56 protein-coding genes (1 of these 56 cut by a window edge) are annotated in these 57,250 nt (G+C 59.4%); 33 read left to right on the forward strand and 23 right to left on the reverse strand.

Translation table 11 applies throughout. The annotated features are described in order from the left end of the window. Positions 1-190: 190 nt before the first annotated feature. Positions 191-808, reverse strand: a complete 618-nt coding sequence (locus J4721_RS16225; RefSeq protein WP_061049953.1) for an HD domain-containing protein — start codon at positions 806-808, stop codon at positions 191-193. Next, on the reverse strand, positions 805-1,950 hold the full coding sequence (locus J4721_RS16230) for a TauD/TfdA family dioxygenase (RefSeq protein WP_211003264.1): 1,146 nt from the start codon (positions 1,948-1,950) through the stop codon (positions 805-807). The genes J4721_RS16225 and J4721_RS16230 overlap by 4 nt, the downstream gene beginning before the upstream one ends. A 111-nt stretch (positions 1,951-2,061) precedes the next feature. Here J4721_RS16230 and J4721_RS16235 point away from each other — a divergent pair, with 111 nt between their 5' ends. From J4721_RS16235 to J4721_RS16245, 3 genes are all read left to right on the forward strand, one after another. Further along, positions 2,062-2,919, forward strand: a complete 858-nt coding sequence (locus tag J4721_RS16235; protein WP_211003263.1) for a LysR family transcriptional regulator — start codon at positions 2,062-2,064, stop codon at positions 2,917-2,919. 123 nt (positions 2,920-3,042) lie between these two features. Beyond that, entirely contained in the window at positions 3,043-3,414 is a 372-nt protein-coding gene (locus J4721_RS16240; RefSeq protein WP_211003262.1) for a hypothetical protein, read from the forward strand. Between the two features lie 331 nt (positions 3,415-3,745). Continuing rightward, on the forward strand, positions 3,746-4,438 hold the full coding sequence (locus J4721_RS16245) for a PleD family two-component system response regulator (protein ID WP_211003261.1): 693 nt from the start codon (positions 3,746-3,748) through the stop codon (positions 4,436-4,438). 21 nt (positions 4,439-4,459) lie between these two features. On the opposite strand, the gene J4721_RS16250 is transcribed toward J4721_RS16245, so the two are convergent. Beyond that, positions 4,460-5,179, reverse strand: a complete 720-nt coding sequence (locus J4721_RS16250) for an ATP-binding protein (protein ID WP_102877145.1) — start codon at positions 5,177-5,179, stop codon at positions 4,460-4,462. Further along, the gene (locus J4721_RS16255) at positions 5,169-6,566 is read right to left on the reverse strand and encodes an extracellular solute-binding protein (RefSeq protein WP_211003260.1); all 1,398 of its coding nucleotides are present in this window, start codon (positions 6,564-6,566) and stop codon (positions 5,169-5,171) included. Before J4721_RS16255 ends, J4721_RS16250 begins: the two co-directional genes overlap by 11 nt. Positions 6,567-6,738: 172 nt before the next feature. On the opposite strand from J4721_RS16255, the gene J4721_RS16260 reads away from it, so the two are divergent. Continuing rightward, entirely contained in the window at positions 6,739-8,556 is a 1,818-nt protein-coding gene (locus tag J4721_RS16260; RefSeq protein WP_247656173.1) for an ATP-binding protein, read from the forward strand. After that, positions 8,553-8,984, forward strand: coding sequence for a response regulator (locus tag J4721_RS16265; protein WP_014875627.1), 432 nt, complete (start codon positions 8,553-8,555; stop codon positions 8,982-8,984). The genes J4721_RS16260 and J4721_RS16265 overlap by 4 nt, the downstream gene beginning before the upstream one ends. Before the next feature lie 217 nt (positions 8,985-9,201). Here J4721_RS16265 and J4721_RS16270 read toward each other — a convergent pair whose 3' ends face one another. Both J4721_RS16270 and J4721_RS16275 read right to left on the reverse strand, forming a co-directional pair. Then, on the reverse strand, positions 9,202-10,068 hold the full coding sequence (locus J4721_RS16270) for an amidohydrolase (RefSeq protein WP_211003258.1): 867 nt from the start codon (positions 10,066-10,068) through the stop codon (positions 9,202-9,204). Further along, positions 10,065-11,066 (reverse strand): ester cyclase, encoded by a 1,002-nt coding sequence (locus tag J4721_RS16275; RefSeq protein WP_211003257.1) that lies wholly within the window; start codon positions 11,064-11,066, stop codon positions 10,065-10,067. Before J4721_RS16275 ends, J4721_RS16270 begins: the two co-directional genes overlap by 4 nt. A 133-nt stretch (positions 11,067-11,199) precedes the next feature. Between J4721_RS16275 and J4721_RS16280 the strand changes: the two genes are divergently transcribed. The 14 genes from J4721_RS16280 to J4721_RS16345 all read left to right on the forward strand — a co-directional run bounded on the left by J4721_RS16280 (position 11,200) and on the right by J4721_RS16345 (position 25,170). After that, positions 11,200-12,249, forward strand: coding sequence for an ABC transporter ATP-binding protein (locus J4721_RS16280; RefSeq protein WP_102849564.1), 1,050 nt, complete (start codon positions 11,200-11,202; stop codon positions 12,247-12,249). 89 nt (positions 12,250-12,338) lie between these two features. Then, positions 12,339-13,565 carry an ABC transporter substrate-binding protein gene (locus J4721_RS16285; RefSeq protein ID WP_076616887.1) on the forward strand — a complete coding sequence of 409 codons (1,227 nt, stop codon included), beginning with the start codon at positions 12,339-12,341 and terminating at the stop codon, positions 13,563-13,565. 71 nt (positions 13,566-13,636) lie between these two features. Then, positions 13,637-14,662, forward strand: a complete 1,026-nt coding sequence (locus tag J4721_RS16290) for a carbohydrate ABC transporter permease (protein ID WP_014880930.1) — start codon at positions 13,637-13,639, stop codon at positions 14,660-14,662. A 1-nt stretch (position 14,663) separates the two neighbouring features. After that, positions 14,664-15,548 (forward strand): carbohydrate ABC transporter permease, encoded by an 885-nt coding sequence (locus J4721_RS16295; RefSeq protein ID WP_014875633.1) that lies wholly within the window; start codon positions 14,664-14,666, stop codon positions 15,546-15,548. Positions 15,549-15,678: 130 nt separating this feature from the next. Continuing rightward, positions 15,679-16,215: an ester cyclase gene (locus J4721_RS16300; protein ID WP_027246354.1), complete on the forward strand. Its 537-nt coding sequence runs from the start codon at positions 15,679-15,681 to the stop codon at positions 16,213-16,215. 5 nt (positions 16,216-16,220) lie between these two features. Further along, entirely contained in the window at positions 16,221-17,549 is a 1,329-nt protein-coding gene (gene hisD / locus J4721_RS16305) for a histidinol dehydrogenase (protein WP_014875635.1), read from the forward strand. A 67-nt stretch (positions 17,550-17,616) separates the two neighbouring features. Continuing rightward, complete coding sequence (locus J4721_RS16310; RefSeq protein ID WP_211003256.1) at positions 17,617-18,669, forward strand: ester cyclase; 1,053 nt, start codon at positions 17,617-17,619, stop codon at positions 18,667-18,669. Beyond that, on the forward strand, positions 18,666-19,442 hold the full coding sequence (locus J4721_RS16315; RefSeq protein ID WP_211003255.1) for an SDR family oxidoreductase: 777 nt from the start codon (positions 18,666-18,668) through the stop codon (positions 19,440-19,442). The genes J4721_RS16310 and J4721_RS16315 overlap by 4 nt, the downstream gene beginning before the upstream one ends. Continuing rightward, positions 19,439-20,467, forward strand: coding sequence for a LacI family DNA-binding transcriptional regulator (locus tag J4721_RS16320; protein WP_027246350.1), 1,029 nt, complete (start codon positions 19,439-19,441; stop codon positions 20,465-20,467). Before J4721_RS16315 ends, J4721_RS16320 begins: the two co-directional genes overlap by 4 nt. Further along, positions 20,454-21,443: a nuclear transport factor 2 family protein gene (locus J4721_RS16325; RefSeq protein WP_211003254.1), complete on the forward strand. Its 990-nt coding sequence runs from the start codon at positions 20,454-20,456 to the stop codon at positions 21,441-21,443. The genes J4721_RS16320 and J4721_RS16325 overlap by 14 nt, the downstream gene beginning before the upstream one ends. A 154-nt stretch (positions 21,444-21,597) precedes the next feature. Next, positions 21,598-22,560, forward strand: coding sequence for a cupin domain-containing protein (locus tag J4721_RS16330; RefSeq protein WP_027246348.1), 963 nt, complete (start codon positions 21,598-21,600; stop codon positions 22,558-22,560). 98 nt (positions 22,561-22,658) lie between these two features. Further along, positions 22,659-23,786: a cobalamin-independent methionine synthase II family protein gene (locus J4721_RS16335; protein WP_014875641.1), complete on the forward strand. Its 1,128-nt coding sequence runs from the start codon at positions 22,659-22,661 to the stop codon at positions 23,784-23,786. Next, the gene (locus J4721_RS16340) at positions 23,783-24,478 is read left to right on the forward strand and encodes an alpha/beta fold hydrolase (RefSeq protein ID WP_211003253.1); all 696 of its coding nucleotides are present in this window, start codon (positions 23,783-23,785) and stop codon (positions 24,476-24,478) included. Before J4721_RS16335 ends, J4721_RS16340 begins: the two co-directional genes overlap by 4 nt. Beyond that, a complete protein-coding gene (locus J4721_RS16345) occupies positions 24,475-25,170 on the forward strand; it encodes an RraA family protein (protein ID WP_211003252.1) in 696 nt (231 codons plus the stop codon). The genes J4721_RS16340 and J4721_RS16345 overlap by 4 nt, the downstream gene beginning before the upstream one ends. A gap of 69 nt (positions 25,171-25,239) precedes the next feature. Here J4721_RS16345 and J4721_RS16350 read toward each other — a convergent pair whose 3' ends face one another. Next, complete coding sequence (locus J4721_RS16350; protein ID WP_211003251.1) at positions 25,240-27,390, reverse strand: HAMP domain-containing methyl-accepting chemotaxis protein; 2,151 nt, start codon at positions 27,388-27,390, stop codon at positions 25,240-25,242. 292 nt (positions 27,391-27,682) lie between these two features. Then, positions 27,683-28,660 (reverse strand): nitrate- and nitrite sensing domain-containing protein, encoded by a 978-nt coding sequence (locus J4721_RS16355; RefSeq protein WP_027246341.1) that lies wholly within the window; start codon positions 28,658-28,660, stop codon positions 27,683-27,685. Between the two features lie 298 nt (positions 28,661-28,958). Between J4721_RS16355 and gap the strand changes: the two genes are divergently transcribed. After that, on the forward strand, positions 28,959-29,966 hold the full coding sequence (gap, locus tag J4721_RS16360; RefSeq protein ID WP_211003250.1) for a type I glyceraldehyde-3-phosphate dehydrogenase: 1,008 nt from the start codon (positions 28,959-28,961) through the stop codon (positions 29,964-29,966). Positions 29,967-30,075: 109 nt separating this feature from the next. On the opposite strand, the gene J4721_RS16365 is transcribed toward gap, so the two are convergent. Together J4721_RS16365 and J4721_RS16370 are read right to left on the reverse strand one after the other, a co-directional pair. Beyond that, on the reverse strand, positions 30,076-30,711 hold the full coding sequence (locus J4721_RS16365; protein WP_014875647.1) for a ChrR family anti-sigma-E factor: 636 nt from the start codon (positions 30,709-30,711) through the stop codon (positions 30,076-30,078). After that, positions 30,708-31,358 (reverse strand): sigma-70 family RNA polymerase sigma factor, encoded by a 651-nt coding sequence (locus tag J4721_RS16370; RefSeq protein ID WP_014875648.1) that lies wholly within the window; start codon positions 31,356-31,358, stop codon positions 30,708-30,710. The genes J4721_RS16365 and J4721_RS16370 overlap by 4 nt, the downstream gene beginning before the upstream one ends. A gap of 147 nt (positions 31,359-31,505) precedes the next feature. On the opposite strand from J4721_RS16370, the gene J4721_RS16375 reads away from it, so the two are divergent. From J4721_RS16375 to J4721_RS16415, 9 genes are all read left to right on the forward strand, one after another. Continuing rightward, positions 31,506-32,795 (forward strand): NAD(P)/FAD-dependent oxidoreductase, encoded by a 1,290-nt coding sequence (locus tag J4721_RS16375; protein ID WP_211003249.1) that lies wholly within the window; start codon positions 31,506-31,508, stop codon positions 32,793-32,795. Next, a complete protein-coding gene (locus J4721_RS16380; protein ID WP_014875650.1) occupies positions 32,792-33,544 on the forward strand; it encodes a DUF1365 domain-containing protein in 753 nt (250 codons plus the stop codon). Before J4721_RS16375 ends, J4721_RS16380 begins: the two co-directional genes overlap by 4 nt. Further along, positions 33,544-34,701 carry a cyclopropane-fatty-acyl-phospholipid synthase family protein gene (locus J4721_RS16385; protein ID WP_211003248.1) on the forward strand — a complete coding sequence of 386 codons (1,158 nt, stop codon included), beginning with the start codon at positions 33,544-33,546 and terminating at the stop codon, positions 34,699-34,701. Before J4721_RS16380 ends, J4721_RS16385 begins: the two co-directional genes overlap by 1 nt. Further along, positions 34,694-35,257: a chalcone isomerase family protein gene (locus J4721_RS16390; RefSeq protein ID WP_014875652.1), complete on the forward strand. Its 564-nt coding sequence runs from the start codon at positions 34,694-34,696 to the stop codon at positions 35,255-35,257. Before J4721_RS16385 ends, J4721_RS16390 begins: the two co-directional genes overlap by 8 nt. Beyond that, positions 35,257-36,480, forward strand: a complete 1,224-nt coding sequence (locus J4721_RS16395; protein ID WP_102873656.1) for an MFS transporter — start codon at positions 35,257-35,259, stop codon at positions 36,478-36,480. Before J4721_RS16390 ends, J4721_RS16395 begins: the two co-directional genes overlap by 1 nt. After that, on the forward strand, positions 36,477-37,025 hold the full coding sequence (locus J4721_RS16400) for a DUF3833 domain-containing protein (protein WP_211003247.1): 549 nt from the start codon (positions 36,477-36,479) through the stop codon (positions 37,023-37,025). Before J4721_RS16395 ends, J4721_RS16400 begins: the two co-directional genes overlap by 4 nt. 1 nt (position 37,026) lies before the next feature. Further along, the gene (locus J4721_RS16405) at positions 37,027-37,758 is read left to right on the forward strand and encodes an SDR family oxidoreductase (protein WP_102877157.1); all 732 of its coding nucleotides are present in this window, start codon (positions 37,027-37,029) and stop codon (positions 37,756-37,758) included. Beyond that, positions 37,755-38,480: an SDR family NAD(P)-dependent oxidoreductase gene (locus J4721_RS16410; RefSeq protein ID WP_102859159.1), complete on the forward strand. Its 726-nt coding sequence runs from the start codon at positions 37,755-37,757 to the stop codon at positions 38,478-38,480. Before J4721_RS16405 ends, J4721_RS16410 begins: the two co-directional genes overlap by 4 nt. 133 nt (positions 38,481-38,613) lie before the next feature. Next, on the forward strand, positions 38,614-40,584 hold the full coding sequence (locus tag J4721_RS16415) for a cache domain-containing protein (protein WP_211003246.1): 1,971 nt from the start codon (positions 38,614-38,616) through the stop codon (positions 40,582-40,584). A gap of 55 nt (positions 40,585-40,639) precedes the next feature. Here the strand turns inward: J4721_RS16415 and J4721_RS16420 are convergent, their stop codons facing one another. The 10 genes from J4721_RS16420 to J4721_RS16460 form a co-directional block, all read right to left on the reverse strand. Beyond that, positions 40,640-42,001 (reverse strand): sigma-54 dependent transcriptional regulator, encoded by a 1,362-nt coding sequence (locus tag J4721_RS16420; RefSeq protein WP_211003245.1) that lies wholly within the window; start codon positions 41,999-42,001, stop codon positions 40,640-40,642. Further along, positions 41,998-42,123, reverse strand: a complete 126-nt coding sequence (locus J4721_RS19860) for a hypothetical protein (protein WP_024096159.1) — start codon at positions 42,121-42,123, stop codon at positions 41,998-42,000. The genes J4721_RS16420 and J4721_RS19860 overlap by 4 nt, the downstream gene beginning before the upstream one ends. A gap of 4 nt (positions 42,124-42,127) precedes the next feature. Then, the gene (locus tag J4721_RS16425; RefSeq protein WP_211003244.1) at positions 42,128-43,450 is read right to left on the reverse strand and encodes a c-type cytochrome; all 1,323 of its coding nucleotides are present in this window, start codon (positions 43,448-43,450) and stop codon (positions 42,128-42,130) included. A gap of 18 nt (positions 43,451-43,468) precedes the next feature. Further along, positions 43,469-44,713, reverse strand: coding sequence for a formate dehydrogenase subunit gamma (locus J4721_RS16430; protein WP_014875660.1), 1,245 nt, complete (start codon positions 44,711-44,713; stop codon positions 43,469-43,471). 96 nt (positions 44,714-44,809) lie between these two features. Beyond that, complete coding sequence (gene fdh3B / locus J4721_RS16435) at positions 44,810-45,403, reverse strand: formate dehydrogenase FDH3 subunit beta (protein ID WP_014875661.1); 594 nt, start codon at positions 45,401-45,403, stop codon at positions 44,810-44,812. 12 nt (positions 45,404-45,415) lie between these two features. Beyond that, complete coding sequence (locus J4721_RS16440; RefSeq protein ID WP_076616936.1) at positions 45,416-48,391, reverse strand: formate dehydrogenase subunit alpha; 2,976 nt, start codon at positions 48,389-48,391, stop codon at positions 45,416-45,418. A 106-nt stretch (positions 48,392-48,497) separates the two neighbouring features. Further along, positions 48,498-48,689 (reverse strand): twin-arginine translocation pathway signal protein, encoded by a 192-nt coding sequence (locus tag J4721_RS16445; RefSeq protein WP_014875663.1) that lies wholly within the window; start codon positions 48,687-48,689, stop codon positions 48,498-48,500. Between the two features lie 59 nt (positions 48,690-48,748). After that, on the reverse strand, positions 48,749-49,390 hold the full coding sequence (locus J4721_RS16450; protein ID WP_211003243.1) for a molecular chaperone: 642 nt from the start codon (positions 49,388-49,390) through the stop codon (positions 48,749-48,751). A 103-nt stretch (positions 49,391-49,493) separates the two neighbouring features. Then, positions 49,494-50,204, reverse strand: coding sequence for a DUF3306 domain-containing protein (locus tag J4721_RS16455; protein WP_211003242.1), 711 nt, complete (start codon positions 50,202-50,204; stop codon positions 49,494-49,496). Beyond that, positions 50,201-50,737, reverse strand: a complete 537-nt coding sequence (locus tag J4721_RS16460; protein WP_211003241.1) for a DUF3305 domain-containing protein — start codon at positions 50,735-50,737, stop codon at positions 50,201-50,203. Before J4721_RS16460 ends, J4721_RS16455 begins: the two co-directional genes overlap by 4 nt. 393 nt (positions 50,738-51,130) lie before the next feature. Between J4721_RS16460 and J4721_RS16465 the strand changes: the two genes are divergently transcribed. Continuing rightward, positions 51,131-53,080, forward strand: coding sequence for a 4Fe-4S binding protein (locus J4721_RS16465; protein ID WP_211003240.1), 1,950 nt, complete (start codon positions 51,131-51,133; stop codon positions 53,078-53,080). A 29-nt stretch (positions 53,081-53,109) separates the two neighbouring features. Here J4721_RS16465 and J4721_RS16470 read toward each other — a convergent pair whose 3' ends face one another. Further along, the gene (locus J4721_RS16470; protein ID WP_244915600.1) at positions 53,110-53,844 is read right to left on the reverse strand and encodes a hypothetical protein; all 735 of its coding nucleotides are present in this window, start codon (positions 53,842-53,844) and stop codon (positions 53,110-53,112) included. Positions 53,845-54,021: 177 nt separating this feature from the next. Between J4721_RS16470 and apbC the strand changes: the two genes are divergently transcribed. The 3 genes from apbC to J4721_RS16485 are packed head-to-tail and all read left to right on the forward strand — an operon-like array spanning position 54,022 to position 56,283. Further along, positions 54,022-55,086: an iron-sulfur cluster carrier protein ApbC gene (gene apbC, locus J4721_RS16475; RefSeq protein ID WP_102855285.1), complete on the forward strand. Its 1,065-nt coding sequence runs from the start codon at positions 54,022-54,024 to the stop codon at positions 55,084-55,086. A 13-nt stretch (positions 55,087-55,099) separates the two neighbouring features. Beyond that, positions 55,100-55,807: a DUF4444 domain-containing protein gene (locus tag J4721_RS16480; RefSeq protein WP_102859166.1), complete on the forward strand. Its 708-nt coding sequence runs from the start codon at positions 55,100-55,102 to the stop codon at positions 55,805-55,807. After that, entirely contained in the window at positions 55,807-56,283 is a 477-nt protein-coding gene (locus J4721_RS16485) for a DUF6505 family protein (protein ID WP_076619925.1), read from the forward strand. The genes J4721_RS16480 and J4721_RS16485 overlap by 1 nt, the downstream gene beginning before the upstream one ends. Before the next feature lie 80 nt (positions 56,284-56,363). Here J4721_RS16485 and J4721_RS16490 read toward each other — a convergent pair whose 3' ends face one another. Next, complete coding sequence (locus tag J4721_RS16490) at positions 56,364-57,167, reverse strand: substrate-binding domain-containing protein (protein WP_211003239.1); 804 nt, start codon at positions 57,165-57,167, stop codon at positions 56,364-56,366. After that, positions 57,164-57,250, reverse strand: partial view of an ATP-binding cassette domain-containing protein gene (locus J4721_RS16495; RefSeq protein ID WP_102883958.1) — the 3' end only. It continues 639 nt past the right edge of the window; only the last 87 of its 726 coding nucleotides appear in the window; its start codon lies beyond the right edge, outside the window — the gene reads right to left on this strand; it ends in the stop codon at positions 57,164-57,166. The genes J4721_RS16490 and J4721_RS16495 overlap by 4 nt, the downstream gene beginning before the upstream one ends.

Raw genomic sequence — 57,250 nt, forward strand, 5'->3', positions numbered from 1 at the left:
CAAGGACGCTATGTGATCCCCAGAGCGCATCTGCATAACTTCTGCTGCTGCGCTCGCACCGACCCCCGGCTGAGCGCAGCGCATTGATGCGGCGGTGCGGCTATAACGCAGCACAGGGCCATCAAGACTGCGGCCCCTCTCTGAGTTGAGAGGGGCCGCTTTTTTACACCGCAGTCAGCTCAAACCTCAATCACACACCACAGTGCCGGTCGACCATCCGCTGCACCATCGGTGCGAAGTGCCAGAAATCCGGCGTGACCATGCCTGCCCGCTTGCCCGCTTCATCGAGATAGCGCACTGCAATGATCTCTTTCAGGTTTGGATTGGCCTCAAACACTGCGACTTCCTCCGCATTCATCGGCCCGCCCTGCAGCTCCAGCGTATGGACGGACGCAGGGGAAAGCCGTTTGAAATACTCAGGCTTCGTCGCGCAGAGATACCGTTTGGCTGCAACATGATAGCGACAGCAATCAGTGATCACACTGGGAAAGAAACGCTCTAGCACCTCGGCCCCGGCGTCCTCATGATGTCGATCCTCGGTATCATCGGGATGGTAGGTGCCAAACTCGGACGTGAAATGGCCGATATCATGCAGCAGCGCGCCCACGATGATCTCTTCTGGCTGGCCGTTCTGTTCTGCGATGGTGGCGCCTTGCAGCATATGTTCGCCCATGGTCACCGGCTCGCCCAGATATTCCTCCCCGCCGCGCCGGTCAAAGATTGAGCCGAGGAAAGCGACAATCGTCTCACGGTTCAGCGTGTCTGGCGGGACATGCGTGGCTGCTGGCTGTGGCTGACGACTGGTCATTCTGCCGCCTCCGCCAGCGCCTGACGTCGCCACGCGTCATAGACAGAACGCAGCCCATCCTTGTCAGCATAACAGCCCTGCAGCCAGCGCGTCCCCTCACCCGAGTAGCCCTTGCGCGCGTGCAAGACGCGGGTGTTGTCCACCACAAAGGCCTCACCGGGATTAAGACGGAACGTGACCTCCATCGCCGTATCATCGATGATCTCGCCAAACCGGCGATAGGCTGCATAATAGAGCGCCATCTTCTCAAACGGGACATCCTGCACCGCTGCGAGTGACCGGTTGTTGAAACGCACCCCGATCAGCTCCCCATCGGGGGCCAGCTCGATCATGGGGCGACGAGAGATCAGGCAGACCCCGGCTTCGCCTGCGTATTCAAAACGCGCACAATGTTCCGCCAGCACATTGAAATAGGCCTCATTCTCGGCCTTGAGACGCAGCGCGGCGGCAAAGCCGTCCACCACCATGTTTTCACCCCCGGCAGCGGAGCTTTCGAGGCAATAGAGCACCTGAATGGTTGGCACCGGATCGCGATAGGGATTGTCGGTATGCGCCTGCAAGCCCAGGCCGGTGAAGGCGAGGTTGGTCGGGTTCACTTCGGTGCGCACCTCGAAATGGCGCCCGTAGTTGGTCTCGCGCACATGCCCGAACAGATCGACCACGCGGAACAAGGCGCCATCTTCAACCGGCCCGTTGACAACCTTGCCGAATCCATAGCGCATCACAGCGCCCAGCCAATCGCCCAGCGCCGCACCGCCTGCTTCCAGCGCCGCGAAATCACCGGTGGGCACGCCGTCCATCAGCCCCGCGTCCCAGGTCTCAACCCCATCTGCAAGCCAGCCCGCCTTTTCGGGCTGGGCCTTGTCATAGGTATGGGCTTGCAGCCACGAGAGATCATAGGCAACGGTTTTATTCTCCGGCATAAACCGCAGGCGAAGCCTCTCGCCGTCCAGCGTGGCCTCTGCAATCGTGGTGTCCGCCGGAATGTCCCGCAGCGCGATCAGACGCTGGCCGTTGGCCTCAGCCCGGGTGTCGGGGTCGCTGGCATTGTCACGCAGCCAGATCGCGTGAAAACGCATGTCGGATGCCCCGTGAGACAGGGTGAGATAATCGCCCGCAGGGGCAAGAGTAACTGACGGCATGGTATCCTCATTGGTGGTCCGCAACGCGGAAGATGACTCTTGCGCGCATGTTGCCATTGCCCCTACATAATCTCAAATTAGGAATTTCCGCACTAAGGCCAAGGTCAGCTAATGCAACAGCAGCGCCCCACCCTGCCGCCCCTGGAATGGATCCGCGCCTTTGAAGCGGCGGCGCGCTGCGGTAGCTTTACCGCGGCGGCAGCGGAAACCGGGATCACCCAATCCGCCATTTCGCAGCGTATCGCCCAGTTGGAGAAACGGCTGGGCACTGTGCTGTTTCACCGCCACCCCCGCGCCATCACCCTGACCGTGGAGGGCGAAGCCTGGTTGCCGCACATCCAGTCGGCACTGGATACGATGCGCGACAGCTCCGAGGCGCTGTTTGGCACCGGACGGCGACAGTTGACGATCTCTGCAAGCCAATCGATCATCGATTTGTGGCTCACCCCACGACTGGCCGCCCTGAGCGACATCGCAGGTGGCCAGTTGGCGATACGAACCATGGTCTTGGGCGCCCATGATGCAGTGGAGGACGAAGTGGTCCGCATCCGCTACGGCGTTGGTGATTGGCCCCACACTTACAAACTGCCGCTCTATTCTGAAGGGATCGCCCCCTTGGCCTCCCCGGAGTTGGTTGGCCGCAGAGGCGGGCACTGGAGTGACTGGCCACGGATCGCCTGTTCCGGGCCTCGACCGGGATGGCCGGATTGGGTTGCCTGCCACGGCGGTGGATCCACGCCGGTGCCGCATCTGCGATTTGATACGTTTCTGTCCGCTCTGGGGGCGGCCCGCGCCGGCACCGGCGTTCTGCTTGGGTCTCTGCCGCTCTGCGATCAGGACCTGGCAGCTGGGCGGCTGGTACGGATGGGTCGGGACCACCTCGACCACCACGCCACCTATTGGATGATTGCCGGACAGGATGCTGTCAGCCGCACCCAATGGGCCGAGTTGACCCGCATTATGACCTGATGGTGTAGCTTTAGAAGCAGGCGCGTATTGTCGCGCTGGCAGTCTGCCACATTGCCCCGCTGCAGTGGACCCGACATTTTCCGTGCTCAATAGATTCTCGAACCGTTTGGAGCATGAACGCGCATGAATATTTGGCTCTTGGCCGCTGGCGGCCTGTCGGTCGTCAACACTCTGTTACACATTCTTGCCGGCGGCCCCAGCGTCGCACGCCCCCTGCTGGAGGCACGCGGCCTGTCCGCAGAGGTGCGCTATGTCAATTACTACTGCTGGCATCTAGTGAGCATTAACTTGGCGGCTGTGGCAGCACTCTTCCTCTGGCCCGCATGGTCGGGCGAAGCCGAAATCGCCGCGATCCTCGCCACCGGTCTGGCCGCTGCCTACGCCATCTGGGGGCTCGCCCTGCCGATTCTGAACGGTCAGAGGTACAAGGACATTCCTCAGGGTTTTTTGTTCGTTCCGGTGACACTTTTGGGAATCGCAGGCCTGATGCTCTAGCAGGGCTCCGACCTCCGAGACGCTGACGCGAACGATTTTGCGAGAGCATTACGGTAGCGGATATTCAGGAAAGTGGTATCACCTCAAAGAATTTCATAGATAAAATTCAATCGGGGAAATCTCAGAAATACTGAGGCCTCTTATGCGATCGCCCCATGAAAAGAGGAGAAAAACAGCCTTAACAGCTTATGAACATGGGTTTTCAGCTACTTGAAGATACACAACTCAAAGCTGTCCGGTTAAAGTCTTAACGACAGTTGGTGGGCATATTAATCTTTCATTAGGGCTGAAATGTCAGTTTCTGGCTACAGTCTTTGGAAAGGGCGTCACGATGAATGGTACTGAGGTTACGATGGAGACCAGCCACCCGACACTGCCCTCCGGCAACCTATGCGTCTTGGTGCTGGACGACAGTGAATTTGACCGGACGCGAATGCGGCGGCTCATTGCGCAGGCTGATCGAACGGTCGAGGTGATTACATGTTCGGACATTCAGGATCTCGAAAAAGCACTGGACGAAAACGTTGTTGATCTCTGCCTGATTGATCACCAGCTGCGCGATGCCTCTGGCCTTGACGCGGTCGCCGTGGTCAAAAAACAGCTGGAGACCGAAGAGGTGCCGGTGGTGATGATCTCTGGCCGCGAAGATACCGAAGCAGTGGTCAGCTCGATGCGCGCTGGCTGCGTGGACTATGTCGGCAAGGGCAATCTGACCGCGGAAAAACTGCATGGAGTGATCTACAACTCCATTGCCGAGACATTCTCAAACCCGGCGATGAAATCTGAAGTGCAGGACGCCACACGAAACGTGATCCGGGGCATGGCAGAGGGCTGCATAAGTGAATTGCAGCCAAAACTGCGGCGCATGTATCGTCAGATCTCCTTCATCCGCGGCTGCAATAACCAGGGGCTGACACCATCCCCCGAAGCCCTTGATGAAATTGAAACACACTGCCTGAACATCTGGCGTTTCTTCGATGAGATCGAGAATTACAGCAATAGTTTCAATGTGGTCCACCATTAAGGTGGACCACATCACTGCCGTTCAATCGCGGTGATTTTGTTTCAGACGCAGTCGAATAGTCGCCCCGTCCCGCTTGGTTCGGGGCGGTAATGCCTCCACAACGCCGCCGTAGCTGTCAGCAAGACGGCGCAAGATCGCAAGGCCCATCCCTGCCCCACCGGTCTCCACGACCGAAAACTTGCTCATCGGATCAAAAACCCGCTCCAGTTTACCGGCCGGAAATCCGACACCGTTGTCACGCAGCAGCATCTCCCAATACCCGTCGCGCAAGCACCCGGTGACAGCAACGCGCACCGGCTCCGCGTTGTGCTCAGCAGCATTTCCCAACAGGATCAGAAACATCGACATTAACGCATCGGGATTCATCTCGATTTCCGCCGGATCAAATCGTGCCCGCACCTGCATGTCACTCGGCAGGTTCAGTGCCGCAATCGCCCGATCAAGGCAGGTTCTAACGGAAATCCGCTCTGTCTCGCGATATCCGGTCTTGGAATACAGCGACAGCTGATCAAGCATCATGTTCAGCTTTTCCGCATGGCGCCGCATCAGATCAAAAGACTGCGCAGGGGCCTCCGGCAGCGACATGCCAACATCCTGCAGATCCTCTTCAATCCAATTCGGCAATTCAGCGATGGCCCGCACTGAACCACGCAAGTCGTGAACAATCTTATAGACCACGTCCATCATGGCCTGATCGCGCATGGTCTGGCTCAGGGCCGGATCGGGGGTGTCATATTTCATCGGTAAGAGCCTTTCGCAGATCGGCAGGATAGGTGTCGCGCAGCGCCATCCAGCGGCGCGATTGCACCTCCAGGCCCACACGATCTGTGGTCGCCCGCCAGGATTGGGCAACATTGTCCAGCGCGACCTCGGCTGTCACATCCCCAGCCAGTGCGGCCAGCAGCCAATAGGACAACGCCTCAAAATATTCGCCACGGCGCGCCAGATAAAGATCCGGCATCGAGGCGCGCATCGCCTGCTCGTGAACAGTCAGAAACTGCGTGCCATAGGCCTTGATGATAGCTGGATCCTGGTACTGGTCGGTTCTGAACGGATCAAAGAACCCATCGGTCTGGGCGATTGCCGCAGCGCCGACCTGCTGCGAAACGGCATTGACGCAGAACTGATACGCCAGCTCGGGCTGTTTTGAATTCTTGGCAACAACATAACTCCACCCCCAGTTGAAATAAGAGAGAGGAACCACCGCCCCGCCAATACGTCCTCCGGGCAACGACGCGTTGATCATATTGTCGCGCATCGCCGATCCGGGTGCATAGAGGCTCTTTTGCGTACCGCCCCAGCCAATATTGGCGTAGATATCGCCTTCCTGATAGCGCGCCCAGTTAGAAAACAGATCCAGATCTGCCCCGACAAGATGCGCGCCGGAGGCAATCATATCCTCCAGCGCGGCGATGCCACGCGCTCCTGCGATCTGCGGTTCCATCGTGGGCGAAAACGGCCAGGCACCCTTGGCATGAAACCGCGCCCACCATTCCCAGGCTACCTTATCCGCTGTGCGGAACAGGCAACCGCCATACCGACCCGCATCCGGATCGTGAAAAAACGCCATCTGTCGGTCCAGCTCGTCCCAGGTTTGCGGCGTCGACAACGCCGTACCAGTCTGATCCGCATATCGGCTCCCGAGGTCCCGATCCTCCATAAAGCTTTTGTTATAAAACATTAAAAAGACATCACCGTCGGTCTGATAGCCCCACAGCCGCTCGTCAAAGATATCGCCGCTGGTGTACATCATCGCGTCGGTCAGCCCTTGTGGCGCATATTGCTGAGCAAGCGCATCCAAGGGCAAAATGGCCTCCGCCTCGACAAGGTCTGGTATGCCAAAGGTGGCTGGCAGCGCCACATCTACGCCGACATCGTTCAGCATCGCTTCCAGTGTCAGAACCGCGTTCACCTCGCCAACGCCGACCACGACCAGTTCCGTGCGACACCCGCACATTGCCTCAAAACTCTTGGCCACCGGCGCTAGGTTTGCCTCCGCCCCATGGGGGGCCAGAATACGAAGCAGATTAGGATGCTGGTGATCAACTCCGGCACGCGCTGCGGCAGGCAGACCGCCAACCCCGCCAAGCGCCAGGGCATGCGTCGTGAAAGCGCGTCTCGTGAACATGGGGATCCTCGCGTGTGGCTCAGTAGGTTTAAGCCTATCTGCGCCCAGTTAAGGACTAGTAAACCTCTCAACCTTATGTTGAGCACACCAACAGCAAAAGGGGCCCGTAGTGTCGCTAACCGCACGCCTCAGATCTTGTGTCGTTATATGTCTCGCGTCGATTTGCGTCGCGATGTATGCGGAGTGGAACGACCTAAGCCGCATTGAGCGCAAGACAGAGAACCTGTCTGATCGGACGATTCCGTTGCTGGACAGGATTGCCGACCTCGGCGACCTGCAACACGGGTTGGAGGTAACGCTGGCTCGGGTCAGGCTGATCGACGATCTGGACGGGCTTGCGGGGCTGGGGCGGCGCGTCGACAGTCTCTCGCAGCTGTTTCGTGAGAATTTCAGCGACCGAGAAGATACAATCGCCGAAGAACTGTCATCAGCAGACGCTGATGTGTTTCAGAACGTGGTGAAGGGTCGCCAGGATATCGTCGCTCAGAATATCAGGATTAATGCCCTTGTTTCACAGGCCGTTGACAAGATCCTGGCGCTGGAAAAATCCATTGTTGTTGCGCAGATCGAATTCGGCAATCAACAGCGCGACGCGCAATCCAGACAGGAGGGACCCCTGTCGGTCACCTGGGCAATCGATACCGCCAAGACTTTGGGAGAAATCTCCGGCAGCGTTGCCTCGCTCGCCATCCTGACCAAAGACTTCTCGCTTGAAACCGGTACTGGCAACACAGGCGCACGCCAGAGCCTGGTGGCAGAGATCAACATCCTTGCCTCTCGCCTTGCCCGGCTGAAAAATCTGGAAGCGCGTCACGACATTGCCGGTGTCTTGGTCGACTATCGCAATACCATGCTGGGCCCGGAAGGGGTGGTCGAAGCACTATCAGCCCTGCAAACGCGCCAAGCAGGTCAGAAACAGCTTTATGGTGAGGCTGAGGCTGTGCTCAACAACATCGGCGCCTGGACCCGGTCGAGCACCCAACGGGCCGCAATGGAGTTTCGCCAAAGCGCCGCGGAAACGAGCCGTATTGTTGAGCGCATTCGGTTCGTCGATGTCGCATTCAACATGTGTATGCTTCTGATTTCACTTGCTCTTTTGTGGTTCATGATCGAGGTTCGGATGATTTCGCGGATTCACCGCCTGACGCGCCATATTCAACGTATGTCGCGTGGCCATCTCGAAGATCCGATTGACACCGCCGGGTCAGATGAGATTGCTGAGATCGCAAAAGCTGTGGAGAAATCCCGCCTTACTGCGGCAGCTCTGCAACGCTCAAATGAGGAACTGGAGCGGTTCGCCTATGTGGCGGCTCATGACCTGCGTGCGCCGCTACGCGCCATCTCAAATCTGATCGAATGGACAGAAGAAGATTTCGCCGATGAGATGCCTGCAGACGCGCAGAAAAATATTGGATTGATCCGCAATCGTACGGACAGATTGTCAGGCCACCTGTCTGCCCTGCTGGACTACGCGCGGGCCGGCCAGATTGATGGCGAACATGGGGCCTTCAGCCTGACCAAATTTGCGGAAGAGCTGAGGCTCTACTTCAATTCCAACTCCGCTTTCGAAATCAGGGTAGAGCAGGACTGTGGTCCCTTCGGCGCCTATTTGACACCGCTGAAGACCATTCTGATCAATCTTGTCAGTAACGCGAGTAAGCATCACGACAGATCATCTGGCACGATCCGCATGAGCAGCGAGCTGTACCCCAACTACGTCGAGATCACCGTGGCCGACGACGGGCCCGGCATTCCGAAACAGTATCAGGACCAGATCTTTGTTCTGTTTCAGACACTGAAATCCCGCGACGAAGTGGAGGGATCCGGCTTGGGCCTGGCGCTTGTACAGAAACTTGCCCGATCACTCGGCGGCAGCGTGTCCGTCGTCTCCAACCCGGATGTGGCCCGTGGCACCGTGTTTACGGTCCGTGTCCCCCTCAATACACCCTCAGCAAAAACACCGAATGACATCCAAGGATTGGCCGCATGACCAATAGAGAATCCGTTACGTTTCTGATTGTAGATGATGACGAGGTTGCCGTGATGGCGATCAAACGCGCGTTGAAAAAACTACGCCTTGTTAACCCAATTGAAGTTGTCGGCGACGGACAGGAAGCGCTTGATCTGCTGCGGGGGGTGAATTCCGCCGCGCTTGAGCGCCCGTACATCATCCTGCTGGATCTGAATATGCCGCGCATGGGGGGGCTGGAATTTCTCGCCGAGGTCCGCGAGGACAAAGAGCTGGCGAACTCGGTGATTTTTGTTCTGACAACCTCCGATGCGCCCTCGGATATTGCCGTTGCCTATGAGCATAAGATTGCCGGTTATATCGTCAAAGAGAACGCCTATGATGCGGTGAAATCTGCGGTGGAAATGCTGGGTGCCTATGTCGAGATCGTGTCGCTGAAAACAAATTGAAGTGAGGCTTGTTGCTGGCACCGACGCACAACACCTCTTCAGTCACCGCACCTCCCCCGCGCGACTGAAAAGACGCGCGGGCCAAGCTTGGTTTATGCAGTAAGGGACAGGATTGGTCGGTATATTCAACCTCGGCTTTTGGCCCACCCTCAGTCGGGCTCGACATGAGTAGGCTCCTTTGGCTGGCCACCCTTGCCTCCCCCATCAGCAACACATCTCAGAACTTATAAAAGCGCGCTGCGGTCTCAGCAAAAACCTGTGATCTCTGGCTATCAGGAACCAATTTTTCATGTGCGTGCAAGAGCGTTTCATAGTTTGAATAAAGGCTATCAACGGGAAAGTTGGAGCCAAACATACAGCGGTCAGCGCCAAATTGATCGAGGCATGTCTCAATGATCGGTCTGAAGTCCTCAACGGTCCAGCGGTGCTGAAACATCCCCAAACCTGAGAGTTTGCATCGTACATGTGGAAGACCCGAAAGCCATCTGAGCTGCTGACACCACGCCTTTAGCCCCTCAGGACTTCGGTCATGGGGGCTGCCCGCATGGCACAGGGCCACATTTGTTCGCGGGGCCTGCCCCAGAACGCGCGCGGTTTTCTCCATCAGCTCAGGGATAAGCTGCAGATCGAAGGACAGCCCGCGTTCTCCAATCAGCAGCAGCCCCTCCAGAAACCCTGGATCATCCAGAAGCGCATTGGTGCCGGTTTGCGCATCCTCACCCGGGGCGCGACCGACGATCTGGCGCACGCCCCGGACCGAGGGCAGTGCCTGAAAAACGTCGAGTTGCTGCGCCAGATCTGGCGCCGTCAGATCGCAATGCACCACCTGTACCATCGGCCAGTCCCGGTTCGCGTCGATGACAGCTTGAACCCATTTCGCCTCCGCCAGAGGATCCGCAGCGCCGACCTGAATGTGAACAGATCCGGTGATCCCAAGGGCCGAGGCCTCTGCGCGAAAGTCAGGGAATAGATAGTTGCGCTGGATCGGGCTTGGGTCGCCAAAGAACCGCGAGACACCCTTGGCGGCCAGCCAAGGGTAATGCACCGCCGTCAGGTCCCACAGGTGATGATGCGCGTCGATCATGTCAGGGTCCCATCGCTCAGCTGTTGCAGGACATCATATCCCTGCCCTTTCCAAAAATGCAGCAGGTCAATGAAGATCCAGTTTTCCGCAAGTTTGTCACCGCTACGCCGGTAGATATCAATCACCCGGAATTCGCCCCGTTCATTGGTCGCCGTGCGACCCATGAAATCGCCGGTCAGACGCGCGGTGAAGTTCGGCCAGCCAGCGAAGCCACCGTAGGCGCCTTCCGCCAGGCGCGCCGTATGACCGGTCCTGGATCTGTCAGAGAAGGCCGCGCGAAACGGGCCGGAATGCTGCTTGGCATAACGCTCGATGGTATAGGTGGCGCCGATGCCGGTCGGCCCCCACCACAACATGTCTTCACACCAGGTCTGACGCAGCTCATCCTCAAGACTGAGCTTGTTGTCCCACTGCCCCAGTTCACCAATCATGCGGTTGATCACGGCCAGCGTCGTCTCGCCTTCGTGGTCTGGTTGCGCTTCGAACAGAAGGCCATCATGCGTCATTGGCCCCGGCTGCACCAACTGCGCGGCGGTCTGACCGGGAAAGGCTATGACACCAGCCTGTGCCATCAGATGGGGTAGGTCGAAATACATCGCGGTCTGTGCAATCTTGCCGTCTTCAACCCGGTGAAACTCGCAATAGCGCAGCATCGCAATCTTACCCGTTGGCGGGATGTTCACAAATGGCGCGTCAAACAGCCCCATCAGATGCCCCATGGACACCACCCAGATGCCTTGAAAATCATCCATCTGGTTGCGCCCGGCAAAGAAAATATCCTCACGCCGCTGCAACGATGTGAGACTTTTGCGCAGCGGCGCCCAGAACTGCCGGGCAACCTCAGCAGCCTCGGTCATCTCATTGAACGGGTGGAAACCACGCCACAGGTAGTCGGGCGATGTATGTCGAATCAGAGCCGCTTCAAGATTCGCATCCGGAGCATCCAGATCGGCGTAGAAGGCGCGCACGACGGCTTTTGCTGCCTGAAGATCGTTCATTTCTTTCCCTATTTTACAGGCGCTTCACGCCACATTGCATACGATTGCAAAATTATCTTGCCAAATTAACGCAGCAAAGACTAACCTTTTTGCAATCGTATGCAAAATAGATTTCGCTGGGAGGCGGACCCGCATGGCACAGATAGAGCTGCGTAATATCAGCAAGCGTTGGGGCAGCTTTGTCGGGGTTGATAATTTCGACCTGACCATCGCAGACAAGGAGTTTCTGGTTCTCCTGGGGCCGTCGGGCTGCGGCAAGACCACAACGATGCGGATGATTGCCGGACTGGAAAGCGCCAGCGAGGGCGACATTCTGGTGGATGGCAATCGGGTCAACGAACTGGAGCCGAAGGACCGGGACGTCGCCATGGTTTTTCAGAGCTATGCGCTTTATCCCAATATGAACGTCTACGAAAATATCCGCTTTCCGCTGAAGGTGCGCGGTGTTGACGCCAAGACCCATGACGAAAAGGTCCGACGGGCCAGCGCCATGGTTGAACTGGACGAATTCCTGCATCGCAAGCCGGCCGAATTGTCAGGCGGGCAGCGGCAGCGGGTGGCTCTGGCCCGGGCCATCGTACGCGAACCGAACGTGTTTTTGATGGACGAACCGCTGTCTAACCTCGATGCCAAGTTGCGGGTCTCTACCCGTGCGCAGATCAAAAACCTCAGCCATGAACTGGCCGTGACAACGATCTATGTGACCCACGACCAGATTGAAGCGATGACCCTCGCCGATCGCGTGGTGGTCATGAACAAAGGCGTCGTACAGCAGGTCGGTAGCCCGACAGAGATCTACGACCGTCCCGCCAATGCCTTTGTGGCTAGTTTCATCGGCTCACCTGCGATGAACTTGATGGAGGGCGACCTGTCCGGCGGACGGTTTACCGCCCAGCATACGGATATTGCCGGTCTGAGTGGCCAGGACGGCCCGGTCACACTGGGTTTTCGGGCCGAGGACGCCAGCGTTGTGGACAGCGGCGGCCAGATCAACGCCCCGATCTACACGATGGAGCTCTTGGGCGATGCAACCATGGTTACGGTCCGCATTGGCGGCGTCCTGGTTTCGGTCAAGGCAGATAAGACCTTCCGCGCAGAGATCGACGATATGGTGTCGATCCACGTGCCCACCGATCACTGCCACCTGTTTGATACACAAACAGGTGCGCGGCTGGGGGGGTAATCCCCCACCACCGCCGCCTTCGTGCATGCGACGGGGGCAAAGACGGGGATGCTGTCCGGACGGCTTCCCCCTATAACAGGGAGACTACCATGAAATTCACACATATCGCACTTGCCAGCTCGGTTCTGGCCCTTGCCGCGACCGCAGGTTCTGCCTGCGAGATTTCGGCACGGGTCAATATTGTCGGCAATGAATTCCCCGCCATCCATTCTGTCGCCGATGCGGCCAAGGAGTGCACCGGTGGCGAGGTCAAGGCCAACCTGACTGCAGACCATCAGAAGATCAACGTTGCGGGCATGACCGGCAACCCGGCGGAATACACCTCTGCGATCATCGCCAACTCCTCCATCGTGGCCCTGATGAACGAAGACGTCATCCGTCCGCTGGACGATCTGGTCGCCAAACACGGTGACGGGCTGCAGAAAACCCAGCTGATCACCATTGATGGAAAGATCATGGCCGTGGCCTTCATGGCAAACGCCCAGCATCTGGTTTATCGCGCCGACGTGTTGGAAGAGATCGGTGTTGAGCCACCCAAGAGCTATGAGGACCTGCTGGCAGCCGCCAAGATGATCCGCGAAAAGGGCCTCATGGAGAACCCCGTAGGCGGTGCTTACAAGGCGGGTTGGAACCTCGCGCAGGAATTCAACAACATGTATCTGGGCCACGGCGGCAGCTTCTTTGAGCCGGGCAGCGCCAAGGTCTCGATCAACAATGAACAGGGCGTAGCCGCTCTGGAAATGATGAAGTCGCTGTCGGAATATATGAACCCCGACTTCCTGACCCATGACTCCAACGCCACCAACGCCGAATTCCGTGCCGGCAATGTCGCGTTGATGAACATGTGGGGCAGCCGCGCTGCAACTCTGGCCGATGCCGATGGTGTCGTACAGGAGGTGAAGGATCACATGGCCATCTCCGGTCCGCTGACCGTGGCGGGGGGATCTGATGCCGCCTCTACCCTGTGGTGGGACGGCTGGACTGTCGCCAAGAATATTCCCGACGCCGAAGCCGAAGCCACCTTCGTCGCGCTGACCCATGGCATCCGCCCCGAGATGCTGAACGAGGAAACCGCACCTCAGGCGGTCTGGCTGATCGACGGCTATGAGCCGACCGATGCCGCTCAGGGTGTCTTTGAGGCCGTGCAGATGAGCACCAGCCCCTACCCGATGCTGCCCTATATGGGTCTGCTGCATACCGCGCTGGGTGCTGAGCTGAGCGATTTCATGCAGGGCAAGGAAAGCGCTGAACAGGCACTTGCTGATGCAGAAGCAGCCTATACCGCTGCCGCCAAGGAAAAAGGGTTCCTCAACTAAGTTGAGGCCCAACCGGCAGAGGGGAGCCTCCCCTCTGCCACCACCACCTGAACTCTGGACATCGGTTTGTCATGAAACACCGCACCTTTTTCTGGTTCTTTCTGCCCACCGGGCTTGCGATGCTCTTGTTCATCGCGCTGCCCATCGTGTCGGTGTTGTTCCAGTCCGTTCACACGCCCCATGACGCCGTTCTGGTGACGGTTGAAAACTGCGGTCCCTTCGGCTGCAAAGAGGAAACCACCATCGACCAAGAGGCCACCCGTGCCCTGCGCGATGCGGAGCCTTTGGGCAAATTTGTTGGCCTGCAAATCTATTTTGATCGTGGTCATCTGGCTGTGGCCGAGGTGGCAGAAGCCTGGCGCAGCACCGACAGCATCGGCGCTTTCTTGGGCGAAATCAGCGACCTGCCCTTCTACCGCGCGATGGGTTTTACGCTGACCTATACCTTTACTGTAACCCCGCTGCTGATCGTGCTGGGTCTGATGATCGCGCTTGCCGTGAACTCGCTCAACCGGCATCTCAAAGGGCTGGTGATCTTCTTCTCGCTGCTGCCGATGATCGTGACGCCGCTGATTGGCTCCCTCATCCTGTTCTGGATGATCGACAGCCGTGGTGTACTTGGATCTGCGCTGCAATATCTGACCGATGATCCAACCTTATCGCTCAAGGCCTCGACCGGGCTGACCTGGGTTATGCTGATCATCTATGGGGTCTGGCACTCTGCGCCCTTCGCCTTTGTGGTGTTCTATGCAGGTCTGCAAACCCTGCCACAGGACCAGTTGGAAAGCGCGCAGATCGACGGTGCCACCCGCTGGCAGCGCGTCCGCTACGTGGTGGTACCGCACCTGATGCCGCTGGTCACTTTTGTTGCGCTCATTCAGCTGATGGACAACTTCCGCGTCTTCGAACCGATCGTCGGTTTCAACGCTGAGGCCCATGCGACGTCTTTCAGCTGGATTATCTTCAACGATATGGGCGGTGAAACCCGGCTGTTGTCCTCCGCCGCGACCACATCTGTCCTGACCATTCTCGGCGTTGCCGTACTGCTGACCCCGGTGCTGATCCGGACCTGGCAAGATTTCAAGGGGAAGACTTAACATGAGCAGTTCCGCCGCCACCCGCCGCCCATTGGGCCTGCGCCTGCTGGTCAATGGTTTCATCCTGTTCTGGCTCATTCTCGCGGCCTTCCCGTTTCTGTGGACCTTCTGGGGATCCTTCAAGGTCGAGCTGGATTTCTTCTCCATCGCGGACTGGACAAACGCGCTGACCGGTACGCTGACCAAGGCAACCCACGGATCCTCGGTGACCGGCGTCGGGTACGAAGGGGCCTGGATCCAAGAGGAATTCTGGAAAGCAGGCATCAACACCACACTGGTCTGTATCTTCGTGGTGATGACCTCGCTGACGATCGGAACGCTGGGTGGCTATGCCCTGTCCCGCTCCGGTTATCGCTATACCTTCTGGCTGCTGATCACTGCGCTGATCTTCCGCGCGATGCCGCCGATTACCCTGGTTGCAGGCTACCTGCTGCCGTTTTTTGAATGGAACCTTTGGGGGCATCTTGCGACCACGGTCATCGTTCTGGTGGCGATCAACCAGCCCTTCACCCTGTGGATGTTGCATTCGTTCTTCCAGTCGATCCCGAAGGAACTGGACGAAAGTGCCAAGGTCGATGGCTGCACCCAGTTTCAGGCTTTCCGCCATGTGATCATCCCGGTGATGTGGCCCGGCGTCATCACCACCGGCCTGTTCTCTTTCCTGCTGGCGTACAACGACTTTGCCGTCACCTCGATGCTGCTCAGCAAGGACAATCAGACCATGATACCCAAGATCGCCAGCTTCATGGGGACCACCCAGACCGAAGGCAACGTGATGTTTGCCGTGGCCGCCGTAGTCTCTGCCACAGCCCCGCTGTTTGTGCTGGTGATGTTTTTCCAGCGTCAGATCGTGAGCGGCCTGACCGCAGGTGCGGTCAAAGGATGAGCGCCTCTTTCCGTCATAACGCCCTCGGCCGCCATCCGGCGCTGAACAGGATGCCAAGGGATTTTCTGTGTGCGGGATCTCCTCCCCCCATCACAGATTTTCCCTTGGTAGACTGAAAAGGATAAGACCAATGAAAGGGTCTCGCCCAGAACAAGCCGTGCTGACCAAAGACACGGATATGAGCAAAACAGAAGACACCCGCCGCGTCATCGAAGAGATGGTCGATGGGCTGAACGACCACCGCATCGGCGATATTGGCGAATTCTTTGCCGATGGGTTCCGCTGGATGGGGAATCAGGGATGCGGCACCAAGACCGGGCTGAAGGAATTTCAGGACAACTGGCAGCGCCCGTTTCAGGCAGCCTTCTCCGACAAGGTCTGCATCGACGAGGCCCGCCTCTACATGGGCGAATGGGCTGCGGCCTTTGGTCGGCAGGAAGCCACGCACAGCGGGACCTTCCTCGGCATAGCGCCCACCGGCAAACGGGTGGAGATCCGCTACATGGATTTCTGGAAAGTCGTTGACGGCAAAATCGTGGACAATTGGGTCAATGTCGATTTCGCCCATGTCGCCGCCCAGCTCGGCGTCGATCTGTTCAACGGCGAAGGCTGGGAAGCATTTGATCGTGGCGAGACACAACCGCCACGACCCGATAACAAAGGATAAATACGATGGCGATTGACTATCTCAAACGCGGAAAACCCGAAGCAGACCGGGCCGAAGACGACGCCAAGACCGCCTCTGTGGTGGCTTCAACGCTGAAGGATATTGAGGCCCGTGGCGATGCCGCCGTGCGTGAACTTGCCTGCAAGTTCGACAATTACGACCGCGACAGCTACCGGCTGAGCGAGGCTGAGATTGAAGCGATCATCGCCAAGGTCTCCCCGCGCGAGATGGCAGATATCCAGTTCGCACAGGACCAAGTGACCAAATTCGCGCAGGCGCAGCGGGACTCCATGCTTGACATCGAGGTGGAGCCAATGCCCGGTGTGATCCTCGGCCACAAGAACATCCCGGTGCAATCCGTCGGCTGCTATGTGCCTGGCGGTAAATTCCCCATGGTGGCCTCCGCGCATATGTCTGTGGCTACCGCGAAGGTCGCAGGTGTGCCGCGTATCGTGGCCTGTACACCACCCTTCAACGGTGAGCCGAACCCCGCCGTAATCGCAGCCATGCACCTTGGCGGCGCACATGAAATCTATGTACTCGGCGGGATTCAGGCGGTGGGCGCCATGGCGATCGGCACCGAAAGCATCGCACCGGTGCATCTGCTGGTCGGCCCCGGCAATGCGTTTGTTGCCGAAGCCAAACGTCAGCTCTTTGGCCGCGTGGGCATTGACCTCTTTGCGGGTCCGACCGAAACCATGGTCATCGCCGATGACACGGTTGATGCCGAACTCTGCGCGACCGACCTTCTGGGACAGGCCGAACATGGCTACAACAGCCCTGCTGTTCTGGTCACCAACAGCCGGACCCTCGCCGAGGAAACGCTGAAGGAAATCGACCGGATCCTCACCATCCTGCCCACCGCTGGCACCGCCCGCGTCAGCTGGGAGGACTACGGTGAAGTAATCCTCTGCGATACCTACGACGAGATGCTTGCGGTAGCCGATGATATCGCGTCGGAACATGTTCAGGTCATGACCGACCGCGATGATTGGTTCCTCGACAACATGACCTGTTACGGCGCGCTGTTCCTCGGCCCGCGCACCAATGTTGCCAATGGTGACAAGGTGATCGGCACCAACCACACACTGCCGACGAAGAAGGCCGGGCGCTACACCGGTGGCCTTTGGGTGGGTAAATTCCTGAAAACCCATTCCTATCAGAAGGTCACCAGCGATGAGGCCGCAACGCTGATTGGCGAATACGGCTCACGCCTGTGTATGCTGGAAGGCTTCGTAGGCCACGCCGAGCAATGCAACATCCGGGTTCGTCGCTACGGCGGGATCAACGTTCCCTATGGGGAAGGCGCCCCTTACCGCGACGCTGCTGAATAAACATCCAAGATCTGCCGGGCGGGGGCCTTCCCGCCCGACATCAAAAGCCTCCTCTTAATTCGGACCAATGATGGACCACCCTAGCGCCCATAAGGCCCTGTTATCTCCGCTGTTCTCGGCGATGCGCGATTTTTCGGCGGACCCGGTGCAGAGCGCGATGACAGCGCTTTTTTCTGCCCAAGCTGAGATCCATCTTTGCCACCCTCTTGGTGATATGCGCGGCCCGGACGCGCTTTATCAGACGGCCTATGCCCCCTTGTTGCGGGCGATGCCGGATCTGGAACGGCGCGACTGGATCCTGATGGCAGGCGAAACCTCCCAAGGAGAGCAGTGGCTGGGGGCTGGCGGCCACTATATCGGCACCTTCATGGCGCCGTGGCTGGACATTCCCCCAACCGGGCACATCGCCCATATGCGGTACCACGAATTCTATCGCATCTCAGATGGCAAAATCGTCGAGATGCAGGCAATATGGGACCTCCCGGAGCTGATGATGCAGGCCGGTGCCTGGCCCATGGCACCCTCACTCGGGCGGGAATTTTTTATCCCCGGTCCCGCCACACAGGACGGGTTTGTTCGCGGCCCATGGGACCGGGATCAGGCGACGGCGTCCTGTGATCATATCGTGGATATGCTGGCCCACCTGACGCGCCACCCGGCGCAGGGTGGCCCGGAGGTAATGGAGATGGAGCGCTTCTGGCATCCACGTTTCAACTGGTATGGCCCCGCCGGGATTGGGACAGCGCGCGGTGTTTCGGGCTTTCGCAACTGGCATCAGATCCCCTTTCTGAATGCAATGCCTGACCGTGGCGCCAAGGATGAGACGCTGGATTTCCATTTCTTTGGCGATGGCGATTATGCCGCTGTTACCGGCTGGCCAAATATGCGCCAGAGCCTGTCGGCGGATGGCTGGCTGGGGCTTCCACCCACCGGCCAGATGATTGACCTGCGCAGTCTTGATTTCTGGCGGCTGGAGAATGGGTTGATTCGGGAAAACTGGGTTTTGGTCGATCTGCTTGACCTCTATGCACAGCTTGGCGTTGACGTGATGGCCCGACTGCGCGAGTTCAACAAAGCCCGCAATCCGGGCCCCATCCCACAAATCGGAGATCGCCCGTGACCCTGCCCCGCACCCCTTCCTTCCGTCTTGATGGCAAACGCGCGTTGGTGACCGGGGCCAGCTCCGGCATTGGCCGCGCCTGTGCCGTGGCCTTGGCAGAGGCCGGGGCCCATGTCACCATCGCTGCCCGTCGGATTGAGCCGCTGGAAGCGCTGGTCGCGGAGATGCAGGCAGCCGACATGCAGGCGGAGGTGATGGTTCTCGACGTCGCTGACATTGCCGCCACTCAGGCCGGCATCAGTGAGCGGATAACCCAAAACGGTGCCTTTGACATTCTGGTGAACTCCGCCGGGCTGGCGCGCCATAGCCCTGCCAGCGATACGGCCGAGGATGATTTCGACGCGGTGATCGACCTCAATATCAAGGGCGCCTATTTCCTGACCCAGGCAGTGGCCAAGGGGCTGATGGCGGTCGGCAAACCCGGTTCACTCATCAACATCAGCAGTCAGATGGCCAAGGTCGGCGGTCTGGACCGGGCCGTTTATTCTGCAACCAAACATGCGGTTGAGGGGTTCACAAAATCCATGGCCATCGAATGGGGGAAATCGGGTATCCGGGTAAATACCATCTGCCCGACTTTCATTGTGACGCCACTCACGCAGTCCACCTTTGACCGTCCGGAACGCAGGGCCTGGATCGAAAGCAAAATCCAGCTTGGCCGCATCGGTGAGGTTGAGGATATCATGGGTGGCGTGGTCTATCTGGCCTCTGATGCCTCGTCCCTGATCACTGGCACCGCGCTGATGATTGATGGCGGATGGACCGCAGAATGACCGCCGCAAAGATCACCTCTGCCGATGTCGCGCGGCTTGCGGGCGTATCGCAATCCGCTGTCAGCCGGGTCTTCACCCCCGGAGCCTCCGCCTCGAAAAAAACCGTGGACAAGGTGCGCGCGGCAGCAGAATCCCTCGGCTACAGACCGAACTCACTGGCCCGGGCCATGGTTTCCGGTCGCTCGCGTATCATCGGGTTGGTGGTGGCCTATCTGGAGAACCATTTCTACCCGGAGGCTCTGGAAAAACTGTCCAACGCGCTTCAGGAACGCGGCTATCACGTGTTGATGTTCATGGCCCCCAACACGGCCCACAGCATCGACAATGTGATTGAGGAAATCCTCGACTATCAAGTTGACGGCATTATCGCAGCCTCGGTTGCGATGTCGTCGGAACTGTCAGATCGCTGCCGCGCCGCCGGTGTGCCGATGGTGCTGTTCAACCGGTCGCAAGATGACCCGAGCATGTCAGCCGTCACATCGGATAACTATGCAGGCGGGCGCAAGGTCGCTGAGTTTCTGCTGGCCGCTGGGCATCGTAAGATCGGCTATATCGCGGGTTGGGAAGGCGCCTCGACCCAGCGCGACCGCGAAACGGGGTTTTGCGAGCGACTGGCCGAGGATGGGCTGACATTGCATGCCCGTGGCGTGGGCAACTTCAAGATGGAAACCGCCGCCGAAGCCACCCGCCAGATGTTCACCGGCGACCGCCCGGATGCGGTGTTTGTGGGCAATGATCACATGGCCTTTGCGGTGATGGATGTGCTGCGTTCCGAACTGGGGCTTTGCGTGCCGGGGGATGTCTCTGTGGTGGGATATGACGATGTGCCCACCGCCGCCTGGCCAGCCTATGACATGACCACAGTTCGTCAGCCCGCCAATCGCATGGTTTCGGCCACGGTGGATATTCTGCTGAACGAAATCAACGGCGCGCCGCAGAGGCCGCGCCGTATTGCCATTGATGGCCCATTGATTGTTCGCGGCTCTGCCCGCATTCCCGAAGGATGGAAAAATGAAGGGTTTTGATCCCAAATTCAAAGACTTCCCCGATTACATTATCGGCATCACCAAAGAGATCTGGGAAGACCGGGGTATTTCCACCCTGCATGAGTATTATGCGCCCGAGATCGTTGTCAGAATGCCCGGAGCGGTCTCGACCGGAAATCAGGGCGTGATCGGTGCCACAATGGCAACCCTCGCCGAATTCCCCGACCGCACCCTGCTGGGCGAGGATGTGATCTGGTCCGGCACCCCGGAGCAGGGCATGCTGTCGAGCCACCGGATCATGTCTACGGCGACACATCTTGGCGACGGGGCTTTCGGCAAGGCGACGGGAACCAAGCTGAAATACCGGATCCTCGCCGACTGCCACGCCAGAAACAATGCCATCGATGACGAATGGCTCATCCGCGACAATGGCGCGATCGTGCGGCAGATGGGCTGGGAGCCGGAGGGTTTTGTCCGCGATCTGATCACTCGCGAAGGCGGTCCGGAACGGGCCGTGAAGCCACTAACGCCCACGACTGACGAGCCCGGACCCTATCAGGGCACAGGTAATGATAACGAATGGGGGCAACGCCATGCTGACCTGCTGACCCGCATGATGGCGGCTGATATGGGTGCGGTAGAGGATACCTATGATCGCGCGGTGCAGACTGAATACCCCGGTGGCATGACCGGCCATGGCCGCGCTGCGGTCGATCAGTTCTGGATGTCGCTACGCGCCTCCCTGCCCTCTGCAACCTTCACCATTCATCACCAGATTGGCCGCTCCGACACCAATATGCCGCCCCGCTCAGCCGTGCGTTGGAGCCTGCATGGCAAACATGATGGCTGGGGCGCGCTTGGAACGCCTACCGGCGCCGATATCTACGTGCTGGGCATCAGCCACGCCGAATGGGGTGAACTGATCGGCGGCGACATCCGGTTGCGGCGCGAATGGACCCTGTTTGACGAAACCGCGATCTGGAAACAGATCCTGCTACAGACAGGCGACCTCTGAGTGAATGCGCAGACCTCATATCTGAACGCCAGTCAGGCGGCACGGCGCTACCATTCGCACCGAGCCTCTCTGCGGGCGCGCCGCCTGAACAACCGCCCTCCCGGAGTGCGGGTTTGAAACCTGTCAAACCCAAGATCCAAAATGGAGAAAACACATGAGCACCATTCAAAACCGCATCGTCCGCTACGGTGAGCTGCGCCCCTGCAAGACTGCCTTCATCGACGCCCACACCCCCGGCTCCGACCAGAAGGAAAACTTCACCATCATCGGCGGCGGCGTTTCCGAAAGCCCGGACCAGCATGTCCATATCACCGACCAGATCGGCTTCAACATTGGCGCCGCAGGCCAGCCGCCGAAATGCCGCAACTCGCTGCACAGTCACACAACCGCCGAAGTCTTCTTCGTGCTGAAGGGGCGTTGGCGCTTCTTCTGGGGCCGTCACGGGGATGCCGGTGAATTTGTCGCCGAGGAAGGCGATATCTTCAACATCCCCACTGGCATCTTCCGCGGGTTTGAGAACATCGGCACCGATTACGGGATGATCATGGCCGTGCTGGGCGGTGATGATGCCGGCGGCGGCGTCACCTGGGCCCCTCAGGTGATTGAAGACGCCCGCGACCACGGGCTGGTTCTGGGTGAAAACGGTGTGCTCTACGACAGCAAGAAAGGGGTATCCCTGCCCGACGGCATCAACCCGATGCCATTGCTGAGCGAGGAGGAGCTGGCCGCATTCCCGGAGGTCCCCGTTGAGGCGGTGGTGCGTGACTATGTGGCGCGGTACTGGGATCTGATGGCGTTGGCCCGCGACAAACCGGCCAAGGTGATCGGTGCAGATGCGCTCCTCAAGGACAAGCCCGGTTTCTGCGTCGATTTCCTGACCCGCGGCTCCTTGCCTGCTGACATGCACAGCCATGATCAGCACACTGTGTTGATGCCGGTGCGCGGCCACTGGCGGCTGCGTTGGGAAGGGGGCGAAACAACCCTTAATCCCGGCGACACTGCATTGATCAAGGCGGGTGAGACCCACAGCCTGGAACCGTCCATGACCGGTGAGGCAAGCCTCTACCGGGTCACCGCCACCGATGATCCGGCCGGCGCGACCTGGACCGGCAACTAACGCACCCCCCTCCGCGCGGCGGCGAGCGCGGCGCGGAGGCACTATCAGGACGGCGGCAAGGTCCTCCGTTGCAGATCTGACTTGAGGAGATTCGGCACATGGTCCAGACAACACACGTAGGCTCGCTCCCCCGCTCGCAAGACGTGGTCGATTTCATCTTCGCCCGCGAGCGGCAGCAGTCGTTTGATCAGGCGGATTTCGATGCCTGCATGCGCGCAGCGGTCAGCGATACGGTCAAAAAACAGGTTACGGCCGGCATTGATATCGTGAGCGACGGCGAGACCTCCAAAATCTCCTATGCGACCTACGTAAAGGACCGTTACACAGGGTTTTCCGGCGACAGCCCGCGCAATGCGCCTGCTGATCTGAAGATGTTTCCCGGTTTCCTGAAGCGTCTCGCTGACGATGGCGGCACCCCGCAATATGCCCGTCCCATGTGCACCGGAGAGGTCCGCTCCAAAGGTCAGGGAGAGTTGGAGAAAGATATCGCCAATCTGAAATCTGCGATGGCAGAGCATGGCGCAGATCGCGGGTTCATGAATGCCGCGTCTCCCGGTGTCATCTCGCTGTTTCTGCAGAACGACCACTACCCCACGCGCGAAGCCTATCTGGCCGCCCTCGCCGATGCGATGAAAACCGAATATGAAACCATCGTCGGTGCCGGGCTCGACCTGCAACTGGATTGCCCGGATCTGGCGCTGTCGCGTCACATGCTATTCACGGAATTGAGCGACGATGAGTTTGTAAAAGTCGCCCAAATGCATGTCGAAGCGTTGAACCACGCACTGTCCGACGTGCCCGCCGAGAAGGTCCGCGTGCATATCTGCTGGGGCAACTACGAGGGGCCACATTGCTGCGACATCTCAATGGAGAAGGTCTTTGCCCCCCTGATGGCGACCAAGGCACGCTATGTGCTTTTTGAAACCTCCAATCCCCGGCACGCCCACGAATGGACGGTGTTCCGCGACCGCAAGGCGCAGATCCCCGATGACAAAGTGCTGGTGCCTGGCGTGGTTGATACCACCACCAATTTTGTTGAACACCCGGAGGTCGTTGCCCAGCGTATTGAGCGGTTTACCGATATTCTGGGTCAGGACCGGGTGATCGCCGGATCTGATTGTGGCTTTGGCACCTTTGCCGGGTTTGGTGCGGTTGACCCCGATATCGCCTATGCCAAACTCTCGGCCCTGTCCGAAGGTGCAAAACTCGCGGCAGAGCGCGCGTGACACCGCTCCTGCTGCTCCCCGGCATGATGTGCGACGCGCGACTATTCCAGCCCCAAATCGCAGCATTGTCGGGTCATGTCCCATTGATGACCGCCCCTATCGGGCAGGGCGACAGCATGGCGGCCCTTGCACAGGCGATACTGCAGATTGCCCCCCCACAGTTTGCCGTTGCAGGGCTGTCCATGGGGGGCATCCTCGCGATGGAGATAATCCGGCAAGCCCCGGAGCGTCTCCTCGGTGCTGCTCTGATGGACACCAACCCGCGGGCCGAAGCGCCCGAAGTGCAGGCCCGCAGAGAGCCGCAGATAGCGGCGGCACGCGCCGGACGACTGGAACATGTGATGCGCGAAGAGATGAAGCCCAACTATCTGACCGGTGGACCAAACCGGGCTCAGATCCTTGATCTCTGCATGGCGATGGCGCTCGATCTGGGGTCGGAGGTGTTCGTCAACCAGTCCAAGGCGCTGCGGGATCGCCCTGATCAATGCGACACGTTGCGCCGGTTCGACCGACCTACGCTGGTGCTCTGCGGGCGAGAGGACTCGCTCTGCCCCCCGCACCGCCATGAATTGATGCACGACCTGCTGCCGCAGAGCCACCTGGAAATCCTCGATGGTGCCGGTCATCTGCCGACGCTGGAAACCCCTGACCAAACCACAGCGGCCCTTCGTCGCTGGCTGGAGAGCTTATGACCCCCACACTTCTGGACCTGCTGCGCCAAGTCGATACCCCCACCGTCTGCAACGCGATTGAGGTCGCCGAAGGCAAACGTGGCTTCAATGCCTTCACCCGCGGCACCATGCTGGCCTCAGCACCCGAGGCAGGCGCAATGGTCGGCTACGCCCGGACCGCCAGGATCTCGGCTCTGGCGCCCCCGACTGAGCCGCCCGAGGTAATCAAGGCGCGACGCATGGACTACTACCGCCATATGGCCAGCGGCCACCGCCCCGCCGTGACGGTGGTTGAGGATGTCGATTTCCCCAACTGCATTGGCGCCTATTGGGGCGAGATCAACACCACCGTACACAAAGGCTTCGGTATCAGCGGCGCTTTGACCAACGGGGTGATGCGCGATCTGGGCGACCTGCCGGAGGGCTTTCCTGTGATTGCCGGATCAATCGGCCCCTCTCATGGCTTCGTGCATGTGAAAGAGATCGCAACGCCGGTCACTGTCTTTGGTCTCCAGATCAGGGATGGCGATCTGGTTCATGCCGATCGTCACGGCGCGCTGGTCATCCCACCAGCGGTTCTACCGCATCTGGAGGGCGCAATCCGCAAGTTGCTGGAGACTGAAAAACTGGTGCTGGATCCCGCCCGTAAAGAGGGGTTCGATTTTGAGGCATTCGAGACCGCCTGGAGTGCCTTTGAAGCCGCGCGCACCTGACCAATTGGCAGCAGAAAACCTGCCGCAGCGGTGAGCTACGGCAGGGTGTTTTCAGAGACGACGGCGGTCTTACCCCGCGCTTGCCAGATTTCCCTCGGGGAATGCGAAGATGCTGCCCTTGTCTCCCTCCGCTTCATCCTTGCGACGGAACCGTGCGGCGGCCCCATCTGTGAGCGAGAAAACCGCAGTCAGGCCATTGAGCGTATTGGCATCCGTGTCCAGCATCTGAGCGGCCGCGGTGGTCTCTTCAACCATGGCTGCGTTCTGCTGCGTGACGCCATCCAGTTGGGTGATCGCCGTGTTGATTTCAGAAATCCCGGTCGACTGTTCTTTCGTCGCCCCTGCAATTTCTTCCACCAGACCGTTCACACTGGTGATCTTCTCAATCATCTGTTTCAGGGAGCCAAAAGTTTTTTCAACCAAGGACACGCCGTCCTGAACATGTTGAGAGCTGTTGGAAATCAACCCTTCGATCTCATCCGACGCAGACGAGGCCCGCTGTGCCAGCGCTCTTACCTCTGAGGCCACAACCGCAAACCCGCGCCCCGCTTCGCCTGCCCGCGCGGCCTCAACGCCGGCATTCAGTGCCAGCAGATTGGTCTGGAAGGCGATATCATTGATGACGCTGATAATTTGAGAAATCTTCTCTGACGATTCACGAATTTCAGCCATCGCCGAGATCGTTTGTTCCAGCACCTCTCCGCTTTCTTCGGCGCTTCGTTTGGTCTCGCTGGCATAGGCATTCGCCTTTTCGGCACCTGACGCGGTGGATTGCACGGTATCAGTCAGAGTGGCGAGCGCGGCCGCCGTCTGTGCCAGCGTCGCAGCCTGCGTTTCGGTCCGCATCGACAGCTCACTAGACGACTGGTTGATTTCAGATGCACCGGATCGAATACTCTCAGTGCTGGATACCACTGACTGAATAGCCGCCTGCAGCTTCTCCATAGCCGCGTTGAAATTCACCCTCAGTGCATCGTATTCCTCAGGGAAGGTTTCATTGATCCGCGCGGAAAGCGTGCCGTCGGCCAGCAGTTCGAGCCCCTCACTCAGGGCGTTAACGACATCAGCCTGCTCTTCCCGGGCGCGGTTTTCGCGCTCTTGCGCAATACGATCCCGATCAAGGTGTGCTTGACGGAATACCACCAACGCCTGTGCCAGTTGGCCAAGTTCATGGCGCTGCTCCGCACCGACAATATCCACGTCTGTTTTACCCTGAGCAAGGCGGTTGGTTGTCTTGATGGCCTGACGAAGGGGCACAACAATCCAGCGTCCGACTGTCACCGACAAGAGGACAGCAATAACCGTGCACAACAAGCCAACGACGGGCACCAACACGAACATCCGGTCGACAATTGCCTGGCCATTGGGGCCAAGTTCATTTTGCGTTGCAACAATGGATTCAGCGAGCCGCTCAAAGCTGTTTTGCATCTCAGGGCCGATCTTATCCAGATACCGCGCACTGATCTCATCGACCTGGGTGATTGCCACCTGAATCTCCGCAAGTTGCTCCTGGAACAGCGCAATTTCCTCACTCGCTGACTCTGCCAGATCTTTCTCTTCCTGAGTGCTGGACAACACCACAACGCGCGGCAGACTATCTATCGCGGCAGTGATATAGGCGTTTGCCTCCTCGAAATGGGCGCTGTCTCTCGAAAGGAAGTATTTTTCGACGTAGATCCGGCTGAGCAACAGGTTTTCCTGAGCACGAGACGTCAGGTACTGAAGATCGCCTTCATGGCTTTTGTTCGCGGTAATGCTGAGCTCTGTAAGGTTCTTGCGCGCCGATTTTCCGAGTTCCAAAGCCCTGTGCTCCAGAGCTTCCTCGCGGGCGACGGCAGCACGTAGATCTTCGAAATAAGCCAAATACTGCTGTGATGATTGCACCGCGGCTTCGATATCTCGGGAATAGGCCGCATTTTCACTGAAGACGGTAAGGTCATTTCCATCCCTGATGATTTCAGAGATGTTAGATTGCACCTCCTCAGAGCTTTCCTCGCTGCGGGTCGCGCGATATTTAAGCGCCGCGATCCGTGCCTGAAACAGGTCTTCGACAAAATCACTGGTCGCAATGCTCTGCTTGGCGGTCGCCCGGTACTGCAGATAGCTTTCGCCCAAATCCCGGACCACCACCAGCGACAAGCCCGCCAATGCAACGAGTAGCACTGTAAGTGCGGCAAATCCCGCGTTAATTCGGTTTGAAATAGATATCGATCTAAGCATTTTATACCCTTTTTCTTAACGCCATCGTGAATGAATCAAAAAATATGCTGCCCCAGCGGTAGCCTAGATGTCCTAAACATCTCCTAAAGCTGCGCACAGAAGTGCGCTATGCGGGCAGATTGAGTGATTTCCGATCACATACCGCTCTTTGACCCGGCGACCGATGCTCTGCCGAATAGTCGGTTCCGATATCAAACCGCTCTGTCTTTGGGACTGTTAAGGACGTCTGCGATGCGCAGTGTGCTTAAGACACATGGGACGGGACCAATCGCCGCCGAAGATCAGGAAACGTCTACTTTAGCGCCACCACCACGAAAGCTGCGGCGGTAAAAGCGGCAAAGACCGAGAACCAGATGAGTTCCGTCAGCTGAGATGCCGTTTCCTGCTCAAGCTGACTGGCAAGGAAAACAAGTTCGGCTGTGACAGCAGCCTCTTCCTGTCGCAGGAGGTCAATCCAGGCCGTCGAAGCAGCAAACCATTGTGTGCGTGTGAAAGGGAGAGAGTCAGTAGTGGCATCGGCTGACAGAATGATCTCATGCAGGTCGTCCAACGCCACATATTGTCTTGTTCTCTGCAGTGTCGGCAGCCAGGCTGAGCTGCCTTTGATCGCGTCGACCTCGCTCAGGGTGGCAAGCTGTTCACGCCTCAAAGACGTCAGCTCTTCCTGCATCGAAAGTGAATACACCATGACGACACCTGCCGCACCCGTGGCCCGCTCCAACCCTGCCTTTTCCTTTGCTGAACTGATCAAAAAACGAGCCTGCCGCAGCGCGTGATATTCTGTAGATCTGTCAGATCCCGTACTTGCCTGAGCAAGCGCCAGCAGTGGGTCGATAAGGCGCGTATAGGAGTTGATAACCTCCTCAATTATGCGCTGCCCGTTTTCATCCCATCCATCGATACGCTGCCTCACATGCGTCAAGGTCTGCAAACACGCGACGACGCGATCAAATTCCTCCCGATGATCTACCGCGATAAGGTCGATACCAGATAATGCCGATGCAATTGTCTGGTCTGTCCGGTCGCGCTGTTGGGTCAACTCATCTGGAAAGGTCAGCCCATCAGATGACACATATCCGACCGAAAATCCCCGCTCCCTTTGCAACTCATGGATCATGTCACTGATCGCACTGTCTTCACGGGCGGTCTGCGCCGTATGTCCAGATCGCATATGCAGCGCTCTTTGCTTGGCGATCTCGCTGTAGGCGAAATACCCCACCAGTAAAAACAGTGGTGCGACAACAAACAGCACAACAATTCGAAGCGGCATGGAGGCTCCCTTTGACCAGAGCAAATAACAATTATAGCGTGTATCAATTAATATTAAATCACCAAAGAAGTCATGCATTTAATCGCCCGACGATGTAAGGTCATCAGAGATAGCTAAGCGGTGCGAGCAGTGAACCGGACCATACCACCGCCCCGCCACTCAGAGAATTTGACACCTGAAGCTTGCGTATCGAACGGACTTGATTTTTGCCACTGTTAGCGATAACGATGCCGCAACTGTCAGACCACCGGGCGCGCCCGTCGAGGGCTGCACCCACATCATCACCGGAGTTGCACATATGACCCTGAAAATTGCTATCAACGGATTTGGACGCATTGGCCGTGGCGTTTTGCGCGCCTTGCTGGAGAGCAACACCGACGATATCTCGGTTGTGGCCATCAATGATCTGTCTCCGGCTGAGACTCTGGCGCACCTGTTGAAATACGACAGTGTGCATGGCCGCCTGCGCGCATCCGTGAAGGTGGATGGCGACACCATGCATGTGGGCAACCACAGCATCCGCCTGACCGCGATCCGCAATCCAGAAGAACTGCCCTGGCAAGACGTTGATATTGCGTATGAATGCACCGGCCTGTTCACCAGCCGTGATACCGCCGCCAAACATCTGAAGAATGGTTCCAAGCGGGTACTGATCTCTGCACCGGGCAAGGATGTTGACCGTACCGTGGTATTTGGTGTCAACCATGATGATCTGACCAAGGACGACGTGATCGTCTCCAACGCCTCCTGTACGACCAATTGTCTGGCGCCTGTTGCGAAGGTTCTGGATGACACCTTCGGCATCAAAACCGGGTATATGACCACCATTCACGCCTATACCGGTGATCAGCCGACCCATGATACCAGCCACAAGGATCTCTACCGGGCTCGTGCGGCTGCCTTGTCGATGATCCCCACCTCAACCGGCGCGGCGCGGGCGATCTCAGAAGTGCTCCCGCATCTCAAAGGCCGTCTTGAGGGATCGGCGATCCGCGTGCCGACACCAAATGTATCCGTGGTGGACCTCAGCTTCATTCCTGAGAAAGCTGCGACCGTAGACACAATCAACGACGCAATGAAGGCGGCCTCCGAGGGGGCTCTGGCAGGTATCCTGTCCTATGAGACTGATCCCTTGGTCTCCATCGATTTCAACCACGACCCACATTCCTCCTGCTTTGCCGCGCCGCAGACCGCTGTCACAGCCGAAGGGCTGGTGCGAGTTGTCAGCTGGTATGACAATGAATGGGGGTTCTCCAACCGGATGGTCGACACTGGCCGCCACATGGGCAAGGTAATGAATGGCTGAACGCCAGAACTGCCATCTATGACTATGTAAAAAAGGGCTGCCTCAGGGCAGCCCTTTCTCATAATCGGATGATGCTGCCGACCTTGGCCGGATGCGTCCTGTGATGTGTTCAGATACGGAAGATCGGTTGCAGCAGGCGCGGTACCAGCGACCGGAACCGCAGCGCGGCGTCGGTTGCGGCCAGGCAAATGCAGGTCTCACCCTCCTCGGCGATCGGCGTGTGTTCCAGATCATCGTCGGCAACCTCCAGATCGCCGACGCCGAACCGCCCTGTTTCATCGCGAAACGCGCCCTGCAGCACCAATGTCAACTCAAGCCCATTGTGGCCATGGTCCGGCACCGCCTGCCCCGACGGGATGTACAACAGCCTTACACTGCCACCGTCGTCATGGCTCAGGATGGATTGGCGCACTCCCATACCAAGGGATTTCCACTTTGGCGGCAAGCCGCCAAGCGCCTGCATTACCGGTGCCGGAAAAATACCGGAGCGGCCAAATTGCGGCGTCTCTTCATAGGGCTCATCCAACTCGGCGAACACGCGATCCCGCAGATCAGTCGAAAGATCCCGCGTGCCGCAGGCTTCCAATACGGAGCCGCCGACAGCCTGATGCGCAGTCAACCGGGTGCGGCAACTGTCACACATCGACAGATGGGTCGCCACCACCAGAGAATAGGCATAGGGCAGGTTGCCGGAAGCGTAAGCCACCAACAACGGGTCAGGGATATGATGGCGTACGCCGGTCATGATAGTCCTTGTTCCTTCAACTCATGACGCAACCGCTCAAGTCCGAGGCGGATGCGGGATTTGATTGTTCCCAGCGGCAACCCGGTTTGCTCCCGGATATCTGCATGGGTCAGCTCGCCGAGGTAGGCCTTTTCGACCATCTCACGTTGAGCAGGTTTCAGCCGGGCCAGCGCGGCACGCAGCTTTGATGTCTCCTGATCCAGCGCCAGAATCTGGGCTGCATCTTCCTGTGTATCTTCCGGAAGCTTCAGCTCTTCCGGGATCGGTCGCCGCTCCTTGCGGATCACGTCGATCTGCCTGTTGCGGGCGATCTGATAAATCCAGGCCGACACCTGCGCCCGCTCCGGATCGAACATCGCCGATTTACGCCACACGGTCAGCATGACGTCTTGCACCACTTCTTCGGCCTGACTGGGCGGCATGCCGGATCGGCAAATCACCCCCTTGAGCCGCGGCGCGAAGTAGTCGAACAGCCGCCCAAACGCCACCTTGCAGCGACTATCACGCACGGCCAGCATCCAGATCGTCTGATCAGACAGGCTCTCCCGTTCCACTTTTTTCCTTTCGCACAATGCACTTGTGTCACGGTCTACCGTAACGGGCGGCGCAGGGGCTGCAAGAGGTGGATCGCTCAGCGTGGTCAACATGTATGCATTACGCGCGTTTTCCGGCAATGGATCACTCTGGGCTAAATTTTTTTCGTATTTTCCCAATTCACCAAAATCAGCTGTCACCTTTTTTGATCCGCTCGGGCAGAAGCCGCGTAACAACTTGAAATCACAGATGGAGACAGCATGTCCTTTGACGCATTATCATCCGCTCGCGAGCGTATCGCCGTCGTAGGGGGCGGGATTTCCGGGCTGGCAACAGCGTGGCTGCTGGCAAAGACGCATAATGTAACCCTGTATGAGGCCGCCCCGCGGCTGGGTGGTCATGCCCGAACAGTGATGGCGGGGCGCAATGGGGATCAGCCGGTCGATACTGGTTTCATCGTCTTCAACTATGTGAATTACCCGCATCTGACGTCGATGTTTCGCGATTTGGAGGTCCCCGTTGTCAAAAGCGATATGAGCTTCGGTGCCAGCATCGGGGACGGACGCGTGGAATACGGGCTGCGAGATCTTGGGGCGCTGCTGGGTCAGCGTCGAAACATCGCGCGGCCTGCATTTTTCCGCATGGTCAGAGACATTCTGCGCTTCAACGCCAATGCCGAACAGGTCGCCAAGAGCGACAGCGTCACCATCGGTGAGTTGGTCAATGATCTGAAATTGGGCGATTGGTTCCAGCGCTATTATCTGATGCCTATTTGCGGCGCGATCTGGTCAACCCCTCCTGATGAAATCCGTGGCTTTCCAGCCCAGTCTCTGGTGCGGTTTTTCCGCAATCACGCCTTGCTCAGTGCCTCAGGTCAACACCAGTGGTGGACGGTCAAAGGTGGCAGCATCGAATATGTGCGCCGTCTGACCAGCCGACTGGAACAGATGGGCTGTCAATTGCGTCCGGGCACTCCGGTGCGCAGTGTCGAGCGAACTGCAGAGGGCGTGTGCATCCATCTGCCCGATGGCACCAGCGAGAATTTTGATCAGGTGGTAATGGCCTGCCATTCGGACGACAGCCTGCGCCTGCTCAGCCAGCCAACGCGCGCTGAACAGGCAACGCTGGGGGTTATGCGCTATCAGGATAATGAAATGATCCTGCATCATGACAGCGCTCAAATGCCACGCCGCCGCGCCTGCTGGTCGTCCTGGGTCTACAAGGCCGACACCCGAGATGACCGGGCAGCCATCGGGGTCACCTACTGGATGAACCGGCTGCAGAACATCGATGAAAACGATCCGCTTTTCGTCTCCCTGAACCCGGTGAAAGACGTGCAAAGCGATCTGATCTACGATCAGAAAACCTTCCGTCACCCGGTTTTTGATACGGCTGCCCTGCGCGCGCAGAGCCAGATCGCAGACATCCAAGGCCAGAATAACACTTGGTTTGCAGGCGCCTACATGCGCCACGGTTTCCACGAAGATGGTTTTGCCAGCGCCGTGCGCGTCGCGCGGGGGATTGATGCGCGCACCAGGGTGGTGGGATGACACAGTGGCCCGACCATATCGCCGGGCAGACCACACATGCCCGCTATGGCGCTATCGCCAACAGCTTCCGCTATGGCGTGGACTACGTGCTGATTGATCCGCGCGCCGAAAACGGCCCGCTGTTGTTCTCGCGCAATCGCTTCAACCTGCTTGCGGTCCATGATCGCAATCACGGCGGCGCGCCACGTCGGGGGGCCGGGCTGCCCTGGGCGGAACAGGTCTTTGCCGACGCTGGCCTGAAGATGGACGGGATCACCATCCGACTGCTGACGCAACCAAGCTATCTGGGTCACATCTTCAACCCCGTCAGTTTTTGGCTCGCCTTTCGTGGTACCGCCCTGCACGCGGTGATCGCGGAGGTCAGCAATACCTTCGGCGACAGACACAGCTATGTCTGTCACAAACCCGAATTCACCGCGATTGCCCCGTCGGACAAGCTTCAGGCCAAGAAAATCTTCCACGTCTCTCCCTTTCAGCAGATCGCGGGCGACTACTGGTTCAATTTCGACATAGGGCCACGGCGGATCGCAATCCGCATCGATCACAAGAATGGTGACCAGGGGGTCATTGCCACCCTGACCGGCGCCCGCCAGCCGTTGAGCAACACCGCCGTGCTGGGTGCCAGCCTGCGCCGCCCTGCCGGAACCCTGCGCACGGTTGCGCTGATCTATTGGCAGGCGCTGAAACTGAAACTTAAGGGCGCAAACTATCGCCCCCGCCCTACCCCACCGGAACATGAGGTCAGCTGATGATTTTTCTTACCAAACGTGTGAAACACGACTTTCTCGACAGCTGCGCCCGCATCCGCAAGGGCAGCCTTCACCTGCATACGCCCGAAGGGGATGTACATGATTTCGGCGCCGGTGCCCCGCATGCAGAAATTCAGCTGCACGACTGGAGCGCGATCACCGCAATGGCTGCCCGCGGGGATATCGGCCTCGGCGAGGCCTATGTTTCTGGGCTCTGGGATACGCCCAGCATCGAAGACGTGATTAAGGTGGCGTTGCTGAACCTCGATCATCTCACTGATTATGCCTACCCCAGCTTCTGGGCGGGCCTAAAATACCGGATGGTGGACCGGATGCTGCGCGCCAATTCGGTCAAGGGCGCGTCGCGCAACATCAAGGCACATTATGATGTCGGCAATGAATTCTACCAGCTGTGGCTGGACGAAAGCATGACCTATTCATCGGCGCTGTTTGCCCCCGGCGACAATGATCTGGCCCGCGCCCAGACCCGCAAATATGATCGGGTCCTCAGTCGTCTGAGCGCTGGCGACCGGGTGTTGGAAGTTGGCTGCGGCTGGGGTGGATTCGCCGATCGCGCAGCTGAACAGGGCCGCCATGTCACCGGCCTGACGATCTCTCCCAGCCAGTTCGGCTATGCTGATGCACGGCTGGACGGACGGGCCGACATCCGGCTCTGCGACTATCGCAAATCGGAAGGCAAATTCGACAATATCGTCTCAATCGAAATGGTCGAAGCCGTGGGCGAGCGGTACTGGCCCAGCTATTTTGCAACCCTGAAAAACCGCCTCGCGGATGATGGACGTGCCGTGGTGCAGGCGATCACGGTGCAGGACAGCTATTTCGATATCTATCGGCAATCCTCGGACTATATTCGCCAATACACCTTCCCCGGTGGCATGTTGCTGTCCGACGCGGTTATTTCACATCAGGCGCGCACCGCCGGGCTGAAAGTCACGGATAACTTTGCCTTCGGTCAGGATTACGCCCGCACCTGCCGCGAGTGGGCAGCGCGGCTTGCAGCAATGACGGCAAAAATCCAGGCACTGGGCTATGGCGACGCCTTCCTGCGCAACTGGCGGTATTATCTGGAAACCTGTGCCGCCTCCTTTGAGGTCGGGCAAACCGACGTCGTACAGGTGGAGCTGGCCCATGCCTGATCCAGGCCAGCCCCACGACACCAAGAGCCTCTGGACAAGTCATCGCTCAGCCATGGTGTCTTTCGCACTGGGACTGGCTGTGCTCCTGAGCAGTCTCAGCACCCCTGCAACGGCGGATACCGGCCTCAAATCCCCAATTAAACTGGGTGAGGTGACCTTCCGCTGGTTCGGTCTGCCGCTTTATGACGCCAGCCTGTTTGCTGAGGGTCAAGAGCGCTTTGATTGGCAAACACCTATGGCGCTGAAGCTCAGCTATCGGCGCGGGTTCACGCGTATGCAGCTGACCAAGGCGACTGCCGCAGAGTTGACCCGGCTGGAGGGACCGCGTGCGGATCAGGACCGGTTGCTTGCAAAGCTGGAACGCTGCTTTCGCGATGTGGCAGCCGGGGACAGTTTTGTCGCCACAACACGCGACCCGAACCAAGTGGCACTTTACCTGAATGGACGGCAGACCTGTGATGTGCGCCATGCAGAGGCCCGCAAACGGTTTCTGAATATCTGGCTGTCTCCCAACAGCCGGTCCGCGCGCCTGTCCAGTCAGCTCAGAGGCAACTGATGCAAGCCACCCGTATTTCCCTGTTTGCCATGATGCTGGCCGCCGCCGGCCTGCCACTCTACATCCATCTGCCGCGTTTTGCGACGGCGGAACTGGGGGTGAGCCTGGCCACCCTGGCGGCAGTACTGGCAGGGATACGGGTGCTTGATTTCGTGCAGGATCCATTGCTGGGCTGGATCACCGACCGCTGGCCGCAGGAGCGGGCGACTTTTGCTGCGCTTGCGGCCTTTGGGATGGCTATGGGGTTCCTCCTGCTCTACACGTATCGCCCAGCTGCAGGGGGCGTCTTGCCTTGGCTCGTGATTGCACTGGTATTGCTGTTCACAGCCTACAGCTTGGGCACCGTGCTGTTCTATGGACAAAGCACTGCGCTCGCCGGCAGCCCGGAGGCGCTGATCCGCCTTGCCGGATTTCGCGAGGGTGGCACATTGGCCGGGATCATTCTCGCTGCCCTTGCCCCCAGCCTGTTGGGTGCGCTAGGCGCCAGTCAGGCCGGTTACCCCGCCTTTGGCGGCCTGCTTGCCGGACTTTGCATTGCAGTTTGGTGGCTGACCCGCGGTCTATGGACCGCCACACCGCGGCCGGAGCAGCCTCTGTCGATCCCAGCCCTGCGTGAGGCTGGTGGGTTTCGCCTTCTCGCCCTGGCTCTGGTCAACAGCCTGCCCGTTGCCATGACCTCAACGCTGTTTCTGTTCTTTGTCGAGGATAAGCTGGCGCTGGCCGATATGGCTGGTCCCTTTCTGGTGTTGTTCTTCCTCGCTGCCGGATTTTCGGTACCATTATGGACGCGAGCCACAGACCGATTTGGGGCGCGCAATGTGCTGTTTCCGGCGATGATATTGGCGATACTATCGTTTGTTTCCGCAGCGTTTCTGCCTGCTGGTGCCGCGCTCGGGTTTGCCATGATCTGTGTCGGATCTGGTGCGGCGCTTGGCGCGGATATGGTGATCCTGCCGGTGCTGTTCTCGCGCATGTTGGCACGGGCCGGGTTGCAGGCAGGACAGGCCTTTGGGCTCTGGTCCTTCACCGCCAAACTGGCGCTTGCTGCGGCGGCAGTTCTGCTCCTGCCGATGCTGCAACTCAGCGGCTTCACCCCCGGCGGCCAGAACAGCATCGCCGCGCTCCAGACCCTGACATGGGCCTACGCCATCATTCCCTGCTGTATCAAACTCATCGCCATCGCGATGGTCCTCCGACTCCCAAGAAAGGTCACCGCGCCATGAAATTCCTGCTTGTAGCGATCATCCTGGTGCTGCTGCTTGCACTGCTCCGGCCCGGTTTCGGGTTTCGCAGCCAACGCCCCCAGCACTACGCCGGCACCGGTCCCGACTTCGACATTCGCACACATCTGAGCGGCGAAATGATCTCCGAAGGCATGATCTATGGCCCAATGGGCCGCGTGGTCTCACGTTTTGTCGCCACAATGAACGGAGCCTGGGACGGCAACACCGGCACGTTGAGCGAGGATTTCTCCTATGCCAGCAGCGGCACGCAGCAACGCAAGTGGTTTCTCACCATGGGTGAAAACGGGGCGTTCACCGCGACCGCAGATGACATCATCGGCACCGGCGAGGGCCAGCAGAGCGGCGCAACCGTGCGTCTGACCTATCGCATCCGCCTCCCCGAGAGTGCGGGTGGTCACGTGCTCAACGTCACCGACTGGATGTATCTGATGGAGAACGGCACCATCATGAACCGCTCTGAAATGCGCAAGTTCGGCATCAAGGTCGCTGAGCTGGTGGCCACCATCCGTCCGAAAGGAACCTAAGATGTTTGCAGGACAGACATGGTGGATCATCGGCGCCAGTGAAGGGTTGGGCCGCGCCATTGCCCAAAAGCTGGATGCAGCCGGAGCGCGGCTTATGCTCTCGGCCCGCAGCGAGGAACGATTGCAGGACCTCGCGGGGGAGCTGCCCAATGCCACCGCTCTGCCACTGGATGTGACCGATAGTGACGCCATCCGTGAGGCTGCTGCCCTGATCGGCAAGGTGCATGGCGTCCTCTATTGCGCGGGCGCCTACGATCCGATGCCCGCGCAAGAGTGGGATGCCGACAAGGTTGAACTGATCTGTGACGTGAATTTCATGGGGGCCATTCGTGTGGTCGGCCGTGTGGTGCCTCAGATGGTTGCTGCCAACGAGGGGCATATTGTGCTGATCGGCTCTCTCGCCGGTCATACGGGCCTTCCCGGCGCCACCGGTTATGGCGCTTCCAAATCCGCCGTTATGCATATGGCGGAAAACCTCCAGGCGGATCTGTTCCAGACCCCGATAAAGGTTCAGGTGATCAACCCCGGTTTCATCAAGACCCGGCTGACCGAAAAAAACGACTTCAACATGCCCATGATCCAGACCCCGGAAGAAGCGGCAGAGGCCTGCATAAAAGCAATGAAAAACGGGAGCTTCAGCACCAGTTTTCCGGCACCATTTGCCTGGGTGTTTACCATCGGCAAGCATCTGCCGCGAAAGCTGTTCCTGCGCCTGATGGGGGCCGGTAAATGAGCGCGCCACAGCATATCGTTATTATTGGCGCCTCCGGCGGTATCGGATCGGCATTGGTGGATCACTACGCGGCGCGCTCCCCCGCCAGCCTGACCGCAGTGGCCCGTAGCGCATTGCCATCGCGCCCCGAAATCGACACTCATCAGGTGGACATCACCGACGAAGCACAGGTTACCGAGCTGGCCGGCGCTCTGCGTAGCCGGGGGATTGCACCGGATCTTGTGCTTGTCGCAACCGGGGTGCTCTCCGATGAGACGGGTCTCAGGCCTGAAAAAAGCTACCGCCAGCAGGATGCCGAGGCCTTCCGGAAAGTATTTGAAATAAATACTTTCGCCCCCGCCAGCGTTGCCAAACACCTATTGCCGATCATGCCACGCAAAGGGCGTGCGGTCTTTGCAGCGCTGTCAGCGCGGGTCGGATCGATCAGCGACAATGGCCTTGGCGGCTGGCATGCCTATCGCGCATCAAAAGCGGCGCTGAATATGCTTATCCGCAACTACGCGATCGAGACAGCGCGCAGCAATGACCAGATGATCTGCGTCGGGCTGCACCCCGGCACGGTGCGAACACCGCTTTCGGGTCCCTTCTCCAAAAACGTCTCTGAGAGTGCTTTGTTCGAGCCGGCCCAATCCGCAGCATATCTGGCCAAGGTCATCGACGGCCTGTCCCCCGGTGACAGCGGACGGGTATTTGACTGGGCGGGCAAGGAAATCCCGGCCTGATAGGTGCCGGGCGGACAGGATCACCCTGTCCGGACTTGCCCAGCCGATCCGCATCATGCGACAGTTGGGCGATCCCGCACACCATGGCTTGCCCGCATCCCGATGTGCCTGCTGTCCACAGGAAATCGCCACCTTGAAATCTGTTCGGCTTCGCCTCCTTCTGCTCGCGCTCCTGCCGCTCAGCGTGGTGATGCCGCTGCTTCTGGTCGTGGCGATGGCCAGGTGGAACGCTGACTATGACAACGTCCTGATCGTCAACGTGGAAAGCGACCTGAAAATCGCTGACCAATACCTGCGGCAGCTACAGGCAAACAGCGGCGATGATCTGGCGGCCATCGCCAGTTCGACCCAATTTGCCAAGGTCCTGCGCGCGCCGCTACAGGATCAGCTGAGGTTTCTGGATCAACGCAGACAGGCGCTCAGGCTCGATTTCCTCTACTACCTGCCGATGCGCAACATTGACCGTGATGCCCGCCGCTGGCCGGTCATCAGCCGCGCCGCCCAAGGGGATCTGGCCTCGGAAATCGACATCTTCGCTGCCGCAGATCTTGATGTGATCTCTGCCGACCTCCGCAACCGCGCCCGCATTCCGCTGATCGAAACCGAAGCTGCCGCGCCCACCACCCGCCCCGCCGAAGATCGCGGCATGGTGATCCATTCTGCCGCCCCGGTGACGACCCCCGGCAGCGAAGGCGTGCTGGTGGCCGGCAGGCTACTGAACCGGGATCTGGATTTCATCGATACGATCAACGCCTTGGTTTATCTCGGCGACAGTCACCGGATCAGCCGCAAGGGCACCGCCACGCTGTTTCTGGACGACACCCGTATTTCCACCAATGTCCGTCTCTTCGAGGATGTGCGCGCCCTTGGAACCCGCGTTTCGCAAGCCGTACGGGATGCTGTTCTTGGTGACGGGCAGACATGGCTCGATCGCGCCTTTGTTGTGAACGACTGGTATATCTCCGGCTATCTGCCACTGACCGACAGTTTCGGAAAACGGGTCGGCATGCTTTATGTGGGCTTCCTTGAGGCGCCGTTTGCCGCGGCCAAAGTCTCCGCGTATTGGACCGTTGTTCTGTCTTTCCTATCGGTTCTGCTACTCTCGGCGCCGCTGTTTTTATGGCTGGCCAAAGGGATCTTTGCGCCGCTGGAGCAGATGAGCCACACCATGGCCCGTGTGGAGCGTGGCGATTTGGCCGCGCGCAATGGAAATGTGGGGCGGCGCGATGAAATCGGTCAGGTCGCGGCCCATCTTGATAGTCTGCTGGACCAGGTACAGGACCGCGATCAAAAACTGCGCGACTGGGCGGGTGAGCTGAACGCCCGCGTTGACCAGCGCACTGCGGAACTGCGCGCCGCCAATGAAAAACTGGAAGCCACCTATAAGCAACTGGTGATGAGCGAAAAGCTCGCCTCAATTGGGGAGATCACTGCCGGTGTCGCCCATGAGATCAACAACCCGATTGCGGTCATTCAGGGTAACGTCGATGTGATGCGGATGACACTGGGGTCGGCGACAGAGGAGGTGGAAACGGAACTGGCACTGATCGACGATCAGATCCTGCGGATCAGCGCCATCGTCGGCAAACTGTTGCAATTCGCCCGCCCGACCGAATTCGGCACCTTTGAGGAACGCCTGGATCTGGCACCGGTGGTATCCGACTGTTTGGTGCTGGTGGACCACGTGGTGACCAAACAGGACATCGCCGTTACCAAACAGTTCGGCGAGACACCGGCGGTCCGCATTGATCCCGGCGAGCTGCAACAGGTGGTGATCAATCTGATCCTAAACGCCGTGCAGGCGATGGAGGGCTCCGGCCAGCTCTTGCTGACCTTGCGCGAGATGGATCGGGACAATGTCAGCGGTGCATGCCTAGAGGTTGCAGATACCGGGTCAGGCATTGCGGAGAAAGACCTGCCCTCGGTCTTCAACCCGTTCTACACCACCAAACTGGGCGAAGGCACTGGTTTGGGTTTGTCGATCAGCCAGACCCTGATTCAACGCGCAGGCGGGGTAATCTCGGCCGAGAACCGTGTTGAAGATGAGGAAATCATCGGCGCAGTTTTCTCAATCTGGTTGCCCGCGGTCGAGGCGACGTCCTAGGCACAAGACCCCAAGCCACAAACGGCAGGCGCATCGCCCGCCGCTCTCTCTCAGATCAAAGACCCCAGCTTGCGCATTTGCGATCCACCGTCTTGCGCGAGACGCCCAGCCTGCGGGCTGCCTCCGCCCTATTGCCCTCGCAGGCGTCCAGAACATGCATGATGTGGCGTTGCATCACCAGATCCAGCGTATCCATCGCGGCCGAACCAGTCACCGCTCCGGTGCCTGCAAACTCCTCTGGAAAGGCGCCCAGAATGACCGAGCGTTCGATCAGATTGCGCAATTCGCGCACATTGCCGGGCCAATCGTATCGACTGAACTTCAGCAATGTGTCGGCATCGAGTTCCAGCGCGGGCATCGCCAGCGTGGTGGAAAACTGCTCCATGAACAGTGCTGCCAGTTCGACGATATCCTCCACCCGCTCGCGCAATGGCGGCATCTGGATATTCACCACATTGATCCGGTGGTACAAATCCGCCCGGAACCGTCCCTCGGCCACCGCCTGTTCCAGATCGGCGTTGGTGGCAAACAGGAACCGCAGATTCAGTGGGATGTCCCGCTCCGCGCCAACCGGGCGGATGCGCTGATCCTCCAACACCCGCAACAGGGCCGCCTGCACCTGCTCTGGCATCTGCGCCACCTCATCCAGGAACAGCGTACCACCATCAGCATATAGAAACAGACCGTCCTGACGGCGGTCCTGCGCATCGACCACCCCGAACAGCTCATGCGCAATCCGGTCCGGGGCAATGGCAGCGCAATTCACCGCGACAAAGGGTTTCTCCGCCCGGTCCGACAGCGAATGCAACGTACGTGCAGCGATTTCTTTGCCCGTGCCGCTGGCACCTGTGAACAGAACCGGGGTCGGCAGCGGTGCCAGCCGGGTGATCATGTCACGCGCGGTCTGAATCGCCGGGGATTTACCCAACAGGCGCCCCCGCGCTGCCGTGCCTTCGGCCGATAGGGCATGCTTCAGCAGATAGTTTTCCCGCCGCAGATGTTTGCGATCCAGCGCGCGAGCCACGGAATTCAGGATTTGATTGGCGCGAAACGGTTTCAGCACGAAATCCGCGACGCCGACCCTTAAGGCCTGAATGGCCGTTTCCAGGTCCGCATAGGCGGTGACCAGCACCGTGTCCGCAAACAGGCCGACCTTATGCTGCTCCTGCACCCACTCAAGCCCGGTTTTCCCCGGCATGATATTATCAAGGATGATCAGGTCGAAATGCGCCTGATCCAAGATGTTCGAAGCCTCCGCAGCCGAAGCCGCCTGCTCCACCCGTTTGCAGCGAGGGGTCAGGATTTTGGTCATGAAATTGCGCATGCCAGGTTCGTCGTCGATCACCAGTATCGACGCACCGGCAAGGTTTTCCCCATATTCGTCGCGGGGTGGCTGTGCGGTTGTCAGCACGGTCAATCCAGTCGAACAGAAGGTCCGGAATGCACCTCTTGCGAGGCAAACCCTGCCTGATCCAGCGCAAAATTCGCACCGGCGGCAATCACGATGATGGCGGCAAATCCCGTCAACATGGCTTTCATTTGGTCACTTCTCCACCTTGGTTGCGCGTTTCAGAAACGCAATCAAATCGCGCCGGTCCTGCGGATCGGTAATCCGCTGCATCGGCATTTTGGACCCCGGAATATAGTGATCCGGGCCCAGATCGAAGAGGGCATCAATCGTCGCCTCTTCCCAGATTATATCAGATCCATCAAGGACCTCTGAATAGCGGTAACCTGCCAGCGTTCCCGCCGGGCGGCCAAAGACATCGTAAAGACTTGGCCCCGCCTTGCGGCTGTCTTCGGGGCCAAGCGCATGGCAGATGGAACATTTGCGCATAAACTGCCGCTCTCCGTTGGTCATCGTGGCCGGATCCTTCAGGAACCCGCGATTGCCCGCCATCTGCGCCTCAGTCTCTCCCATCAGCGCGACTGGCCAGCCATAAGCCAGATCATCCAATCCCGCGGCCCAGACCGTCTGCCCGTCCGGTGCAAACTCCAGTGCCCAAACTGGCCCATCACGGGTGGCGCGAAAATCTGCGCTGATGCGCCAGGTCTCCGTATCTACCATCATGATATAGCCCTGCCCGTCCCCAACGGCGAGCCGTGCTGTCCCTTCGTGGTATGCCATCGCCAAAATAGGCCGCCGTTCCAGCGTAAAATCCGCCACCGGATCGCCGGTCTGACTGTCAACAACGCGGGTGGCACCATCCACAGCCCCATAGGCCAGCCAATCGCCATCCGGCCCCAGCACCAGCTGGTTGATGCCAAAGCCCTGATCCACAAGCCGACGTGGCGAGCGGTCGGCATCCTCGTAAACGAGGATCTGCCCACTCATAGTGGCCGCATAGACAGCCCCGTCCGCTCCGACAGCCACATCGTTGACGCCGCTGCCAACCTTGATCCGCTGTTCGGAGCCATCGCCAAGCGGCCAAAGGCCGATTTCCCCATCCCAGCTGCCAGACACAAGGGTGTTACGGTCCGGCGTCATCGCAAGCGCCCGGATCTTGCCCAGATGCCGCCCGATCAGCTCCCCCGTATTGCTGCCCTGAGGCCAGAGGTAGAGCGCAAAATCATCCCCTGCGGAGACCAACCGCCCGGCATCCATGAACGCAAGCGCGGTAACAGCCGCTTCGTGGGCCTCCAGCCAACGCGGGCTGCGGTCACGCCATAGGCCAATCGCATTGTCGAAACTGCCCGTCGCCACCTGCCCCTCCGGCGAAACCGCCAGCGCCATGACCGGCCCGCCGTGCCCCTTCAATGTGGTGAACTCATCTGCGTCAGCGTGATCACCGACGACCATCAGCGACAGCGCTGCCGCACCGCAAATAGCGCAGGTTTTGCGGGACACATCGGCGAGTGCTGACATGTGGCGGGCCACCGCCGGTCACTCTGCAGGTGTTGCGCCCTTGGCGCCACCGCTGCTCGTACCGTCCGGGGTGACTTCGCCCTTTTCACGCATCTCGTCCAACCAGAGAGAATGGTGCTGATGCGCCCAGGCTTCGTCGACATCGCCGCTGCCCATGGCGTCAAACGCGCCCTCCATACCAAGCGAACCGATATAGATATGTGCCAGAATGATCGCCATCAGCACAAAGCTGAGAATCGCGTGCCAGCTCTGCGCCAGCTGCATTTCCTCCTGCGGCGCCAGCTCAACCGGCAGCGTGCCATAGCCCACAAGCTGCGGCAGCCCCAGATCGTTCAAAATACCAAAAGTCTTGGCAAAGAGCTGGATTTCAAACGGGAACAGCAATGACAGGCCCGAGAGAGAAATAGAGGCGCCAAAGACGATCACCGACCAGAAGATCAGTTTTTGGCCAAAATTGAATTTCTTGGCTGGCGGGTGTGATTTGCCCACGATGCCGCCCATTTGGCGGATCCACACCAGATCGGTCCGGTTCGGAATATTATGGGCGACCCACATGACAAACACCATGACCAGCGCCAGCATAAAGGCCCAGGAGACGTTGTTATGCACCCATTTGCTCCAGATCAGCAGGCCTGCATTAATCTCCTTGCCCAGATAGGGCGCGATCACCATGCGACCGAACAGGCTGGCCAACCCCGTGAGGCCAAGCAAGATAAATGACCCCGCCAGTACCCAATGGGCAAAGCGTTCGATGAACTGAAACCGTGTCACGCTGCGCCCGGTTGCGGGCTCGTCAATGCGGATGCGACCGCGCAGCAGATAAAACAGGGCCAGCGCCGCGATTGTTCCCAGCAGCAGCCAACCGCCATAGGTGCGCAGCGGTCCTTCCCGGAAGGTCAGCCAGCGCATTCCACCATCCTGCACAAGCACGGTGGCCACATCGCCCCCGGCCGAAACCCTTAGGTCAGCGGCATTATAGCGGATCGCGCGCCACAGCTCGGGATCGGAGGCCCCGCCAAGCGTGCCCAGTTGCTCGGTCAACCCGGCCCCCAAGGCCGCGGCGCCCGTGTCATCGCTGCGAAAGCTGTCGTCGATCTTCTCCCCGCGCTGCCGCGCCAGAATATCCTCAAGCGTCTGCGCCCCGCCCGTGGCACTGCGGTCCGGCACAGTGTTCGCCGCAGGGGCATCCGGGGCGTCCTGCGCCGCAGCGATCCCAGCCATCAACGTCAGCTGCATCAGAATAGCAAAGGCGATGCGCAGCATGGGCCACACTCCTTCATGGGTTGTCTTGAAAACTGAATAAGTAAACAGGACGGCCCGCGCGGGCGGGCCATCCCATCATGTCAAAGGAGGCTGTGATCAGCCGCCCTTCTGGTCATAGGCTGTCCCCCAGCCCCAGGCACCGGAGCCGAAGCCGCGCGCCACAACACGTTCGCGGTAGACGGCTGAGACGACATCACCGTCCCCGGCCAGCAGTGCCTTGGTGGAGCACATCTCGGCGCAGATGGGCAGCTTGCCCTCGGCGATCCGATTGCGGCCGTATTTGGAGAATTCCGCATTGGAATGCGTCTCCTCAGGGCCACCAGCGCAGAAGGTACATTTGTCCATCTTGCCACGGCTGCCAAAGTTGCCTGCCTGCGGATACTGCGGCGCACCAAAGGGGCACGCGTAGAAGCAATAGCCGCAACCAATGCAGAGATCCTTGGAGTGCAGGACCACGCCTTCTTCGTTCTGATAGAAACAATCGACCGGGCACACCGCCATACAGGGCGCGTCCGAGCAATGCATACAGGCGACCGAGATCGACCGTTCGCCGGGCTTGCCATCATTGATGGTCACCACCCGACGCCGGTTGATACCCCAGGGCACCTCGTGCTCGTTCTTACAGGCCGTCACGCAGGCGTTGCATTCGATGCAGCGTTCGGCGTCACAGAGAAACTTCGCTCTTGCCATATCTCTTTCTCCTTATGCTGCGCTGATCTTGCAGAGAGTACACTTGGTCTCCTGCATCTGGGTCACGCTGTCGTAGCCATAGGTCTGTGCGACGTTGCAGCTCTCGCCCAGAACATAGGGGTCAGCGCCATCGGGGTATTTGTCGCGCAAATCCTCGCCTTGGTAATGGCCGCCAAAGTGGAACGGCATGAAGGCAACGCCCTCTCCGACCCGCTCTGTGACCATCGCCATGACTTTGACCTTGCCGCCTTCTGGGCCTTCGACCCAGACCTGAGACCCATCCCGAATGCCGATATTGTTGGCATCACGCGGGTGCATTTCGACAAACATGTCTTGCTGCAATTCTGCCAGCCACGGGTTGGACCGGGTCTCTTCGCCGCCGCCTTCGTATTCGACCAGGCGACCAGAGGTCAGGATGATCGGATATTCCTTGGAGACGTCGTTTTTCTGGATCGACGCATAGAGGGTCGGCAGACGGTAGGAATGACGGTCCTCATATGTCGGGTAGTCTTCGACCAGATCCCGGCGGTTGGTGTAAAGCGGCTCGCGATGGATTGGCACCGGATCCGGGAAGGTCCAGACCACGGCACGGGCCTTGGCGTTGCCGAATGGCGCACATTCATGCGCAATCGCAACCCGCTGGATACCGCCGGACAGATCCGTCTTCCAGTTCACCTTCGCAACCTTGTCGTCATAGTCCGACGGGAAGGGCGACATGCTTTGTTCACCAACCTCGTGGGTGTAGTCGGCAAAGCCGTCCACTCCGGCTGCCTTGGCGATGAACGCCCGCTCACTCGCGGTCAGCTCGGTATGCCAGCCCAGATCCTTCAGCATCTGATAGGTGAACTCAGGGTAGCCGTCCTGAATATCAGAGCCTGCAGAATAGACACCCTCGGCCAGAAGGTTGTCACCATCCCGTTCGACACCAAAGCGCGCGCGGAAGGTCAGGCCACCTTCGGAGACAGGTTTGGACATGTCATAAAGGTTAGGCGTCCCCGGGTGACCCATTTCAGCGGTGCCCCAGCAAGGCCAGGGCATACCGTAGTAATCCCCGTCAGCAGGCCCACCAATGGCACGCAACGTGGTGCGGTCAAAGGTGTGCTGATTGGCCATATGCGTTTTCATCCGCTCCGGCGATTGACCGGTGTAGCCGATGGTCCACATACCCTTGTTGAATTCGCGCGTGATGCTTTCGACATTCGGTGTTTCTGCGTCTTCCATCTCGATATTGCGGAAGAACCGGTCGCCCCAGCCGAATTTATTCGCGAACTTGGCGATGATCACATGATCCGGCAGGCTCTCGAACAGCGGGTCGACGATCTTGTCACGCCACTGCAGGGACCGGTTAGACGCAGTGACCGAGCCGCGGGTCTCGAACTGGGTGCAGGCGGGCAGCAGATAGACACCATCGGTGCGATCATGCAGCACGGCAGAGACGGTGGGATACGGGTCGACAACGACCAGCATGTCCAGCTTCTCCATCGCCGTCTTCATCTCCGTCATACGGGTCTGAGAGTTTGGCGCGTGGCCCCATAGAACCATGGCCCGCACATTGTTGGGCTGGTCCATGTTATCCTTGTCTTCAAGGATACCATCAATCCAGCGACTGACCGGGATACCCGTCAGGTTCTGCAGCGATTTATCCTTGCCGTCGGCACCTTTGATGGTGTCGAACTGACCGGCAAGCCATTCGCCGTCCTCACCCCAAACACGGCCCCAATGCGCCCAGGCGCCTTTGGACAGGCCATAGTAGCCGGGCAAAGTGTGGCTCAGAACGCCAAGGTCGGTTGCGCCCTGCACGTTGTCATGGCCGCGGAAGATATTGGTGCCGCCGCCCGATGTACCCATGTTCCCCAGCGCCAGCTGAAGGATGCAATAGGCGCGGGTATTGTTGTTGCCGGTGGTATGCTGGGTGCCGCCCATACACCAGATCACGGTGCCGGGACGGTTGTTGGCCAGCGTCCGTGCCACGCGCTTGAGCTGGCTACCGGGGGTGCCGGTCACACGTTCGACTTCCTCGGGCGTCCACTTGGCAACTTCTTCGCGGATCTGATCCATGCCCCAGACACGGGTGCGGATGAATTCCTTGTCTTCCCAGCTGTTGTCAAAGATGTGCCACAGGATACCCCAGACCAGCGCCACATCGGTGCCGGGACGGAAGCGCACATATTCATCGGCATGGGCCGCCGTGCGGGTGAAGCGCGGATCGCAGACGATCAGCGGCGCGTTGTTCTGTTCCTTGGCCTTCAGCACGTGCAACAACGAGACGGGATGCGCCTCTGCCGGGTTGCCGCCGATAATGAAGATCGCCTTGGAGTTATGGATGTCATTGTAGCTGTTGGTCATGGCGCCGTAGCCCCATGTATTCGCAACACCTGCAACGGTGGTCGAGTGACAGATCCGCGCCTGATGGTCGACGTTATTGGTGCCCCAATAGGCCGCGAACTTGCGGAACAGATAGGCCTGTTCGTTGTTATGCTTGGCTGAGCCGAGCCAATAGACAGAATCCGGTCCGCTTTCTTCGCGGATCTGCATCATGCCGTCGCCGATCTCATTGATCGCCTGTTCCCAGCTGATGCGTTTCCATTCCCCGCCTTCTTTCTTCATCGGGTACTTCAGACGGCGTTCGCCATGGGCGTGTTCGCGTACGGATGCGCCTTTGGCGCAATGGGCGCCAAGGTTGAAGGGGCTGTCCCAGCCGGGTTCCTGACCGGTCCAGACGCCGTTTTGCACCTCTGCCACGACGGTACAGCCGACCGAACAATGAGTGCAGACGGATTTGATGGTCTCAACGGCACCGGCCGCAGCGGTTGCCGCATTAGCCTTGGTGACAGATCCACCTGTGGCGCTGATGGCGGCAAGGCCACCAATGGCCAGGCCGGATCCACGCAGAAACGCGCGGCGGTCTACAGAGCTTTCTGCAACCTTGGACAGGATACTGGTCCGCTGGGGGCGTCGCGCAACCCCGTTGGTCTTTTTCCTAAGCATATGTTCCTCCCTTGCTTCCCTTACGGGTTCGCTGGGTTATCGGGGGCCTTTGGCAGTCGGGCGTCACGCAACCAGTCGCCGTGGGCGTTCATACATCACCGGTGTGTCAGAACCGGAGGCTGTCGTAGTAGGCGCGGGTATGCGCGGTGTCCTGCATCACCTCTGATGTCAGGTCTGGCTCGGCCGCCTCGGCCGTGCCGCCGGTCGTTGCAACCGCCACCGCCGCAATCGGCGTTGTGGTCGCTGCCAGCTTGAGAAAGTCGCGGCGGCTGGTGGCCTCCTCGGTCTTTCTGGTCATGTGATCCTCCTCCTCAAATGGTTGGTTCACGGGGTTATGGGCCGGCGCACCGGCCCGGCTCAGGCGGATTGCTCCGCGCTCATCCGAAATCCTTCGGCTTCGATCTCCATGAACACCCGGCCCACAGCACCGACAGCGGTATAAAGAACTGAGTTCTTGGCCGCCTCCAGATCGGAAAAGAAATGCGCGGCCCAGGGGCCGATATGTTTGTTGAAGAACTGTTTCTGGTCGCTCAACGGCGCGGCGTCCCCAAATCTGCCCACAATCAGTGCCCCCATCATCTCCATCAGAGAGGCAATGTTGTCCTCTGGCTCATAGACGTTCTGGGCGCGGGTCATGCCCCGTACCGCCATGTCCTGCCGCAGGGCCGCCAGCGGTTTTTCATTCAGGAAACCTGTCAGATAGTAACTGGCATAGGGTAACAGTTCACCGCGCCCCAGACCGATGAACAGCTTGTTGAATTCCCGCTCTGCAGCCGCCGGCTTGGTCAGCTTGGCCAGTTTCGCCAGCGCATTGATGGCAGTGCCAAGATCGCTGTCATCCCCGGTCAGTGACGCCATCTGGGCCAGCAGCATCTCATCCGGCGGCGTCGCCAGCATCAGCCCCAGAAAGTTATAGAGATCCGCGCGCAGACGATCCTCGTCGCGCGGTACCGCCAGTGGTTGGGCGGTTGTCTCTGTCTGGATTTGCTCGGCGGTCATAGGTGTCTCCTCAACACGCGTGGTCTTTGGGGCATCTCTTTGGGGAACCTGCTGCCAGCGGCCTGCATCAGACCGAGGCAAAGGCAGATGTGTCGCGGCGACATCATGTGACGCCCCCGTCGCCATGGGTTTCGGCTGCGAAACGGAAGCGCATCCGCCGCGTGGCCGTTGGCGCAGGTTCGAGGTCTGAGACCACTGCTACAGCCGCATCCGCTGACACCTGCGCGGCATCCTGTGGCTCCACCTCGACCGCGTCCTCGGCTGAGCGCAGTGCCGTTGTTGGCGGGCGAGTGGTGGACATCGCAACCGCGGTTTCATCACCTGGATCCTCCTCAAGCGCCGCCACATCGGCCTCCTGCACATCGGCGATGTCCGTCTCGTCCGTCGCAGCCTCGGCGGTGGCGGCCTCTTCGGCTTGGCGCGCCAGCTCCTCAACATGGGCCGTCATGCCCTTGCCCACCTGATACGCGGTCTGGAGGTTCTCGATCACCATGGCGCTGTCAGAGAAATCCTCGCCGTAGTCCAAAAGGCCATCGACATTTGCGAGCACCGGATTGCTGATCCACAAACGACGAAGCGCGCGGGTCCGCAGCCGCGCCGGAATGGTCTCTTTCAGGAAAACGCTGAAATCATCCCCCTGCTGCATCTGATCGGGATCCGGAAGGTTCAGCTCTTCCAGGATTTCGGCGTCGCTCTTCTCCTCAAGCGCCTGCTCTTCTGCCGCGCGTGCGGTGGCTGCGGCCTCGACGGCCTCCGCCTGCTGCTCTGCCGCGACCTTCGCGCGTCGTTGGGACCAGAAATTACCCCCGCTCATGACAGGCGCGCCTTTTTCATCGTGGGTGACCGATAAACGTCGGTCAGCTGCGAAATGCGCGGATCCCCAATGCCGTCCTCATTCGCATCGGTTTTCACCCGATCCCGGCGACGCTTCTTGAACGGCTCATCATGGAAATGCGGCTGTGCAAAATCCCGGATCCAGGCCACCAGCCCATCTGGCATCGGCACTTTTTCAACAAGATCCTCGCCGTTGTCAGCATAGTCCTGCGCCTCGTAGGGCGAGGCCGTCACCAAGAGCACATCCAGCGGCCGCTCCTCCGATGCGCCATCGCGCAGGATTACATAGATACAAGGCGGCTCGGCGGTCAGACCGTGCAGATAGGCCTCAGCTTCACTCCGGTGCAGCTCCAGCGGCAATGTGGCGGCGTGAAACTCGCTGATCTCACCCGCTTCACGCAGCAGCTGCCAATCCGCTGGCGCTGCCCCAGGCAGGACCGAGGTCACCTTCCACGACCAGCGCGCCCAACGCGTCACACCCGGCTGGCGCCGCACCACGACACCCAGCGGCATCACACACGTCTTTGCACTGCGATCTACGGTTTCGGCCAAGTCAAAGCCCTGCTCATGAATTCGGATGCACCAACAGTGCCGCATTCCCGAGCCGTGCCGAAAGATAACTTTTGCTGATGGCGCATTAAATCAACATCAATGGTCAAATTGACCAGCCGGATATGGCACCGCAGGACAGCCCGGACGAAAAGTCTATTTCGACTAATTCACTCAGGCTTAACGCTGGGGCAACTCAGGCTGCCTGTACCGCGAATCACCGGCTTGATTTGCCGGGAACAGAGCCCCCTTCACGTTGCGAATTGCGGTTTACCTGCTTGCGCAAACATGCCTAGTCTGAGCGCAAGGCGGCGGATTTACGCTGCCCTGAGCGACCACTGAATACGCGGGGAACCCATGCCTAAGACATTGATTTTATGTGATTGTGCCGGATCGCAATCTATCGATTCCGAGGCATTGTCGCGCAGCACCGGCCTGCCCTGCTCCAAGCTTCATTCAGCGCTTTGCACAGACGAGATCGATCAGGCCGCTGCTGCCCTGACGCAGGGGGATGCAATTATTTGCTGCGCGCAGGAGCACCGTATTTTCGAGGCTCTGGCAGAAGAAATCGACGCCCCCGCACCAGGGTTCACCGACCTGCGCGACCGGGCCGGTTGGACCGCAGATACCGCCTCAACACTGCCCAAAATGACCGCCTTGATCGCCGAGGCGACGCTCGCTCCTGCTTCGGCCAAGACAATTGATATCCATTCCGAGGGGCTGTGCCTGATCCTCGGCGCGCCGGATGTGGCCTTTGCAGCGGCCGAACGCTTGCAGGACAGCCTTGCAGTCACGGTGCTGCTCGACACCCCGCATGATCCACCGCACAGCCGCGCCTATGACGTGATTTCCGGCCAGCTGCGCCATGCCAAGGGCGCATTGGGGCAATTCGCCGTCACCATCGATCAGCTGCAACAGCTGGATGTCACCGGGCGTAGCTGGACATGGGGCGAGGCCCGGAATGGCGGCCAGTCGATCTGCGATATCATTCTGGACCTGCGCGGCGGCCAACCCCTGTTTCCGGCCCCTGAAAAACGCGATGGCTACCTGCGGGCCGACCCAAAGTCTCCCACCGCTGTTGCCGAAGCCACGATGGCCGCCAGTCAACTGGTCGGCATTTTTGAGAAGCCGCTTTATGTGCGGACCGAACCCCTGCTCTGCGCCCATTCGCGCGCAGGTCAGACGGGCTGCACCCGGTGCCTGGATATCTGCCCGACCGGCGCGATCAGCCCTGCTGGCGACCATGTCAGTATTGATCCGATGATCTGTGCCGGCTGCGGCTCTTGTGCCTCGCTCTGTCCCTCGGGGGCCATCACCTATGATGCGCCGCCGACAGATGCGCTGATGCGGCGCATTCAGACCCTGACCAAAACCTATCTTGACGCCGGGGGCCGCACGCCTCGCTTGCTGGTGGTCGACAATCACGGCGGCGAGATGATCCAGCTGGCCGCACGTTTTGGCCGTGGTCTCCCCGCTGATGTGATCCCGCTGAATGTCGAAGCCCTCAACAGTTTTGGCCACGCAGAGACGTTGGCGGCGCTGGCCGCAGGGTGTGGCGAGGTTTCAATTCTCCTCTCACCACGCGCCGAGCGCGACGTCCAAGAGCATGAAATCGCCCTTGCTGCGGCCATTGCCGGACCGCACGTCCATCTGTTGGATGTGGCGGATCCCGATGCCCTAAGCGATCATCTATTTGACGTCACCCCGCCCCAGGCACAGGTCGAAACACCACAACGCCCGATGGGCACACGTCGCCAGATCACCCGCCAGGCCGCCAAGGCACTGGTACCAACGGCGGAAACGCTGCCGCTGCCCGAAGGCGCACCCTATGGTGCGGTGTTGGTGTCGTCCGATAACTGCACGCTGTGCCTCTCCTGTGTCTCGCTCTGCCCCTCTGGTGCGCTTGGCGACAATCCGGACCTGCCACAGCTGCGGTTTCAGGAGGATGCCTGCCTGCAATGCGGTCTCTGCGCCACGATCTGCCCCGAGGATGCCATTACCTATGAATCGCGCCTGAACCTCACCTCGGATGCGCTGTCACAAGTGGTTCTGCACGAGGAAGAACCCTTTGCCTGTGTCGAATGTGGATCACTGTTCGGGGTGAAATCAACCATCGACAAAATCACCGAGAAGCTGGCTGGGAAACATTCGATGTTTGCCAACCCGGATGCCGCACGGATGATCCAGATGTGCGACGACTGCCGCGTCAATGCGCAGTTCCACCAGCAGAATTCTCCGTTCGCGGGCGCGGATCGCCCCAAGGTCCGCACGACCGAGGATTATCTCAGCAAGCGCAAGGACCATTGAGCCCAACGGACCAAGAGACGATGACGCCCCTATTTATGCTCCAGCGGCGCCCCCAGATCCGCCGGGCTCAGTACCGCCACATAGGCCAGGATGTTCTCCAGCTCGTCCAGCGTGATCTCAACCGGGACGATCGGCGAGGGTCGCGCCTCGTTGAAGGGCGGCGTGACCTCAGCGACCTGAGTAAAGGCGGGGTGCGGGTTCAAGGCATAGAACGCCTGAAACCGCTGCTCCCAATCCGCAAGGCTGCGCAGAACGTAAAACGACGGAGTCGAACCGATGCTGTTGATCCGTCCGCCCTCATCCACCGCATGGCACCGCCCACAATGGATCTTGGACAGATCATACCCAAGTCCGGCGTCCCCTTCCCATGCGACCACCTCAACCTGCGCGGCGGCCTGTTCTGGCACTTGAAACATCTGTGTGCCGTCGGGAGCAAAGGCTGCAAGCGTGCGCCTGCCCACGTCAGAGGTCAGCCAATCCGCAAACCGCTGCGCCCCTGTGTGATCCGGGGTGATCAGCTCCAGATGCCAAACAACGCCTTGCCCCGCCATGACCGGTTGACCAGTCTGCCCCAATGCGACCTCGGCCGTGGCAGCTGTATCGACCAGTTCAACGCGCACCTGCGTTTTCAGGGAAAATCGGGGCAGCATGAACCCCAGCACCCCGGTGTCGATCAGCGCCTGCGGCGCAATCAGCCGAACCTTGCGCGGATCACTCTGTGCCATGGCAATCAACGGCTGCATCGAAACGGCAAATACCAGCAAAACCAGTATTCCCGCATATTTGCGCAAAAGAGTGCATACCCAGACCATATGAAATGCTAGGAAACCATCTACATCTTCGTCAAGAACTGTTGCAGTCGGGGCAAACGCCACCGCAGGCAACCAACCACAAACAAGACAGCTTGAAACAAGCTGGCAACAGGAAGGAGCAACCCCGGCGTGGCCCTCACTCGTGAAATCGTCCTCGAAGCGCTCAAGACCATCAAGGACCCCGTGTCCGGCAGCGATATTGTCGCCGCAGGCATTGTCCGCGCGCTCAATATTGAAGAGGACACGGTCCGCTTTGTTCTGGAAATTGATCCGGCAAAATCCGACATCTACACGCCCGTGCGCGATGAGGCCGACGCCAAGGTGACGGCGCTGCCCGGTGCAGGCAAAGTCTCAGCCATGCTGACCGCCCATTCTGCCAAGGCGCCCCCGGATCTGAAGGGGAGCAAACCGGCTCAGCCCCAAGGTCCTCAGAAAATCCCCGGCGTGGATCGTATTATCGCAGTTGCCTCGGGCAAGGGCGGCGTTGGCAAATCCACTGTTTCGGCCAATATTGCCTGCGCTCTGGCGGCTCAGGGACGTCGTGTTGGACTGCTGGATGCCGATGTCTATGGCCCCTCGCAACCGCGGATGCTGGGTGTCTCTGGCCGCCCTGCCAGCCCCGATGGCAAGACTATTCTGCCGATGCGCAACCATGGCGTCACCATGATGTCCATCGGCCTGATGACCAACGAGGATCAGGCGGTTGTCTGGCGCGGCCCGATGCTGATGGGCGCCTTGCAGCAGATGATGATGCAGGTGCAATGGGGCGCGCTGGACGTGCTGATCGTCGACCTGCCGCCGGGCACTGGCGACGTGCAGATGACGCTGGCACAAAAGGCCCATGTGGACGGCGCCATCGTGGTCTCCACCCCACAGGACGTCGCCCTGATCGATGCCCGCAAGGGCATCGACATGTTCCAGAAACTCAACGTCCCGATCATTGGCATGGTGGAAAATATGTCCACCCATATCTGCTCCAACTGCGGGCATGAGGAACATGTCTTTGGCCATGGCGGCGTTGCGGCCGAAGCCGAGAAACTGAACGTGCCGCTGCTGGCAGAAATACCGCTGCATCTGGACGTACGTGTGGCCGCTGATGGCGGCGCGCCCATTGCGGTCAGCAAGCCCGACAGCGCGCAGGCTAAGGCGTTCCACGATCTGGCCACCGATCTGATCGCCAAGGGTCAGGCCTGATCCGGTGGCGGACATGAGCGAACTGAGCTTTCCGCCTCTGATGGCAGGGCTCGCCCTCAGCGGCGCAGAGGATCCCTTTGCCCTTGCCTGTCAGAAGGCGGTGCTGGGCTGTGACGCCGGGTTGGTCGTGCATAACCTCGCGCATGATCGTTTGCAGGCGGCTCTCGTCTTTGCGCCAGAGGTGGCGTTGCAGCACGCGATGACCATGCTGCCTGTCTGCGCCATCGCGTTACAAAATGCCCTGGGCGCGCTGGCCCCGCCAGAGGTGGCCGTACACCTGCAATGGGACGGCGGGTTGCGCATCAATGGCGGTCGTTGTGGCCGGTTGCGCGCCGCCGCCAGCACCACTGCCCCCTCAGAGGTGCCAGACTGGCTGGTCATTGGTCTGGACCTGCCGCTCTGGCCGCCGAGCGATGGCGAAACCGGCGATCGTCCCGAAGACACCGCGCTTTATGCCGAGGGCTGCGCCGATGTGGATGCCGGTCAATTGCTCGAAAGCTGGGCCCGCCACGCGCTGCACTGGATCAACCGTTGGGAAGACACCGGAACAGAACCGGTTCACAGCACCTGGCGCGGGTTGGCGCAGGACATCGGCGAGACCATAACCCACGCGGGCCGGACCGGTACATTTCTCGGGGTGGATGAGGACTTCGGCCTGCTGTTGCGGGACGAGACCACCACCCATCTGATCCCCCTCACCACGCTACTGGAGACCCCATGATGCAGCTTGCCCGCGCCATTCACTTCGACGAAAGCGATCAGAACGTCTTTGCCAGCCCCGCCCGCACTGGCGAGTGGTGCATTTCCGGCGGGTTTGAGTTTTCCAACTGGGAAGAGGCGGATCTGACCGGCAAGCAGCGCCAGGCTTTTGCCAATGGCTGGATGGGGCTGGAGACCGGCGGGCGCGCCACCTTTGTTGCGGTGACCAAGATCGAAGAGGGTGAATTGGCCACCCTCACCAATCTGCTCGCGGCGCATTTTGTCAGCTACTATGGGGCGCCGAATGCGGACACGGCCCGCCCAGTGGCGGAGGAAGAGCTGGCCCATATGGCCGACCTCTGCGCGGATCACGCGCCCAACACCTTGTTGACCGTCATGCGCGAGCTGACAGATGCCGGTGTCAAGGAAAGCTATCGCGCGATTGAGGCCCAGGACGCAGGGTTAGAGCAGTTCGCCATCCATGTGACAGACGATTGAATGCGCACGGCCTACAAAGAAAAACGCCGCGCAAACCCCGCGCGGCGTTTTCCATTTCATGCCTCAATCAGGGCGTAAGTTCATTGCTGGGCGTTGAACACAAACAGTGCTTCGCCGTTGATCTGATAGCTGTTGATGAGCTCCTTGGCTTTGTCTGACACCAACCAGGCTTCCAGATCGGCCACCAGATCCGTCTTCACATGAGGGTGCTTTTCCGGATTCACTGGCAGATAGGCGTATTGATTGAACAGCACGGGATCGCCGGAATAGAGCAGCGCCAGATCGCCCTTGTTGGCGAAATTGAGCCAGCTTGCCCGGTCCGACATGATGTAGCCCCCCATGCCAGAAGCTGTATTCAACGCCGCACCCATCCCTGCGCCAACAGCGTTGTACCAGCCCCCAAATCCGTCAGGTGACAAATCAGCCGCGGCCCAGAGGCTCAGCTCTTTCTTATGAGTGCCGCTATCATCCCCCCGGCTGACAAAGGCTGCTTCAGAGGCTGCCACCTTCTGTAGCGCCTCTGCTGCAGAGCCTGCCTTTGCAACGCCCGCCGGGTCCGCCTTGGGGCCAACAAAGACGAAATCATTATACATGATCTCACGGCGATGGGTGCCATTGCCCCCGGCCAGAAACGCCTCTTCCGCCTTTTTGGAGTGCACAAGAATCGCATCCACATCACCTGCTTCGCCAAGGCGGATCGCCTGACCGGTGCCCACCACCAGCAGCTGCACCTCCAGCCCCAGATCGGCCTTGATTTCAGGCAGCAGAACCTCGGCCAGACCGGAGTTGTGGAAGGATGTGGTCACCGCCAGCTTCATCTCCTCCGCCAGCGCAGCTGTTCCCATCGCCAGCGCGGCCAAAGCCCCCAGCATAATCCGTTTCATTCGACAATATCTCCTCTTAGAAATGCGCGTCCCTGTTCGGTATGCGGTCGGGTAAAAAATGCCTCCGCCGCTGAAAACTCGGC

The sequence above is a fragment of the Phaeobacter sp. HS011 genome (assembly GCF_018101215.1).
Classification (GTDB): domain Bacteria; phylum Pseudomonadota; class Alphaproteobacteria; order Rhodobacterales; family Rhodobacteraceae; genus Phaeobacter; species Phaeobacter inhibens.

Coding starts and splice junctions, on each gene's coding strand:
- J4721_RS16225 (WP_061049953.1), bottom strand. CDS start 808: ATGACCAGTCGTCAGCCACAGCCAGCAGCCACGCATGTCCCGCCAGAC.
- J4721_RS16230 (WP_211003264.1), bottom strand. CDS start 1,950: ATGCCGTCAGTTACTCTTGCCCCTGCGGGCGATTATCTCACCCTGTCT.
- J4721_RS16235 (WP_211003263.1), top strand. CDS start 2,062: ATGCAACAGCAGCGCCCCACCCTGCCGCCCCTGGAATGGATCCGCGCC.
- J4721_RS16240 (WP_211003262.1), top strand. CDS start 3,043: ATGAATATTTGGCTCTTGGCCGCTGGCGGCCTGTCGGTCGTCAACACT.
- J4721_RS16245 (WP_211003261.1), top strand. CDS start 3,746: ATGAATGGTACTGAGGTTACGATGGAGACCAGCCACCCGACACTGCCC.
- J4721_RS16250 (WP_102877145.1), bottom strand. CDS start 5,179: ATGAAATATGACACCCCCGATCCGGCCCTGAGCCAGACCATGCGCGAT.
- J4721_RS16255 (WP_211003260.1), bottom strand. CDS start 6,566: ATGTTCACGAGACGCGCTTTCACGACGCATGCCCTGGCGCTTGGCGGG.
- J4721_RS16260 (WP_247656173.1), top strand. CDS start 6,739: ATGTATGCGGAGTGGAACGACCTAAGCCGCATTGAGCGCAAGACAGAG.
- J4721_RS16265 (WP_014875627.1), top strand. CDS start 8,553: ATGACCAATAGAGAATCCGTTACGTTTCTGATTGTAGATGATGACGAG.
- J4721_RS16270 (WP_211003258.1), bottom strand. CDS start 10,068: ATGATCGACGCGCATCATCACCTGTGGGACCTGACGGCGGTGCATTAC.
- J4721_RS16275 (WP_211003257.1), bottom strand. CDS start 11,066: ATGAACGATCTTCAGGCAGCAAAAGCCGTCGTGCGCGCCTTCTACGCC.
- J4721_RS16280 (WP_102849564.1), top strand. CDS start 11,200: ATGGCACAGATAGAGCTGCGTAATATCAGCAAGCGTTGGGGCAGCTTT.
- J4721_RS16285 (WP_076616887.1), top strand. CDS start 12,339: ATGAAATTCACACATATCGCACTTGCCAGCTCGGTTCTGGCCCTTGCC.
- J4721_RS16290 (WP_014880930.1), top strand. CDS start 13,637: ATGAAACACCGCACCTTTTTCTGGTTCTTTCTGCCCACCGGGCTTGCG.
- J4721_RS16295 (WP_014875633.1), top strand. CDS start 14,664: ATGAGCAGTTCCGCCGCCACCCGCCGCCCATTGGGCCTGCGCCTGCTG.
- J4721_RS16300 (WP_027246354.1), top strand. CDS start 15,679: ATGAAAGGGTCTCGCCCAGAACAAGCCGTGCTGACCAAAGACACGGAT.
- hisD (WP_014875635.1), top strand. CDS start 16,221: ATGGCGATTGACTATCTCAAACGCGGAAAACCCGAAGCAGACCGGGCC.
- J4721_RS16310 (WP_211003256.1), top strand. CDS start 17,617: ATGATGGACCACCCTAGCGCCCATAAGGCCCTGTTATCTCCGCTGTTC.
- J4721_RS16320 (WP_027246350.1), top strand. CDS start 19,439: ATGACCGCCGCAAAGATCACCTCTGCCGATGTCGCGCGGCTTGCGGGC.
- J4721_RS16325 (WP_211003254.1), top strand. CDS start 20,454: ATGAAGGGTTTTGATCCCAAATTCAAAGACTTCCCCGATTACATTATC.
- J4721_RS16330 (WP_027246348.1), top strand. CDS start 21,598: ATGAGCACCATTCAAAACCGCATCGTCCGCTACGGTGAGCTGCGCCCC.
- J4721_RS16335 (WP_014875641.1), top strand. CDS start 22,659: ATGGTCCAGACAACACACGTAGGCTCGCTCCCCCGCTCGCAAGACGTG.
- J4721_RS16345 (WP_211003252.1), top strand. CDS start 24,475: ATGACCCCCACACTTCTGGACCTGCTGCGCCAAGTCGATACCCCCACC.
- J4721_RS16350 (WP_211003251.1), bottom strand. CDS start 27,390: ATGCTTAGATCGATATCTATTTCAAACCGAATTAACGCGGGATTTGCC.
- J4721_RS16355 (WP_027246341.1), bottom strand. CDS start 28,660: ATGCCGCTTCGAATTGTTGTGCTGTTTGTTGTCGCACCACTGTTTTTA.
- gap (WP_211003250.1), top strand. CDS start 28,959: ATGACCCTGAAAATTGCTATCAACGGATTTGGACGCATTGGCCGTGGC.
- J4721_RS16365 (WP_014875647.1), bottom strand. CDS start 30,711: ATGACCGGCGTACGCCATCATATCCCTGACCCGTTGTTGGTGGCTTAC.
- J4721_RS16370 (WP_014875648.1), bottom strand. CDS start 31,358: ATGTTGACCACGCTGAGCGATCCACCTCTTGCAGCCCCTGCGCCGCCC.
- J4721_RS16375 (WP_211003249.1), top strand. CDS start 31,506: ATGTCCTTTGACGCATTATCATCCGCTCGCGAGCGTATCGCCGTCGTA.
- J4721_RS16380 (WP_014875650.1), top strand. CDS start 32,792: ATGACACAGTGGCCCGACCATATCGCCGGGCAGACCACACATGCCCGC.
- J4721_RS16385 (WP_211003248.1), top strand. CDS start 33,544: ATGATTTTTCTTACCAAACGTGTGAAACACGACTTTCTCGACAGCTGC.
- J4721_RS16390 (WP_014875652.1), top strand. CDS start 34,694: ATGCCTGATCCAGGCCAGCCCCACGACACCAAGAGCCTCTGGACAAGT.
- J4721_RS16395 (WP_102873656.1), top strand. CDS start 35,257: ATGCAAGCCACCCGTATTTCCCTGTTTGCCATGATGCTGGCCGCCGCC.
- J4721_RS16400 (WP_211003247.1), top strand. CDS start 36,477: ATGAAATTCCTGCTTGTAGCGATCATCCTGGTGCTGCTGCTTGCACTG.
- J4721_RS16405 (WP_102877157.1), top strand. CDS start 37,027: ATGTTTGCAGGACAGACATGGTGGATCATCGGCGCCAGTGAAGGGTTG.
- J4721_RS16410 (WP_102859159.1), top strand. CDS start 37,755: ATGAGCGCGCCACAGCATATCGTTATTATTGGCGCCTCCGGCGGTATC.
- J4721_RS19860 (WP_024096159.1), bottom strand. CDS start 42,123: ATGAAAGCCATGTTGACGGGATTTGCCGCCATCATCGTGATTGCCGCC.
- J4721_RS16425 (WP_211003244.1), bottom strand. CDS start 43,450: ATGTCAGCACTCGCCGATGTGTCCCGCAAAACCTGCGCTATTTGCGGT.
- J4721_RS16430 (WP_014875660.1), bottom strand. CDS start 44,713: ATGCTGCGCATCGCCTTTGCTATTCTGATGCAGCTGACGTTGATGGCT.
- fdh3B (WP_014875661.1), bottom strand. CDS start 45,403: ATGGCAAGAGCGAAGTTTCTCTGTGACGCCGAACGCTGCATCGAATGC.
- J4721_RS16440 (WP_076616936.1), bottom strand. CDS start 48,391: ATGCTTAGGAAAAAGACCAACGGGGTTGCGCGACGCCCCCAGCGGACC.
- J4721_RS16445 (WP_014875663.1), bottom strand. CDS start 48,689: ATGACCAGAAAGACCGAGGAGGCCACCAGCCGCCGCGACTTTCTCAAG.
- J4721_RS16450 (WP_211003243.1), bottom strand. CDS start 49,390: ATGACCGCCGAGCAAATCCAGACAGAGACAACCGCCCAACCACTGGCG.
- J4721_RS16455 (WP_211003242.1), bottom strand. CDS start 50,204: ATGAGCGGGGGTAATTTCTGGTCCCAACGACGCGCGAAGGTCGCGGCA.
- J4721_RS16460 (WP_211003241.1), bottom strand. CDS start 50,737: ATGCCGCTGGGTGTCGTGGTGCGGCGCCAGCCGGGTGTGACGCGTTGG.
- J4721_RS16465 (WP_211003240.1), top strand. CDS start 51,131: ATGCCTAAGACATTGATTTTATGTGATTGTGCCGGATCGCAATCTATC.
- J4721_RS16480 (WP_102859166.1), top strand. CDS start 55,100: ATGAGCGAACTGAGCTTTCCGCCTCTGATGGCAGGGCTCGCCCTCAGC.
- J4721_RS16485 (WP_076619925.1), top strand. CDS start 55,807: ATGCAGCTTGCCCGCGCCATTCACTTCGACGAAAGCGATCAGAACGTC.
- J4721_RS16490 (WP_211003239.1), bottom strand. CDS start 57,167: ATGAAACGGATTATGCTGGGGGCTTTGGCCGCGCTGGCGATGGGAACA.